The organism is Pseudomonas sp. MF08817, assembly GCF_059862705.1.
Genome location: NZ_JCBCUY010000022.1, coordinates 56314 through 104651, shown reverse-complemented (window position 1 = coordinate 104651; position 48338 = coordinate 56314). Strand labels below are relative to the sequence as shown.

At 63.4% G+C, this 48338-nt stretch carries 42 protein-coding genes (1 of these 42 running past the window's edge); 22 read left to right on the top strand and 20 right to left on the bottom strand.

What is annotated here, in order from left to right; genetic code table 11:
- Positions 1-409 precede the first annotated feature (409 nt).
- The 7 genes from AC19YR_RS15330 to AC19YR_RS15300 all read right to left on the bottom strand — a co-directional run bounded on the left by AC19YR_RS15330 (position 410) and on the right by AC19YR_RS15300 (position 11563).
- Positions 410-1939, bottom strand: coding sequence for a DHA2 family efflux MFS transporter permease subunit (locus tag AC19YR_RS15330; RefSeq protein ID WP_500599099.1), 1530 nt, complete (start codon positions 1937-1939; stop codon positions 410-412).
- Positions 1940-1995: 56 nt separating this feature from the next.
- Positions 1996-3192 carry an HlyD family secretion protein gene (locus tag AC19YR_RS15325; protein ID WP_095109984.1) on the bottom strand — a complete coding sequence of 399 codons (1197 nt, stop codon included), beginning with the start codon at positions 3190-3192 and terminating at the stop codon, positions 1996-1998.
- A 23-nt stretch (positions 3193-3215) separates the two neighbouring features.
- Positions 3216-4676 (bottom strand): efflux transporter outer membrane subunit, encoded by a 1461-nt coding sequence (locus AC19YR_RS15320; protein WP_500599098.1) that lies wholly within the window; start codon positions 4674-4676, stop codon positions 3216-3218.
- A complete protein-coding gene (locus AC19YR_RS15315; protein WP_095109986.1) occupies positions 4677-5147 on the bottom strand; it encodes a MarR family winged helix-turn-helix transcriptional regulator in 471 nt (156 codons plus the stop codon).
- Positions 5148-5447: 300 nt separating this feature from the next.
- On the bottom strand, positions 5448-9122 hold the full coding sequence (locus AC19YR_RS15310) for a translocation/assembly module TamB domain-containing protein (RefSeq protein WP_500599097.1): 3675 nt from the start codon (positions 9120-9122) through the stop codon (positions 5448-5450).
- Positions 9119-10846, bottom strand: coding sequence for an autotransporter assembly complex protein TamA (locus tag AC19YR_RS15305; protein WP_500599096.1), 1728 nt, complete (start codon positions 10844-10846; stop codon positions 9119-9121). Before AC19YR_RS15305 ends, AC19YR_RS15310 begins: the two co-directional genes overlap by 4 nt.
- Positions 10847-10912: 66 nt before the next feature.
- Complete coding sequence (locus AC19YR_RS15300; RefSeq protein ID WP_095109989.1) at positions 10913-11563, bottom strand: GNAT family N-acetyltransferase; 651 nt, start codon at positions 11561-11563, stop codon at positions 10913-10915.
- 261 nt (positions 11564-11824) lie between these two features.
- Between AC19YR_RS15300 and xthA the strand changes: the two genes are divergently transcribed.
- Complete coding sequence (gene xthA, locus AC19YR_RS15295) at positions 11825-12637, top strand: exodeoxyribonuclease III (protein ID WP_500599094.1); 813 nt, start codon at positions 11825-11827, stop codon at positions 12635-12637.
- Positions 12638-12716: 79 nt separating this feature from the next.
- Complete coding sequence (locus AC19YR_RS15290) at positions 12717-14054, top strand: substrate-binding domain-containing protein (protein WP_500599093.1); 1338 nt, start codon at positions 12717-12719, stop codon at positions 14052-14054.
- 256 nt (positions 14055-14310) lie between these two features.
- Here the strand turns inward: AC19YR_RS15290 and AC19YR_RS15285 are convergent, their stop codons facing one another.
- Positions 14311-15540, bottom strand: a complete 1230-nt coding sequence (locus AC19YR_RS15285) for an acyl-CoA dehydrogenase (RefSeq protein ID WP_095109992.1) — start codon at positions 15538-15540, stop codon at positions 14311-14313.
- A 151-nt stretch (positions 15541-15691) separates the two neighbouring features.
- Between AC19YR_RS15285 and AC19YR_RS15280 the strand changes: the two genes are divergently transcribed.
- The 3 genes from AC19YR_RS15280 to AC19YR_RS15270 all read left to right on the top strand — a co-directional run bounded on the left by AC19YR_RS15280 (position 15692) and on the right by AC19YR_RS15270 (position 18004).
- On the top strand, positions 15692-16621 hold the full coding sequence (locus AC19YR_RS15280; RefSeq protein WP_095109993.1) for a LysR family transcriptional regulator: 930 nt from the start codon (positions 15692-15694) through the stop codon (positions 16619-16621).
- An 82-nt stretch (positions 16622-16703) separates the two neighbouring features.
- Complete coding sequence (locus tag AC19YR_RS15275; protein ID WP_095109994.1) at positions 16704-17108, top strand: MerR family transcriptional regulator; 405 nt, start codon at positions 16704-16706, stop codon at positions 17106-17108.
- On the top strand, positions 17105-18004 hold the full coding sequence (locus AC19YR_RS15270) for a hydroxymethylglutaryl-CoA lyase (protein WP_095109995.1): 900 nt from the start codon (positions 17105-17107) through the stop codon (positions 18002-18004). Before AC19YR_RS15275 ends, AC19YR_RS15270 begins: the two co-directional genes overlap by 4 nt.
- Positions 18005-18704: 700 nt before the next feature.
- Here the strand turns inward: AC19YR_RS15270 and AC19YR_RS15265 are convergent.
- The 4 genes from AC19YR_RS15265 to AC19YR_RS15250 form a co-directional block, all read right to left on the bottom strand.
- On the bottom strand, positions 18705-20405 hold the full coding sequence (locus AC19YR_RS15265; RefSeq protein WP_500599089.1) for an AMP-binding protein: 1701 nt from the start codon (positions 20403-20405) through the stop codon (positions 18705-18707).
- Positions 20406-20592: 187 nt separating this feature from the next.
- A complete protein-coding gene (locus tag AC19YR_RS15260; RefSeq protein ID WP_500599088.1) occupies positions 20593-23004 on the bottom strand; it encodes a TonB-dependent siderophore receptor in 2412 nt (803 codons plus the stop codon).
- Between the two features lie 77 nt (positions 23005-23081).
- The gene (locus AC19YR_RS15255) at positions 23082-24071 is read right to left on the bottom strand and encodes a FecR family protein (RefSeq protein WP_500599087.1); all 990 of its coding nucleotides are present in this window, start codon (positions 24069-24071) and stop codon (positions 23082-23084) included.
- A gap of 7 nt (positions 24072-24078) precedes the next feature.
- Entirely contained in the window at positions 24079-24597 is a 519-nt protein-coding gene (locus tag AC19YR_RS15250) for a sigma-70 family RNA polymerase sigma factor (RefSeq protein ID WP_095109999.1), read from the bottom strand.
- 199 nt (positions 24598-24796) lie between these two features.
- Between AC19YR_RS15250 and AC19YR_RS15245 the strand changes: the two genes are divergently transcribed.
- The 4 genes from AC19YR_RS15245 to AC19YR_RS15230 all read left to right on the top strand — a co-directional run bounded on the left by AC19YR_RS15245 (position 24797) and on the right by AC19YR_RS15230 (position 30478).
- The gene (locus AC19YR_RS15245) at positions 24797-25960 is read left to right on the top strand and encodes an isovaleryl-CoA dehydrogenase (RefSeq protein ID WP_500599086.1); all 1164 of its coding nucleotides are present in this window, start codon (positions 24797-24799) and stop codon (positions 25958-25960) included.
- Positions 25961-26061: 101 nt separating this feature from the next.
- A complete protein-coding gene (locus AC19YR_RS15240; RefSeq protein ID WP_500599085.1) occupies positions 26062-27666 on the top strand; it encodes a carboxyl transferase domain-containing protein in 1605 nt (534 codons plus the stop codon).
- A gap of 56 nt (positions 27667-27722) precedes the next feature.
- A complete protein-coding gene (locus AC19YR_RS15235) occupies positions 27723-28538 on the top strand; it encodes a gamma-carboxygeranoyl-CoA hydratase (protein WP_500599084.1) in 816 nt (271 codons plus the stop codon).
- Entirely contained in the window at positions 28538-30478 is a 1941-nt protein-coding gene (locus AC19YR_RS15230; protein WP_500599082.1) for an acetyl/propionyl/methylcrotonyl-CoA carboxylase subunit alpha, read from the top strand. The genes AC19YR_RS15235 and AC19YR_RS15230 overlap by 1 nt, the downstream gene beginning before the upstream one ends.
- A gap of 45 nt (positions 30479-30523) precedes the next feature.
- On the opposite strand, the gene AC19YR_RS15225 is transcribed toward AC19YR_RS15230, so the two are convergent.
- On the bottom strand, positions 30524-31192 hold the full coding sequence (locus AC19YR_RS15225) for a LexA family protein (RefSeq protein WP_095110004.1): 669 nt from the start codon (positions 31190-31192) through the stop codon (positions 30524-30526).
- 129 nt (positions 31193-31321) lie between these two features.
- On the opposite strand from AC19YR_RS15225, the gene AC19YR_RS15220 reads away from it, so the two are divergent.
- Positions 31322-31678 carry a DUF6124 family protein gene (locus AC19YR_RS15220; RefSeq protein WP_095110005.1) on the top strand — a complete coding sequence of 119 codons (357 nt, stop codon included), beginning with the start codon at positions 31322-31324 and terminating at the stop codon, positions 31676-31678.
- 510 nt (positions 31679-32188) lie between these two features.
- Positions 32189-33340 (top strand): M14 family metallopeptidase, encoded by a 1152-nt coding sequence (locus AC19YR_RS15215; protein ID WP_500599081.1) that lies wholly within the window; start codon positions 32189-32191, stop codon positions 33338-33340.
- Between the two features lie 6 nt (positions 33341-33346).
- Here AC19YR_RS15215 and AC19YR_RS15210 read toward each other — a convergent pair whose 3' ends face one another.
- Complete coding sequence (locus tag AC19YR_RS15210; protein WP_500599079.1) at positions 33347-34780, bottom strand: FAD/NAD(P)-binding protein; 1434 nt, start codon at positions 34778-34780, stop codon at positions 33347-33349.
- Positions 34781-35155: 375 nt separating this feature from the next.
- On the opposite strand from AC19YR_RS15210, the gene AC19YR_RS15205 reads away from it, so the two are divergent.
- Positions 35156-35590, top strand: a complete 435-nt coding sequence (locus AC19YR_RS15205) for a hypothetical protein (protein ID WP_095110008.1) — start codon at positions 35156-35158, stop codon at positions 35588-35590.
- Positions 35591-35748: 158 nt separating this feature from the next.
- Here AC19YR_RS15205 and AC19YR_RS15200 read toward each other — a convergent pair whose 3' ends face one another.
- Complete coding sequence (locus AC19YR_RS15200; protein WP_095110009.1) at positions 35749-36312, bottom strand: helix-turn-helix domain-containing protein; 564 nt, start codon at positions 36310-36312, stop codon at positions 35749-35751.
- Between the two features lie 15 nt (positions 36313-36327).
- On the opposite strand from AC19YR_RS15200, the gene AC19YR_RS15195 reads away from it, so the two are divergent.
- The 7 genes from AC19YR_RS15195 to AC19YR_RS15165 all read left to right on the top strand — a co-directional run bounded on the left by AC19YR_RS15195 (position 36328) and on the right by AC19YR_RS15165 (position 43651).
- Positions 36328-37341 carry a DMT family transporter gene (locus tag AC19YR_RS15195; RefSeq protein ID WP_176465139.1) on the top strand — a complete coding sequence of 338 codons (1014 nt, stop codon included), beginning with the start codon at positions 36328-36330 and terminating at the stop codon, positions 37339-37341.
- 240 nt (positions 37342-37581) lie between these two features.
- Positions 37582-40500: a monovalent cation/H+ antiporter subunit A gene (locus tag AC19YR_RS15190; protein ID WP_095110011.1), complete on the top strand. Its 2919-nt coding sequence runs from the start codon at positions 37582-37584 to the stop codon at positions 40498-40500.
- On the top strand, positions 40500-40844 hold the full coding sequence (locus AC19YR_RS15185; RefSeq protein ID WP_005789164.1) for a Na+/H+ antiporter subunit C: 345 nt from the start codon (positions 40500-40502) through the stop codon (positions 40842-40844). Before AC19YR_RS15190 ends, AC19YR_RS15185 begins: the two co-directional genes overlap by 1 nt.
- On the top strand, positions 40841-42526 hold the full coding sequence (locus tag AC19YR_RS15180; protein WP_095110012.1) for a monovalent cation/H+ antiporter subunit D: 1686 nt from the start codon (positions 40841-40843) through the stop codon (positions 42524-42526). Before AC19YR_RS15185 ends, AC19YR_RS15180 begins: the two co-directional genes overlap by 4 nt.
- Positions 42523-43011 carry a Na+/H+ antiporter subunit E gene (locus AC19YR_RS15175; RefSeq protein ID WP_095110013.1) on the top strand — a complete coding sequence of 163 codons (489 nt, stop codon included), beginning with the start codon at positions 42523-42525 and terminating at the stop codon, positions 43009-43011. The genes AC19YR_RS15180 and AC19YR_RS15175 overlap by 4 nt, the downstream gene beginning before the upstream one ends.
- The gene (locus AC19YR_RS15170; RefSeq protein ID WP_095110015.1) at positions 43008-43286 is read left to right on the top strand and encodes a K+/H+ antiporter subunit F; all 279 of its coding nucleotides are present in this window, start codon (positions 43008-43010) and stop codon (positions 43284-43286) included. Before AC19YR_RS15175 ends, AC19YR_RS15170 begins: the two co-directional genes overlap by 4 nt.
- Entirely contained in the window at positions 43283-43651 is a 369-nt protein-coding gene (locus AC19YR_RS15165; RefSeq protein WP_500599074.1) for a Na+/H+ antiporter subunit G, read from the top strand. The genes AC19YR_RS15170 and AC19YR_RS15165 overlap by 4 nt, the downstream gene beginning before the upstream one ends.
- Here the strand turns inward: AC19YR_RS15165 and AC19YR_RS15160 are convergent.
- The 3 genes from AC19YR_RS15160 to AC19YR_RS15150 form a co-directional block, all read right to left on the bottom strand.
- The gene (locus AC19YR_RS15160) at positions 43648-44082 is read right to left on the bottom strand and encodes a DUF3995 domain-containing protein (RefSeq protein WP_095110017.1); all 435 of its coding nucleotides are present in this window, start codon (positions 44080-44082) and stop codon (positions 43648-43650) included. The two genes, AC19YR_RS15165 and AC19YR_RS15160, sit on opposite strands and share 4 nt — an antisense overlap.
- A 64-nt stretch (positions 44083-44146) precedes the next feature.
- Complete coding sequence (locus AC19YR_RS15155) at positions 44147-44353, bottom strand: hypothetical protein (RefSeq protein ID WP_500599072.1); 207 nt, start codon at positions 44351-44353, stop codon at positions 44147-44149.
- Complete coding sequence (locus AC19YR_RS15150; protein WP_095110019.1) at positions 44350-44817, bottom strand: hypothetical protein; 468 nt, start codon at positions 44815-44817, stop codon at positions 44350-44352. Before AC19YR_RS15150 ends, AC19YR_RS15155 begins: the two co-directional genes overlap by 4 nt.
- Positions 44818-45209: 392 nt before the next feature.
- On the opposite strand from AC19YR_RS15150, the gene AC19YR_RS15145 reads away from it, so the two are divergent.
- The 3 genes from AC19YR_RS15145 (at position 45210) to AC19YR_RS15135 (ending at position 46297) form a co-directional block, all read left to right on the top strand.
- The gene (locus tag AC19YR_RS15145; protein ID WP_095110020.1) at positions 45210-45458 is read left to right on the top strand and encodes a S1 domain-containing protein; all 249 of its coding nucleotides are present in this window, start codon (positions 45210-45212) and stop codon (positions 45456-45458) included.
- A 153-nt stretch (positions 45459-45611) separates the two neighbouring features.
- On the top strand, positions 45612-45842 hold the full coding sequence (locus AC19YR_RS15140) for a hypothetical protein (protein WP_095110022.1): 231 nt from the start codon (positions 45612-45614) through the stop codon (positions 45840-45842).
- Between the two features lie 167 nt (positions 45843-46009).
- On the top strand, positions 46010-46297 hold the full coding sequence (locus AC19YR_RS15135; protein ID WP_500599070.1) for a hypothetical protein: 288 nt from the start codon (positions 46010-46012) through the stop codon (positions 46295-46297).
- 4 nt (positions 46298-46301) lie between these two features.
- Here AC19YR_RS15135 and AC19YR_RS15130 read toward each other — a convergent pair whose 3' ends face one another.
- Both AC19YR_RS15130 and AC19YR_RS15125 read right to left on the bottom strand, forming a co-directional pair.
- Positions 46302-47897: a methyl-accepting chemotaxis protein gene (locus tag AC19YR_RS15130; RefSeq protein ID WP_500599068.1), complete on the bottom strand. Its 1596-nt coding sequence runs from the start codon at positions 47895-47897 to the stop codon at positions 46302-46304.
- 160 nt (positions 47898-48057) lie between these two features.
- Positions 48058-48338: the 3' portion of a TraR/DksA family transcriptional regulator gene (locus tag AC19YR_RS15125; RefSeq protein WP_500599066.1), read on the bottom strand. The gene runs 124 nt beyond the window's last position; 281 of the gene's 405 nt are visible here — the last part of the coding sequence; its start codon lies beyond the right edge, outside the window — the gene reads right to left on this strand; the stop codon is at positions 48058-48060.

The following is a 48338-nucleotide window of genomic DNA, read 5'->3' as shown; positions in this document are numbered from 1 at the left end:
GTAAGCGTTTCGACTTCAAATGTCCTATCGAGGTCATAGGCGAGGTGATGCAAGCAGCCATGGCTATGCGGCATGATGCTCCGGCTTCAATTCAATAACCGTGTTGCACTCAGCTCCTGCAACCGCCAAGGATAATTCCTCGAAACACAACTCCATAAGAACACCTACTTGTGGGAAAGGTGAACTTACTCATCCAAAGGCACAGATAAGGATTTAACGGCGTGCACACCGATGGGTGCAGCAGTTCGGGATGCGGACGCGGGTGAACAAAATCACTGGTCCGCTAGGAAGGGCGTATTAATCAAATACAAAATAAACCGGCCGGACGGCAGAATTGCAGAACGCTATGATCGCCAGCCCTTGGCTAGTGACATAACTCCGCCCTCCTGTAAGAGCAGGAATCGCAGCCTCAATGGCCGGAAGCTGCCGGCCCCGCTTTGGCCGTAAAGGGCGGCTTGGCCAGCCATACCAGCAGCATCAGCCCCATGAACATCCACCCCAGCAACGTGAAGTAATCCACGGTAGACATCATGTAGGCCTGGCTGGTGAGAATCTGGTCCAGTTGCGCGTAAGCCTTGTGCCCTGCTCCACCGAGCGCCTGCAAGGCGTCTCGCGTGGCCGGGTCGTAGGTGGTCAGGTTTTCGCTCATGTAGGCATGGTGCTGGTCGGCCCGGCGAATCCAGATCCAGGTGGTCAGCGACGCCGCGAAGCTGCCGCCCAGGGTGCGTAGGAAGGTGGCCAGCCCCGCGCCGTCGGCGATCTGGTGCGGCGACAGGTCTGACATCAGGATGCTCAAGGTCGGCATGAAGAACAGCGCCACGCCAATGCCCATGAACAACTGCACCAGGGCGATGTGCTGGAAATCCACCTCGTGGGTGAACCCGGCGCGCATAAAGCAACTCAGGCCAATGGCCAGGAACGCCAGGCCCGCCAGCAGGCGCAGGTCGAATTTGTGGGCGTACTTTCCCACGAATGGCGACATCAGCACCGGTAGGATGCCGATTGGCGCCACCGCTAGCCCGGCCCAAGTCGCGGTGTAGCCCATTTGCGTCTGCAACCACTGCGGCAGAATCAGGTTGATGCCAAAGAACCCGGCGTAACCGAGTACTAACACGAGGGTGCCGATGCGGAAGTTACGGTGGGCGAACAGACGCAGATTGACCACCGGATGCTTGTCGGTCATTTCCCAGATGACAAACACCGCCAGCGCCACCACCGAAACCAACGCGCCGACAATGATGAAGTTGGACTCGAACCAATCCAGGTCATTGCCCTTGTCGAGAATGATCTGCAACGCACCGACGCCCACGATCAGGCTGAGCAAACCGACGTAGTCCATGGGCTGGTGGCGGGTGACCACCGGACGCGCCTTGAGCTGCTGGCGCACCACCATCACCGCAAAAATGCCGATGGGCACGTTGATGAAGAAAATCCACGGCCAACTGTAGCTGTCGGTGATCCAGCCGCCGAGGATCGGCCCGGCGATGGGCGCCACCACCGTGACCATCGCCAGCAGCGCCAGGGCCATGCCTCGCCTGGCCGGCGGGTAGACGGCAATCAGCAGGGTCTGGGTCATCGGGTACAACGGCCCGGCCACCAGGCCTTGCAGCACGCGAAAGCCGATCAGCTCGGGCATCGAGGTGGAGATGCCGCACAAAAAAGAGGCCAGTACGAACAGCACCGTGGCCCACAAAAACAGTTTCACCTCGCCAAAGCGCCGGCTCAGCCAACCCGTCAGCGGCAGGGCGATAGCGTTGCTCACTGCGAACGAAGTGATGACCCAGGTGCCCTGCTCCGAACTCACCCCCAGGTTGCCCGAGATAGTCGGCAACGCGACGTTGGCAATGGTGGTGTCGAGCACCTGCATAAAAGTCGCCAGGGACAGGCCGATAGTGGCCATCAGCAAACTGGGCGGCGTGAAAGACGCGTTGTGGTTCATCGCACATCCTGGGAATCAAGGCAGGCGCCGCGCCCGCCAGGGGCGCGGCGTGAAGGTCAGCGCCGGGCGGTCTTGCCGAGCAAGGCACTGTTGTCGTGGATCAGCCGCACGATCATGGCATCGGCCTCCCCCAGTTGCCGGGCGTACACCGCCGTGCTGAACGAAGCCTTTTGCGGCGGTTGTTGTGCCAGCACCGGGCCACTCTGGTCATGCAGGTTGACCTTGACCTGGGTCGAGAGGCCCACCCGCAGCGGGTGCTCAGCCAGTTGCTGGGCATTGATATGGATGCGCACCGGCACACGCTGGACGATCTTGATCCAGTTGCCCGTGGCGTTCTGCGCCGGCAACAGGGCGAACGCGCTACCGGTGCCGGCGCCGAGGCTGTCCAGGGTGCCGCTGTACTTCACGTCGCTGCCGTAGATATCGGTTTCGATGTCCACCGGTTGGCCGATGCGCATGTCCCGCAGTTGGGTTTCCTTGAAGTTGGCGTCGATCCACAGTTGGTCCAATGGGATCACCGCCATCAGCGCCGTGCCCGGTTGCACGCGTTGGCCCAGTTGCACGGTGCGCTTGGCCACGTAACCGGTGACCGGCGCGATCAAGGTGCTGCGGGCATTGGTCAGGTAGGCCTGGCGCAGTTGCGCGGCGGCGGCTTGCACGTCCGGGTGGGACGACACCTGCGTGTCATCCACCAGGGCGCTGCTGGTGTTGAGTTGCTGCTGGGCGTTGGCCAGGGCGTTTTGCGCCGAAGTCAGGTCATCGCGGGCATGGGACAGCTCTTCCTGGGAAATCGCCCCGCCCGCCGCCAGGTTCTTGCGCCGGTTGAAGTTGTCCTGGGCCTTCTGCACGTCGGCTTTGTGCGCGTTGACCTGGGCTTTCATCCCATCAACGTTGCTGTACAAGCCGCGCACCTGGCGCACGGTGCGGGCCAGGTTGGCCTGGGCGCTTTGCAGGCCGACCTGGGCGTCGTTGGGGTCGAAGTTAATCAGCACCTGGCCTTCGTGCACCAGGTCGCCATCATCGGCGCCGATGCTGACCACCGTGCCGGTGACCAGCGGGGTGATCTCCACCACGTTGCCGTTCACGTAGGCGTCGTCGGTGCTTTCATTCCAGCGCCCGTAGAGCTCATGCCAGCCCCACACCCCGGCACCGCCGAGGAGCACGAGGGCGGCCAGGGCCAATAGCATGAATTTGCGTTTTGCGGGGTTGGCGCCGTCCTGGGAGGGATCGGTGCCAGCGTGTTCGTTGGCCATGATGTTTACCTTGAATAAGTGACTCAGCGCGGCTGGGACAGGCTGGCGGCGCTCGGGCCGCTGCCGTCGAACCCACCGCCCAGCGCTTGCATCAGTTGAATCGAGAGGTCGATCTGCTCGCCATTGAGGTTGGCCAACTGGCGTTGGGCCAGCAGCAATTGCTGCTCGATGCTGAGCACGTCCAGGTAATTACCGATGCCCGAGCCAAAGCGCTGGACGACGGTGTCGTAGGAATCCTGGGCGATGTCGGTGGCGTGTTGCTGGGCCTTGATCTGCCGGCCGATGTCCCCCAACTGGGCGAGGCTGTCGCTGACGTCCCCCAGGGCCTGGACCAAGCGTTTGTTGTACTGCGCCACCGCGAGGTCGTAGTCGGCGTCGCGGGCATCAAGGTCGGCGCGCAAGCGGCCACCGTCGAAGATCGGCAGGGAAACGGCCGGCGCGACGTTGAAAAAGCGGCTGGCCGAACCGAACATCGCGTCCCCCAGCAACGACTGCACGCCGGCGGCAGCGCTGAGGTTGAGGTTGGGGTAAAAGTTGGTTTTGCCGGCGACGATGTTCTTGCTCGCCGCTTCCACCCGCCAGCGCGCGGCGACCAGATCGGGGCGCCGGCCCAGCAGTTCGGCCGGCAGCACCGAGGGCAAGGCCACGGCGCTAGCCTGCAAGACCTGGGGCCGGGGGATTTCGTTGCCACGATCCGGGCCTTTGCCCAGCAGCACCGCCAGGGCGATGCGCGCGCTTTGCAGCCGTTTCTGGGCGTCGATCAGGCTGGCTTCGGAGCTGGCGGCCAGGCTTTCGGTTTGTTGGTACTGGTACTGGCTGTCGATGCCCGAACGCAGGCGCCGCTCGCTCAGGTCGAGCATCTGCCGCGTGCGCTTGAGGTCATCGCTGGCCAAGTCGTGAACGATATGGGCCTGCCCCAGGTGGCTGTAGGCCCGGGCCACATCGGCGGCCAGGGTCAGTTGCGCGGCCTGGCGGTCGACCTCGGCGGCGCGGGCCTGGCCCAGGGCCGCTTCCCAGGTGGCACGCTGGCCGCCCCAGAGGTCGAAGCGGTAATTGAAGCCCAAATCCAGGCTGCGCAGGGTGCTGTAGTTGCCGCCCTGACCCGTCGGGTCTTGGTCGCGGGCCAGGCGCGAGCGGCTGACACTGCCATTGGCGTCCAGGGTGGGCATACGTGCGGCGTTGGCGGCATAGGCAGCGGCGCTGGCCTGGTGGGCGCGGGCGCTGGCGATCTGCATGTCGGGGCTGTCACGCAGCGCTTCGCGGATCAGACCATCGAGTTGCGGGTCGCCCAGGCTGGTCCACCAATCGCTTTTCGGCCAGGCCGCAGGGCTCAGGGTTACGCCGCTCAGCGACTGCCCGGCCTTGAGGTTCTGCGCCTCAAGTGCCGCGCCTTCGGGGTGCAGGCCGCTGTAGCTGGCGCAACCGGCCAGGCTCAGGGCCAGCAGCACCAGGCTCAAGGAAGCACGCAAGGTGTGCTTGTTCATTTATTTACCTACTCGCTGCAAGGTAATGGGGTCACCGGCCGCCACCAGGATTTTCTTCAGGATCGCCTCCAGGCTGCGCAACTCTTCGCTGCTCAAGGCCCCCGCCAACTCGTTCATCGCCTCGGCGCCGATCTGCGGCAAGCGGTCGGCCAGCGCCTGGCCCTGTGCAGTCAGCACCAACTGCACCTGGCGCCGGTCAGCCTCGCAGCGTTTGCGGGCGAGGAAGTCTTTTTGCTCCAGGCGATCGAGCATGCGGGTCATGGAACCGCTGTCCAGGGACAGGTGGCGGCACAGCTCGGCCGGGGTATCGACACCGAACTGGGCCATGATGATGAGCACCTTGAACTGCGCGGCGGTGATGCCGTGGGGCTCCATGTGGGTGTCAAGGAGGCGGTCCTTGAGCAACGCGGCGCGCCCGAGCAGCAGGCCCAGGTGGCAATTTTGAAAGTTGTCCGGGGTGAAATGCTTCATCTGACGACCCTTTGGCTGCTGTGGCAGGGTAATTATGTCGAGATGTTACTGCCTAGGCAGCGAATGACCAAGCATTAATTAGCTTGCTTGGTATTTACCTGATGAAGGGTGTGGAGGGGAGCGCTCAGCCCCGTGGGAGCGGGCTTGCCCGCGATGGCGGCATTCCAGCCACCAGAAATGCTGTGGCCATTTAGGCCTCGTCGCGGGCAGAGCCCGCTCCCACAGGGGTTTGCCCCGGGAGGGCCATCACAGCCAACACACGGGCACGCCCACCCCTATAGAACTGCAGCCAGCCTGCCGTCAGAAGTCGCGTTTGTAGAAGATATCCAGGGAGCTGGCGACGCCGCTGGCTACTTCCACATAGACCTTTTTGCTCAACAGGTAACGCAAGGCAATGGTGTTGGCCGGCTCGAACACGCCCACGCCGTAGCGCAGGCTGAGTTTCTCGGAGATCTTGCCGCTGGCCACCACCGCCGTGTCGTTACCGCTGCCCTGGGTGTCCAGCTCGAAGTCCTGGATGCCCAGGCTCTTGGCAATATCCGAGGTCACCCCGGCGCTGCCCATCAAGCCCAGGCCCAGGGCCGCTTGGGCGAGCATGTTGTTGTCTTCGCCGGTGGTACTCAGGGGCCGCCCGAGCACTAGGTAGGACAGCGCCTGCTCCTGGCTCATGGCCGGTTCCGAGAAGATCTGCGTGTTCGGTTGCTCGGCGCTGCCACTGAGGCGGATGCCGGCGACCACGTCATCGGTCCGGCGGATCGCTTCAATGTCCAGGTACGGCTGGTCCAGCGGCCCGGCAAATAGCAACCGCGCACGGCGCACCGTCAGGCGCTGGCCGTAGGCGCGGTAGCGGCCGTCGTTGAGCCACAGTTCGCCACGGGTGTCCAGGTTGTCGCCGATATGCACCTGGCCTTGTAGGTTGGCGGTCAGGCCGAACCCGGCGAAGCTGAGTTTCTCCTTGCCCACTTCCACGTCGATGTCCATCGCCATGGCCAACGGTGCCTTACCCTCCTCGGTCTGGTGGCCGACGATCACGGTGTCCTCGGAGACCTTGACGGTGGACGGCGGCAGCTCGCGCACGGTGATCTCGCCCTTGGGGATCTGCACCTTGCCGACAATGGCCAGTTTGTCGTTGACCAGGGTGATCTTCAGGTCCGGCGCCACTTCCAGGGCCGCGTAGGGCTCCACGGTGACCGGCAGTTGGCTGCCTTGCAGGTTGATGTCCACCGCCAGGGCCTGGCCCCAGTCAACCTGGCCACGCACGGTGCCCTGCCCGGCCTTGCCACTGCGCCAGGCACCGTTGAGGCGCACGCTTTCCCCGGCGATCAGCGCCTGGATGTTCAGGCCCTCGAAACTGGCCGGCAGTTGCGGGCCGGAAATTTCCCCGCCGATCAGGTTGACGCTGCCATTGACCTGCGGCGCCAGCAGGCTGCCGCTGACCCGGCCGTTGCCGTTGAGCTTGCCGCTGAGTTTTTCCACCATCGGCACGAAGGGGCGTGCTACCGCCAGGTCCAGGCCAGTGAGGGTGAAGCTGCCGGTCAGCGGTTTGCTTTTGGGCAACGGGTTGATCTGCGCCTGCACCTGCAACTGGCCGAGCTGGCCACCGCGAAAGTCCAACTGGGTGTCGATCCGCTTGGGGTTGAGGGTGGTTTGCAGCTTGAGCGTGTCGTAGGGGAAGTCCAGCCACTGGTCGTGGTCCTTGACGCGCAACGTGCCGCCGCTGGCATCGAGCAGGATCTGGCCCTTGGGCCCGCTAGCCGGCAGGTCCAGTTGCACATCGGCGTTGAGCGTGCCCTGCCAGGCGAAATCCTGGGGCAGCCATTGGGCCAGGCTGTCGATGGGGAACTGCTTGAGGTGATAGCGCAACTTGGGCTCGGGCATCAGCCGCTGGTCTTCGCCACACAGGCTCGCCGCCCCGGAAGTCCAGCAATGGGCGGCGAAGGTCAGCTTGCCGTCGGCCAGGCGTTGGATCTTCGCCGGGGCTTGCAGTGTCCAGTCCTGGCCGCCGACCTGGATATCGCCCGTGGCCAGGCGCCCGCGCCAGTTGCCCTGGTCCAGGTTGCCGTCCAGGCCCAGGGCCAGCTTGAGCTGGGGCCCGGACAGGTCGAGCGCCAGTTGCTGCTGCTTGAGGGTGCCCTGGCCGCTGACGGTCAGCGTGCCCAGCGCGGTGTCGCCGGCCTGGATGCCGCTGCCCTTGAGGTCGATCACCGCCCGTTGGGCGCCGTCCAGGCGCGCGTCGAGGTTGAGGCGTTGCAGGCGATTGTCGGCCAGCCCCAGTTGGCTGCCTTGCAGGTTCAACTGGCCCTGGGGGGCCTTGAGGCTGCCGGCCAGGTCGACGCGGCCGCTGAGTTGGCCGCGCAGCTGCGGCCAGAGTTGGGCCAGACGCGGGGCCTTGATGTCCAGTTGCCCGGCGAGTTTTTCCCGCAGGCTGGCGTTGCCGCTGATGCGGTTGTCTCCCAGGCGAATCTCCAGGGCCGCGAGGCTCCATTGCTCGCCGGCACCCTGGGCCTTGGCCTGGAACAGCGCAGGCTGGCCGCGCAGTTTGCCCTTGAGGTCCAACTCGGCGTTGAGTTGTAGCTGCTGGTTTTTTATCTGGCCTTGGCTGCGCAATGGCCCGGCGAGGGTGCCGGGCAGTTCCGCAAGCCAGTACGCCGGGTTGAGGGCCGCCAGTTCCAGGGCGGTGTCCCAGGCGATGCCGTCGGCGAATTGCAGGTTCAGGTGGCCCTGGGCCTTGCCCTGGCCGGCGAGCAATTTCAGTTCGGGCAGCGCCACCTGACCGAGGTCGCCGGTAAAAGGGCTGGCCAGGTTGAATGCACCGGCCGGGCCATCGAGGGCAGCGTCGAACTGGCCCTGGTACTTACCGTCGCGGTAAGTGGCGTTGGCCTTGAAGGTGCGCAGGGCCACAGCGGGCTCGTCGATCACCGGGTAGAGGCGATGCCAGGGGAAATTCAGCCAATCGAGGGTGCTGTCGGCGCTAAAGCCCTCGCGCCAATCCAGGTTGGCGCGCAGGTTCAGGCGTTGCTCGGGGCCGGCGTCCAAGTTGAGGGCGGCGATTTGCGCGCCGTCGGCGTCCACCTTGCCATTGAGCGCCAGCGCCACCGGGCCTTGCTCGGCAGGCAGCGTGGCCTTGCCTTGCAGTTGATAGCCGTTTTTCAGGTCACCGTTGGCGGTGAGGTCCAGTTGATTGAGTTGCAAGGTGTCCGGCAGCTCGGCGGCAGGCTTGAAGCCATCGGCGGTGAGGCGCAAACGCGCCGGCAGGTTGTCTGCCAAGGGCTGCAACTCGCCGCTTAAGTGGCCCGGCAGGTAGCCACTACTGGTGGCGTCGAGGTTGAGGGTCTTGAGCAAGTCGCCGTCGATCTTCAGCGCCACCGCCCAAGGTGCGCCGCCGGGGGCATACGGCAGGTCGAGATTGCCTTGGGCTGTCAGCGGCCACTGGCCCTTGGGTTGCAATTGGCCGGACAGGCTCAGTTGCAAACCGTCGCGTTGCAGTTGCAAGGCGTCGATCTGCAAGCCTTCGCCTCGCCAGTGCGCGGCCAGTTGCAGGCCCTTGAGCTGTTCGCTGCCATCGAGCAGCAAACTGCCGAGGCGCACATCGCCCAGTTCGATGGCCAGGGGCAGGTCCAGGTCTGGCAGGCTGAGGGGGCCAGCGCTGCTTTCGGTGCTGGGTGCCAGTTGCAGGCTGATCTGTTCGGCGAGCAATTGTTCGATACACAAGGTACGGCGCGCCAGGCACGACGGCGCCCAGGCGAACAGCACCTGGCGCAGCTCCACCCGAGTATCGCCCTGCTGCCACACCACAGAGTCGGCGCGCCATTGGCCGCCCAGGCGCCCTTGGAAATTCTCCAGGGTCAGCCCAGGAACGCGGTTCAACGCCCAACGGCTGCCCGTGGAGGTGCCCAGCACCAATGACAGGGCCAGCACGACGGCCATCATCAGGGCCAAGGTCGTCAGCCCGGCTACTTTCACACCACGTTTCACAGCTCAGGCCCCATGGAAAAGTGCAAGCGAATGCCGCCGTCGTCGTCCATCGCGTGGGCGAGGTCGAGGCGGATCGGCCCCACCGGCGAAACCCAACGCACACCGACGCCGACGCCGGTCTTGAGGTTGGGCAATTCGAGCTTATTGAAGGAGTTGCCTTGGTCGATAAAGGTCGCTACCCGCCACTTTTCGGCCACGGCGTATTGGTATTCGGCACTCGCCGCCACCATGTAGCGCCCGCCGATGCGGTCGCCGTCGGAGTTTTTCGGCGACAGGCTCTGGTAGTCGTAGCCGCGCACGCTCTGGTCGCCACCGGCAAAAAAGCGCAGCGACGGCGGGATCGACTTATAGCCATTGGTGGCGCTGCCGCCGAACTGCACGCGGCCCAGGAAGCGGTGGTTGTCCCACACCGTGGTCAGGCCTTTGAGCAACGCCGTGCCATAGAGCAAGTTGTTGTCCGAGCCCAGCCCTTCCTTGGCCACTTTGGTATCGAACTGCAGCCGGTAGCCGTTGTGCGGGTCGATGCGGTTATCGCTGCGCAGGTAGGCATAGCTCAGGCCCGGCATCAGTAGGTTGCTCAGCCCGGAGTCATCGCCCAAACGGTATTCCTCGCGCTGCCATTTGAGTGACACCACCCGCTGCCAACCGCTGGGCAGCTTGCTGTGCCATTCCGGGCCCAAGGTCAACAGTTTGCTCAGGCTATCGGTGCCGGCCATTTCTTCATATTGATAGCCACCGGCAAAACGCAGCTTGTCGGTCAGCGGCGGATCCAACGGCACGTCGTACCACAGGCCGACGTTCTGCCGCGGCTGGGAGACCTCCGCCTCCCAGCCATAGCTGTGGCCCTGGGGGTTGACCCAGTGACGCGTCCAGTTGGCCTTGGCCCGCGGCCCGACGTCTGTCGAAAAACCCAGGCCCAGGCCCATGGTGCGCGGCTTGCGGGTCTGCAGCTTGACGGCCACCGGGATCACCTTGGCGGTGGCGGCCGCGGGCGCGGCGTCTACCCGCACGCCTTCAAAATAGCCACTGGCTTGCAGCGCCTGGTTGAGTTCGGCGATCAGTTCCGAGTCGTAGGGCGTGCCGGCCTTGAATGGCACCATGCGGTGCAGCAGTTCTTCATCGAACGGCGTGTCACCGGCAAAACTGACAGCCCCCAAGGCATAGCGTGGGCCGCTGTCGTAGACCAGTTCGATATCCGCCACCCCGGCCTGGGGGTCCACGGACAACACCTGGCGGGTGAAGCGGCCACTGAAAAAACCGTAGCGCGAGGCCTGGTTCTGGATCAGGCGCTTGGCGTCTTCGTAATGGCCGTGGTTGAGCACCGCGCCGGGCTTGAGCTGGTCGCTCCTGGGTACGCGAAAGGCCTTGAGGGCAGCCGCCGGGCCGTCGATGCGCACGGTGACGTTGCGCAGGTGCACCGGCTCACCGGGGTCGATGCGCAGCACCAGCCGTGGAGACTTGCCGGGCTTGACCTCGCTTTCGATCTGCGGCTGGTAGAAACCCAGGGCCTGGGCGGCTTTGCGCGCCTGTTCCTCGGCACCGCGGCTAAAGCGCAGCAACGCCTCTTCGTCACGCTCGCCAAGGCCGCCGATATAGCCTTCAACGTTGGCCTTGAGTTCGTCGTTGGACGGCTTGATACGCACGTCCAGTTCGCTTTGGGCCAGCACCGATGCACTGGCGATCAGCAGGAGCAAACCGCTGGTGATTCGTTGGGAAAACTTCATAGGCGCGGATGCTATCACGTGCTCGGGAGCGTGATAGAGCCTGGGTTGGCGCAAAAAGTTCGGCCCTCAAGCCGTTGCTGTTTGTAACGCCTGGGGGTTGGCATGGAAAAACACATGCTCGCGCACCGGCCCCACCGCCACTTCGCCGATCTCCTCGTAACCCTGGCGCTGATAAAACGCCAGGTAGCGCGGGTTGCCGGTATCGAGCACCACGCCTTGGGAGTTGGGGTCCACCGCGCACCAGTTGTGCACCGCTTCAAGCAGTTGTTCGCCAAAGTGATTGCCCTGGAACTGCGGGTGGATGCCCAGCAGCGGCAGCATGTGCACCGCATCGGTGGGCACACAGGCCAAGACCGCCGCGTGGTAATCCAGGTAACGCCGGGTGCAGCGAAAACCGGTGCTGAGCACCATGCGCAGGCGCCACGCCCAGCTCTCGGTGATCCCCAGGCGCCGTTGCGGCGGCGCGATCAGGGCGATGCCCACCAGACGATCATTGACCAGCAGGCCAATGGCCGGCAGGTCCTGGAGAAAATGCTGTTTGACCAACTCGCGCACCGTGGCCCGCACCCGTTGTTCATAGCCGGGGCGCTCAGCCTCGAACAGAAAGGCGAAGGTCGGTTCGTGACGGTAGGCGTGGTACAGCAGCGAGCGGGCTTCGCGCGAATAGCCGCTGTCGAGCATGTGGATCTGGGCGATGGCGGTTGAAGTGTCTGGCATGACGGTGGAACTCCCCTGGGCCGGCTCGAAGGGGCCGGCTTCTTATTGGTACGAACCTGCGCGCGGGTCACTCGTTCCCTTGCTTGTGTGTAGAAAGCGGGCTTGCCCGCGCTCGGCTGCGTAGCGGTCGTAATGACGGTGTTAGGCGCACCACCGTTGCAGCGGCACAGAGGAACCCTAGCAGCCGTTCCCTGATGGCGCCACGCTGGCCCCTATGGCGCTTGTCGGCTAGCATCGCTGTTTTTTCCAGGACTGCCGCCCATGAAGATTGTCTCGTTCAACATCAACGGCCTGCGCGCCCGGCCCCATCAGTTGGCGGCGCTGATCGAGAAACACCAACCGGACGTCATCGGCCTGCAGGAAACCAAAGTCCACGACGACCAGTTCCCCCTGGCCGAGGTGCAGGCCCTGGGTTACCACGTCTACTACCACGGGCAAAAAGGCCATTACGGCGTCGCCCTGCTCTCGCGCCAAGAACCCCTGGCGCTGCACAAGGGCTTCGACACGGATGACGAAGACGCCCAGCGCCGCTTCATTTGGGGCACCTTCGCCGACGAACACGGCCAACCGGTAACCATCATGAACGGCTATTTCCCCCAGGGCGAAAGCCGCGACCACCCCACCAAGTTTCCCGCCAAGCAGCGTTTCTACAGCGACTTGCAGCACCTGCTGGAAAGCCGCTTCAGAAACGACCAGGCCTTGGTGGTGATGGGCGACGTGAACATCTCGCCCCAGGACTGCGACATCGGCATCGGCCCGGACAACATGAAGCGCTGGCTGAAAACCGGCAAATGCAGCTTCCTGCCCGAAGAACGCGAGTGGATGGAACGCCTCAAGAACTGGGGCTTGGTGGACAGCTTCCGCCACCTCAACCCCGACGTAGCCGACCGCTTCAGTTGGTTCGACTACCGCAGCCGCGGCTTTGAGGATGAACCCAAGCGCGGCCTGCGCATCGACCTGATCCTCACCTCCCAGGCCCTGCTGCCGCGGATCAAGGACGCCGGTGTGGACTACGACCTGCGGGCCATGGAGAAACCTTCCGACCACGCGCCGATCTGGCTGGAACTGAGCTGAGGCCCGCACGCCGTCATATTTATGCAACCTGGCTGACTTAATCTCCCGGCACTTCCTTTGGTCTTAGAAGGTGCCGGCCATGCTGCGCGCTCTGTTCCCGCTATGGTTGTGCGCGCTGTTGGCCGCACCGGCCAGTGCCACCCCGCTACCCCTCCCCGCCCACGGCCCGGCTTTGCGCATCCAGGGCTCCAACACCATCGGCGCCACGCTCGGCCCGGCGCTGGTGCAGGGGCTGCTGCAAGAGCAGGGTGTGCTCAATATCCGCCGCGAAGTCACCGGTATCAGCAACGAACAACGCCTGATCGGCCAGACCGCCCAGGGCCAACAGGTGATCGTGGACGTCGCCGCCCACGGTTCGAGCACTGGGTTCACCGCCCTGAAGAACGCCAGCGCCGACCTGGCCGCCGCATCGCGCCCGATCAAGGACAGCGAACGCCAGGCGCTGCAACCTCTGGGCGACCTGAAGAGCCCGGGCGCCGAGCAGGTGATCGCCATCGATGGCCTGGCGATCATCCTGCACCCGCAAAACCCGGTCAGCCAACTGACCACCGAGCAACTGGCCCAGGTGTTCAACGGCGAAATCACCTCCTGGGAAGCCCTGGGTGGCGTCGGCGGGCCCATCACCCTGTACGCCCGGGATGACCAGTCCGGCACCTACGACACCTTTAAAGAGCTGGTGCTGAGCCGCCGCGCCAAGCCCTTGCTGGCCTCGGCCAAGCGCTTTGAATCCAGTGAACAATTGTCCGATGCGGTCAGCCTCGACCCTCGGGCCATTGGCTTTATCGGCCTGCCCTACATCCGCCAGGCCAAGCCCCTGGCGATTGCCGACGGCGCCTCGCAGCCCATGCTGCCCGGCAACAGCCTGATCGCCACCGAAGACTATCCGCTGTCGCGGCGGCTGTTTTTTTACCTGCCGCCGAACGCTCCATCGCCCTGGGCCCGGGCCCTGGTGAAGTTTGCGCAAAGTGCCAAGGGCCAGGCCATCGTCGCCGCCAACGGCTTTATCGCGCAGACCGTGCAAGCCATCCGCGTTGCCCCGAGTGCGCAAATGCCCGCGGACTATCAACGCCTGAGCCGTCAGGGCAAACGCCTGACGGTGAATTTTCGCTTCGAAGAAGGCAGCGCCAGCCTGGACAACAAGGCGCGCCAAGACCTGGGCCGGGTGCTCGACTACCTCAAGGCCCACGACCTGCTGGACCGGCGCGTGACATTGGTGGGGTTTGGCGACGCCAAGGACGACCCCCAGCGAGCCGCCCTGTTGTCGAAACTGCGGGCCATGGCGGTGCGCCGGGAGCTGGTGAAAAACGCCGTGGTACTGCGCGACGTGCGCGGCATGGGCGCACAAATGCCGGTGGCGGCCAATGACGTGGATGAGGGGCGGATCAAGAATCGGCGAGTGGAGGTGTGGGTTGACTGAAGGGCTGATTGTGTAGTGCCTGGGTAGGCGCTATCGCGAGCAGGCTCGCTCCCACAAGGGTTCAACCCCTGTGAAACAGGCCCTGCCCGCGATGAGGCCAGTACAGCCGGCACATTTACCAGCAGTCATGCCGCCATCGCAGGCGAGCGGCGCACCGCCCGGCCCGCTCCCACAGTAGAACGGTGGCGTGGAGGGGATTTTCATTTTTCCCCTGTGGGAGCGAGCCTGCTCGCGATGGCGGCGGGCCTGCCCAGGTTTACTGCCCGCTACGCAGCATATCCCGCGGCACATACTTGCCGATCTCGAACTTGCCGATGGCGGCGCGGTGCACTTCGTCCGGGCCGTCGGCCAGGCGCAGGGTGCGTTGCATGGCGTACATGTAGGCCAGCGGGAAGTCATTGGACACCCCGGCGCCACCGTGAATCTGGATGGCGCGGTCGATCACTTTCAGGGCCACGTTGGGCGCCACGACTTTGATTTGGGCGATTTCGCTTTTCGCCACTTTGTTGCCCACGGTGTCCATCATGTACGCCGCCTTGAGGGTCAAGAGGCGGGCCATGTCGATCTCCATCCGCGAGTCGGCGATCTTGTCGATATTGCCGCCCAGGCGGGCCAACGGCTTGCCGAACGCGGTGCGGCTAACCGCACGCTTGCACATCAATTCCAGAGCCCGTTCGGCCATGCCGATGGAGCGCATGCAGTGGTGGATACGGCCCGGGCCCAGGCGCCCCTGGGCAATTTCAAAGCCCCGGCCCTCGCCCAGCAGCACGTTCTCGTAAGGCACCCGCACGTTGTCGAACAGCACCTCGGCGTGGCCGTGGGGCGCGTCGTCGTAGCCGAACACCGGCAGCGGGCGGACAATTTTCACCCCGGGGGCGTCCACCGGCACGAGGATCATCGAGTGCTGCTGGTGGCGCGGCGCGTCCGGGTTACTCAGGCCCATGAAAATCATGATCTTGCAGCGCGGGTCGCACGCGCCCGAGGTCCACCATTTTTTGCCGTTGATGACCCACTCGTCGCCATCGCGCACGGCGCGGGCGGCCATGTTGGTGGCATCCGAAGACGCCACGTCCGGTTCGGTCATGGCGAAGGCCGAGCGGATTTCACCGCGCAGCAAAGGTTCGAGCCAGCGCTGCTTCTGTTCTTCATTGGCGTAGCGCACCAACACTTCCATGTTGCCGGTGTCCGGCGCCGAGCAGTTGAACGGCTCCGGGCCCAGCAGGGAGCGGCCCATGATTTCCGCCAGCGGCGCGTACTCAAGGTTGGTCAGGCCAGCGCCCCGGTCCGACTCGGGCAAGAACAGGTTCCACAGGCCTTCGGCCTTGGCCTTGAGCTTGAGTTCTTCCATGATTGCCGTCGGCTGCCAGCGGTCGCCTTCGGCCACCTGGCGCTCAAACACCGCCTCGGCGGGGTAAACATAGGCGTCCATGAACGCGGTAACGCGCTCACGCAGTTCCTGAACCTTGGGGGAGTAAGAAAAATCCATGGGCGGCTACCTTTTCAAGGGTGGTGTTGAGGTCATGAAATCGATGCTAGGGCAGCTACGAAAATTTACCTAACCTATTCTCGGCGTGTATTAACATTCATCACCGATATATAGTCGGTTGATTGAATCCTAAAAATAAGAGTGCAGCGCAATGAATCTGAGCAAGGTCGACCTCAACCTTTTCATCGTCTTCGACGCGATCTACACCGAAGCCAACCTCACCCGCGCCGGGCAGATCGTTGGCATCACCCAGCCTGCGGTGTCCAACGCCCTGGCGCGTTTGCGCGAAACCTTCAATGACCCGTTGTTCGTGCGTACCGCCCAAGGCATGGTGCCCACACCCATGGCGCAAAACATCATCGGCCCGGTGCGCAACGCACTGTCGCTGCTGCGGGTGTCAGTGCAAGAGAGCCGCATCTTCAACCCCTTGCAGGCCGCCAAGACCTACCGCATCAGCATGACCGACCTCACCGAGGCGGTGATCCTGCCGCCGCTGTTCCAACGTTTGCGGCGCCTGGCGCCGACCGTCATCATCGAGAGTTTTTTGTCCAAGCGCCGCGAAACCACCAAGGAACTGGCTGCCGGGCGCCTGGATTTCGCCGTGGATGCGCCGCTCAACACCGACCCCCAGGTGCGCCACGTCAAGCTGATGGAAGACCGCTACGTGTGCGCCATGCGCAAGGGCCATGCACTGGCGACCAAGGAAAAGTTCACCCTCGATGACTACCTGTCCCTGACCCACGTACACATCTCCAGCCGCCGCAACGGCTTGGGCCATGTTGACCTGGCGCTGGGCAAAATGGGCATCCAGCGCAAGATCGCCCTGCGCTCCCAGCATTACCTGATGGCCTCCCAGGTGCTGCACCAGACCGACATGGTCATGACCGTGCCCGAGCGCTTCGCCCGCCGCCACGACCTGCATTCGTTTAGCCTGCCGATCAATGACGTGCCAGCGGTGGAAACCCACCTCTACTGGCACGAAAGCACCGACCAGGACCCGGCCAACCGCTGGATGCGCGAACAGATGATCGAGTTGTGCCAGCAAGTCACCGCCCATGAGAAGAAACTCGATAAAGCTTGAGCCTGTAGCTGTTGCAGGCAGGCTTGACGTATACGTCAACCGCGAATTAGCTTAGCCGCAGGTTTTTTCCCAGAGCGTGCCCATGAGCAGCCAGACGTACAGCATCTCCGACCTCGCCCGCGAGCTCGACATCACCACCCGCGCCATCCGCTTCTATGAAGAACAAGGCCTACTCGCCCCCGAGCGCCGTGGCCAGGAGCGCATTTACTCGCCCCGCGACAAAGTCAGCCTCAAGCTGATTTTGCGGGGCAAGCGCATCGGCTTTTCCCTGGCCGAGTGCCGCGAGCTGATCGAGCTCTACGACCCCAGCGGCGGTAACACCAAGCAGCTGCACAGCATGCTGGCCAAGATCACCGAACGCCGCGAGCAACTGGAGCAACAGATGCTCGACATCGAACAGATGAAATTGGAACTGGACACCGCCGAAGAGCGCTGTACCCAGGCCCTGGAACAAACCCTCAAGAACCAGCAAGAGGTGCAGCCATGACCTTGCCCCAACAGGTGCGCCTGGTCGAAGTCGGCCCGCGCGACGGTTTGCAGAACGAAGCCCAGCCCATCAGCGTCGCCGACAAGGTGCGCCTGGTGGACGCCCTGAGTGACGCCGGGCTTGGCTATATAGAAGTGGGCAGTTTCGTCTCGCCCAAGTGGGTGCCGCAAATGGCCGGCTCGGCCGAGGTGTTTGCACAGATCCGCCGCCAACCGGGCGTTACCTATGCCGCCCTGGCGCCGAACCTGCGCGGCTTTGAAGATGCGGTGGCGGCCGGGGTCAAGGAAGTGGCGGTGTTCGCCGCGGCCTCCGAGTCGTTCTCCCAGCGCAATATCAACTGCTCCATCAGCGACAGCCTGGCACGCTTCGCGCCCATCATGGACGCCGCCAAGCGCCAGGGCATCCGCGTGCGCGGCTATGTGTCCTGCGTGCTGGGCTGCCCTTACGAGGGCGACGTCGCCCCCGAGCAAGTGGCGCTGGTGGCCCGCGAGTTGTACGCCATGGGCTGCTATGAAGTGTCCCTGGGCGACACCATCGGCACCGGCACCGCAGGGGCCACACGACGGATGTTCGACGTGGTCGGCGCCCAGGTCCCGCGCGACAAGTTGGCCGGGCACTTCCACGACACCTACGGCCAGGCCATGGCCAACCTCTACGCCAGCCTGCTCGAAGGCATCGCGGTGTTCGACAGCTCCATCGCCGGCCTTGGCGGCTGCCCGTACGCCAAGGGCGCCAGCGGCAACGTGGCCACGGAAGACGTGCTGTACCTGCTCAATGGCTTGGGGATCGAAACGGGCGTGGACTTGGAGCGTTTGCTGGTGGCCGGCCAGCAGATTTGCACAGTACTGGGGCGCCCCACCGGTTCGCGGGTGGCCAAGGCCCGTAGCGCGGTGTAGGCCCGCACACCCCGCCCAACCCATGTCCAAGTGTTACCGCCCCCGCTTGCGCGGGGCGCAAGCGAGTAACACGGAAACACCACCCTCAAAAAAAGCTGAACGTTTTTTCCGACAAAAAACTCAAGCCATTGATTTAAAAGGCTTTTAAAAAGTTGGCACGGGTTCTGCTATCTCTATCGCACAACAAAAATAAAAAAAGCGGCAAACCTAATAAAAATAAGACGTAACGACTCTGACATAACAAAAACAACACGGCAGAGACGCAGCTAACAGATTTTTTTGGAGAAGGTGTGCTTTCAGGGGGCTGCTCGCAGCGACCCGCAACCGGGCAGAGAACAATAAAACTACCCTCAGGTAGCTCCCGAACTGGTTGGTTCGTTCAACGAAAAAGCAGATCAGCGCTCAAAAAAATACGTTTGCTCTTGACCCCGGATGGGGGTCGCCCAAAACAGCAACAAGGGCAACGGTTGCCAATAACAACAACAGACCGCCCCTCAATAATAAAAAAGAGCACGTCACGACAAATTAAAGGGGAGCCTCGGCTCCCCTTTGTGCTGTCTGGGGTTCTTGGAATGCAGCGGATCTTGAGCGCGAGCGCGCCTGCTCGCGATGGGGCCAGTAAAGCCCAGGCATCCTTACCTGCTGGCCTGGCGCAATCGCGAGCAGGCGCGCTCCCACCGTTGCCACCCACTACTTGCGTCTACTCGGGCTTACTCCCCTTCAATTCCTCGATGCTGATTTCGCGCATACGAAATTTCTGGATCTTGCCGGTGACGGTCATGGGGAATTCATCCACGAACTTGAAGTGGCGCGGCATCTTGAAGTGGGCAATGTGGCGCTTGCACCAGGTTTGCAGTTCCAGTTCGTTGGCGCAGTGGCCGGGGTGGAATTTGATCCAGGCGACGATTTCCTCGCCGTACTTGCTGTCGGGGATACCGACGATCTGCACATCCGCCACCGCCGGGTGGGTAAAGAAAAACTCCTCCAGCTCACGGGGGTAAATGTTCTCGCCGCCGCGAATAATCATGTCTTTGTTGCGCCCGGCGATGCACACGTAGCCCTGCTCGTTCATGGTCGCCAGATCGCCGGTGTGCATCCAGCCTGCCGGGTCGATGGCCTCGCTGGTGGCCTGGGGGTCGTTCCAGTAGCCGAGCATCACGCTGTAACCGCGGGTGCAGAGTTCGCCGATCTGGCCGCGGGCCAGGGTGTTGCCAGTAGCGTCGATGATCTTGCTTTCCAATTGCGCCTGGGTGCGGCCCACGGTGGTCACCCGCAGCTCCAAGTCATCATCGGGGCCGGTCTGCAACGACACCGGGCTGGTTTCGGTCATGCCGTAGGCGATCTGCACTTGATTCATGTGCATCTCGCTGATAACCCGGCGCATCACTTCGATGGGGCACGTGGCCCCGGCCATGATCCCGGTGCGCAGGCTCGACAGGTCGAACGCCTGGCGCCGGGGTTCGTCGAGCATGGCGATAAACATGGTCGGCACGCCGTACAGGGCCGTGGCCCGCTCCTCGGCCACGGTGGCCAGGGTCAGCAACGGGTCGAAGGCGTCGTTGGGGTAAATCATCGTGGTGCCGTGGGTGATGCAGCCCAGGTTGCCCATGACCATGCCAAAGCAGTGGTACAGCGGCACCGGGATCACCAGGCGATCGGCGGCGCTCAGGCCCAGGCTTTCGCCCACCATGTAGCCGTTATTGAGGATGTTGTAGTGGCTCAGGGTCGCGCCCTTGGGGAACCCCGTAGTGCCGGAGGTGTACTGGATATTCACGGCCTGGTCGAAATGCAGGCTGTGTTGGCGTTCGTGCAGTTGCGCCGCAGTCACCGCCTCGCCCAGCGCCGCCAGTTGCGACCAAGGCAGGAACCCCGACGGCGGCTGCGCCTGCAGGCTGATGACCCCTTGCAAGTGCGGCAAGCGCTCGCTTTGCAGCAGGCCGATGGATTGCTCGGCCAACTCCGGCACCAGCGCTTGCAGCATGGCGTGGTAATCGCTGCTCTTGAACGCCCCGGCGCACACCAGCCATTGGCAGGCGGACTGCTTCAACACGTATTCCAATTCGCTGCTGCGGTAGGCCGGGTTGATATTGACCAGAATCACGCCGATCTTGGCGCTGGCGAACTGGCTGATGCACCACTGCGCGCAGTTGGGCGCCCAGATGCCGAGGCGGTCGCCCGGGCGCATGCCCAGGGCCATCAACGCCCGCGCATGCAGATCGACCGCGTGCGCCAACTGCGCCCAGGTGTAACGCAACTGCTGGTGGCGCACCACCAGGGCCTCCCCCTCGGGGTAACGGGCAACCGTGTTGTCGAAGGCCTGACCGATGGTCTGGGCGAGCAAGGCTTTTTCCTGGGAGCCGCGGCTGTAGCTCTGGCTTGGGTGCACACCTAGTTGATCCATGACGACCCCTATTGTCTTTTTTTGGCGGGATGGACGGGGAGCGCTGAGCTCCACACAAAGCGCCCTTACTCTCGCGCAAGTTGACGTTAACGTAAAGGTCGGGACGGAAAATTCTCCAGCAGTGCGTTGTAAAGCGACCGACGGCAAGGGGACTCAGGCGTTGCCGGCTGACGACATTGACGCCGGCCTAGAAATCCCAGCGCGTAGTGAGCATCACGTTGCGCGGGTCGCCGTAGTACGACGCGTTGAAAAAGCCAATGTTGGTCATGTACTTCTTGTCGAACGCGTTGTTGACGTTGAGGGTGGCCGAGAGGTTTTCGCTGACCTGGTAGCGGGCCATCAGGTCCACCAGCCAGTACGCTTCCTGGCTGTACTTCTCCTGCGTGCCCTTGCCGTAGTTGCTCAGGATGCGCCAACCCTGCGCCTGCCAGCGCGCGCCGCCGCCCAAGGTCAGTTGGTCGAGGGCGCCGTGGAGTTTGTAGCGGGTGTACACATTCAACTGGTCCTCGGGTTCGAAGGTGGCCACTTTGGCACCGCTTTCGTCGCGGCTGATCTTGTGGGTGTAGCCGCCCTGCAATTGCCAGCCCGGCGCCAGTTCCCCCGAGATTTCCGCCTCGAACCCCTTGGTCTTGGACTTGATGCCCATCACCGCATAATCGATCACGTCGTAGTTGGGATTGGCGTTGTATTCGGTGTCTTCTTCGGCGCGGTTTTCTTCGTGCACCTCGAAGTACGCCAGGCTGGAATTGAGCCGCCCGTCAAAGAATTCACCCTTGATACCGACCTCGTAGTTCTTGCCTTCGTTAGGGTCCAGCGGCTTGTTGTTACGGTCGCGGTTGTCCCGTTGGGGCAGGAAGATCTCGGTGTAGCTGGTGTACAGCGAGAAGTTGTCGTTGAGGTCATAGACCAGCCCGGCATAGGGCACGACCTTGCCGCTTTTCTGGACGTCGGAGGTGCCGGTCACCTGGAAGTTGGCCACCCGCGCGCCCAGCAGCAGCGACAAGTCATCGGCCAGGCTGAAGCGCCCGGTGAGGTAGCCGGCGCTCTGGCGTGTGGTTTCGTCGTTGTAGCGCGACACTTTGCTCCAGTCCGGCTCGCGGCCGTCGCCGTCCCAGTTGAAATAGTCGTAGGCGTTGCCGACCTGGATGGCATCGGTGAAGTTCTTGCCGGTCCAGTGGGAGGTGGACAGCGAGGTGCCCACCACCAATTGGTGTTCACGCCCCAACAGGTCGAACGGCCCGGAAACGTACAGGTCGCCGCTGTTGCTGACGGTTTCGCCGGTGTACTTGCGCGACAGCAGCGAGGCGATGCCGGTGTCGGCGTTGGGCGGCATCAGCGCGCCCAGCGGTGCGTTGTAGCCGTTGATCTGGTGGTTGTACTGGCCCTTGGCGACCCAACCGTTGGCAAAGCTGTGCTCCAGGGTGGCAAATGCGGTACGCGTGTACTGCGACCAGTTGCTGAAGTTGGCGCCGTTGTTGTAGGACCGCGGCGTGCTGATGCGGTTGCCCTTGGAGTCGTACAGCGCGGCGCTGCCGGACCAGCTCGAACCCTGCGGGTCGGTGTCCTGGTAATCGCCGCCCAGGGTCAGCAGGGTGTCGGGGCTCAGGTCCACTTCGAGAATGCCGTAGAACACGCTGGTCTGGCGCTGGTAGTGGTCCATAAACGAATGCTTGTCCGAATAGGCCGCCACGGCGCGGCCACGCACATTGCCGGTTTCGCTCAGCGGGCCGCTGACATCCAGTTGCGAACGGTAGTTGTCCCAGGAGCCGGCGCCCAGTTCCACGCTGGCCTTGAACGTGTGGGTCGGTTTTTTGCGCACCAGGTTGATAACCCCGCCTGGGCCGCCCGCCCCGGCGAGCAGGCCCGGGGCGCCCTTGAGCACTTCCACGCGGTCATAGATGGCCATGTCGCTTTGGGTCTGGCCGGCGGAGTACTGCGGGTCCTGCAGGGTGGGGATGCCGTCGTACTGGAAGTTCTGGATGGCGAAACCGCGGGAGTAATAGCTGGTGCGGTCGCTGTCGTAGGCGGTCACGGTGATGCCTGGCGTGTGGCGCATCACGTCATCGATGGAGGTCAGGCCGAAGTCGTCCATGGCCTGGCGGGTCACCACCGAGATCGACTGCGGGGTTTCCCGCGGCGTAAGCACCAGGCGCGTGGCGGTGGCGATACTGCCGGTGGTGTACGAGCCCGAGCCTTCGGTGATGGTGCCCAACTGGTTGGCGCTGACCTGGGTGGCGCCCAGTTCCAGGGCCGTGCCGGAGGTGGGTGCCGCTTGCAGCAAATAGCCATTGGCGCCCTGCACCACCTCGTAGCCGCTGCCCTGCAACAAGGCTGCGAAGCCCTCCTCCACCGGGTAACGGCCGTGCAGGCCCTGGCTGCTCAAGCCACCAAGGTTGTGGGACTGGAACAGGATCGCCACGCCCGCTTGCTGGGCGAAGCGGTTCAGCGTATTGCTCAGCGGCCCCGCCGGGATGTCGAATGGTTGAGCAACCGCTTGGCTGGCCTGGGCCCAATTGACACTTAGGGCGCCCGCCGCCGTGGCGGCAACCAGGTGGATGGCTAGCGCCAGCGGACGCAGGTTCGAGGAAGGGGTCGGCATGGTGAAGGCAGTCCTTTATTCGGTTATGTACCTCCCTTGACGGGCAACCCGAAAAAAAGCGGAAGCAATGCGAATAATTATTTTTCAGCACCTGGCGACGGCTTCACCCACGACAGCCAGGGCGTGAATTGGCGCACCTGCACCGGCAAGCTCTCGGCGATCAGTTGCAACGCCCGGTCGGTGTCGTCCAGGGGCAGCACGGCCGACACCCGCAGGTGCGCCAGGGCGGCGCGGTCGAACTGCACCCGGCCGTGGCGGTGGCGGGCCAATTCATCCAGCACCTCGGGCAGCGGGCGGTCGTCCACCACCAGTTGATGGCGGCGCCAGGCTTCGTCGATGCTGCGCGGATCGATCGCACCCAGGCGTTGCACGCCATCGGCGCGGATCAACGCCTGCCCTCCCGCTGCCACTTCCAGGGTTTGCCGCGCGTCCAGGCTCTGCGCGGCCACGCGCGAGTGAAGCATGGTCAACACGGTGGTGTCCTGGTCGCGGCGCACCACAAAACGGGTGCCCAGGGCGCGCATCGTGCCTTGGGCGGTCTGCACGATAAACGGCCGCGCAGCGTCAGGGGCCACCTCCACCAGCACCTCGCCCTGGAGCAATTCGATGCGCCGCTGCTGGCCGTCGAAGTGTAGGTTCACCGCGCTGGCGCCATTGAGCACCAGGGTGGACTGATCCTCCAGGCGAACGGTTTTCCAGTCGGTGGGGCCGCTGCTCAAGTCCGCCGTCCAACGGCCAGGGTAGGAACTGTTGAGTAGCAGCATCGCCGGCACCACCAGGCACGCGGCCAACGCGCAGTGGCGCATGGCACGCTGACGCACCGCCCGCTTGCCGCTGCCGGCGAACGCCGCGCTGAGCCCGGCCTTGGCCGCCGCCGGGCGGCCGCGCAAGGCTTGCATGCGCCCCACCACTTCCTGCATCCGCGCCGCCGCCGCCGCGTGTTGCGGGCCTTGCTGTTGCCAGCACTCGAACGCCGCCCGCTGTGCTTCGCTCAGCGGCCCTTCATGCAGGCGCAGCATCCATTCGGCAGCCTGCTCGTCGATCTGTTGGCGCGAAGACATGGGCATAGCGCGCTCAAACATCCAGGCTGTGGCTGCAATGCAGCAGTGCTTGAATCAGGTACTTGCGCACCGTGCGTTCGGACAGCCGCAACTGGCTGGCAATCTGCCGTTGGGTCAGGTCGTCCAGGTAATACAGCACAAACGCCTGGCGGGGTTTTTCCGCCAGGCCTTCGAGCAGGAAGGCGATCTGCTCCAGGGCTTGCAGGGTGGCATGGAGCTGTTCCGGCGACTGGAAGCCTTGCAGGGTATCGACGGTCAGCATCAATTCCTGCAGGTAAGCACTCTCGATCTGCCTGCGCCGCGCCTGGTCGATCATCAGCCGCCGCGCAGTGGTGCTCAGGTAAGCCCGGGGCTCGCGAATGGCCCCCACCGACTCGCGGGTAGCGAGAATCCGCGCAAAGGTGTCCTGTGCCACGTCGGCGGCATTGTGGGCACAACCCAACTTGCGCCGCAGCCAGCCCAGCAGCCAACCGTGGTGCTCGCTGTAGAGGTCGTGAATCACGCGCTGATACGGCGGCTCGACGAGGGGCATAGGAATTGGCTCAAAAGTTATTAAGAATCATTGCTAATGGTAAGGAGAAGTGTCCGCACAAAGCAAGGCACAACACTGGCAGGTTGCCTTCATGGGCCAGCCGTCGATTGACAGCCTGCGGACGCAGGTTTACGTTAACGTAAAGGTGAGAGCGAGTCCCGCGCCCTTCCCGCCCGACAAAAACATCAAAAGGTGACCCATGAGCTACCCCTCCCTGAATTTCGCCCTGGGCGAAACCCTCGACATGCTGCGCGATCAGGTCCAGTCCTTCGTTGCCAAAGAAATCGCCCCGCGTGCGGCGCAGATCGACATCGACAACCTGTTCCCCGCCGACCTGTGGCGCAAGTTCGGGGACATGGGCCTGCTGGGCATCACCGTGCCTGAGGAATACGGCGGCGCGGGCCTGGGCTACCTGGCCCACGTGGTGGCCATGGAAGAAATCAGCCGCGGTTCGGCCTCGGTCGCGCTGTCCTACGGCGCCCACTCCAACCTGTGCGTAAACCAGATCAACCGCAACGGCACCCACGAACAGAAAGCCAAGTACCTGCCCAAGCTCATCAGCGGCGAGCACGTCGGCGCCCTGGCCATGAGCGAGCCCAACGCCGGCTCCGACGTGGTGTCGATGAAGCTGCGCGCCGACAAACGCGGCGACCACTACGTGCTCAACGGCAGCAAGACCTGGATCACCAATGGCCCCGACGCCAACACCTACGTGATCTACGCCAAGACCGACCTGGACAAGGGCGCCCACGGCATCACCGCGTTCATCGTCGAGCGCGACTGGAAGGGCTTTAGCCGCAGCAACAAGTTCGACAAGCTCGGCATGCGCGGTTCCAACACCTGCGAGCTGTTCTTCGATGACGTGCCCGTGCCCGAGGAAAACATCCTCGGCGTGCTCAATGGCGGCGTGAAAGTGCTGATGAGCGGCCTGGACTACGAGCGCGTGGTGCTCTCCGGCGGCCCCACCGGCATCATGCAGGCCTGCATGGACCTGATCGTTCCCTACATCCACGACCGCAAGCAGTTCGGCCAGAGCATCGGCGAATTCCAGCTGATCCAAGGCAAAGTCGCCGACATGTACACCCAGCTCAACGCCAGCCGCGCCTACCTGTACGCAGTGGCCCAGGCCTGCGAGCGCGGCGAGACCACGCGCAAGGACGCCGCCGGGGTGATCCTCTACAGCGCCGAGCGCGCCACCCAAATGGCCCTGGACGCCATCCAGATCCTGGGCGGCAACGGCTACATCAACGAATTCCCCGCCGGGCGCCTGCTGCGCGACGCCAAGCTCTACGAAATCGGCGCCGGCACCAGCGAAATCCGCCGCATGCTCATCGGGCGCGAACTCTTCAACGAAACGAAATAAGGGCAGCGGCAAGGGGTGAGCGACAAGCTGCAAGCCACCCGCAGCAGCCCTACGCTCTTGCCGCCTAAAGCTTGCCGCTTGCCGCTACGACGGAGTCATCCATGCATTTGCATTCCCAGCTCAATCCCCGTTCGGCGGATTTCGCCGCCAACAGCGCGGCCATGCTTGAACAGGTCGCAGCCCTGCGCACACTGCTTGAGTCGATCCGCCAAGGCGGCGGCGCCAAGGCCCAGGAGCGCCACACCTCGCGGGGCAAACTGTTGCCCCGCGAACGCATCAATCGCCTGCTCGACCCCGGTTCGCCCTTCTTGGAGCTGAGCCAACTGGCGGCCCATGAGGTGTACGGCGAAGACGTGCCAGCAGCGGGCGTGATCGCCGGCATCGGCCGTGTCGAAGGCGTCGAGTGCATGATCGTGGCCAACGACGCCACGGTGAAGGGCGGGTCCTACTACCCGCTGACAGTGAAAAAACACCTGCGCGCCCAGACCATCGCCCAGCAGAATCGCCTGCCGTGCATTTACCTGGTGGACTCCGGCGGCGCCAACCTGCCGCGCCAGGACGAAGTCTTTCCCGACCGCGAACACTTCGGGCGGATCTTCTTCAACCAAGCCAACATGAGCGCCCAGGGCATCCCGCAGATCGCCGTGGTCATGGGCTCCTGCACCGCGGGCGGCGCCTATGTGCCGGCCATGGCCGACGAAGCCATCATGGTGCGCGAGCAGGCGACGATCTTTCTCGCCGGCCCGCCGCTGGTCAAAGCCGCCACCGGCGAGGTGGTGAGCGCCGAGGATTTGGGCGGTGCCGACGTGCATTGCCGCATTTCCGGGGTGGCCGACCACTACGCGCAAAACGACGAACATGCCCTGGCCCTGGCCCGGCGCAGCGTCGCCAACCTTAACTGGCGCAAATTGGGCCAGGTGCAGCAACGCACGCCCATCGCGCCGCTGTACGCCAGCGATGAGTTGTACGGCGTGGTGCCGGCGGACGCCAAGCAGCCTTTCGACGTGCGCGAAGTGATCGCACGCCTGGTGGACGGCTCGGTGTTCGATGAATTCAAGGCCTTGTTCGGCACCACCCTGGTGTGCGGCTTCGCCCACCTGCACGGTTACCCCATCGCGATCCTGGGCAACAACGGCATCCTCTTCGCCGAGGCCGCGCAAAAAGGCGCGCACTTCATCGAACTGGCCTGCCAGCGCGGCATCCCGTTGCTGTTTTTGCAGAACATCACCGGCTTCATGGTTGGCCAGAAGTACGAGGCCGGCGGCATCGCCAAGCACGGCGCCAAACTGGTGACAGCCGTGGCCTGCGCCCAGGTGCCCAAGTTCACCGTCATCATCGGCGGCAGTTTTGGCGCCGGGAACTACGGGATGTGCGGGCGCGCCTACGACCCGCGCTTTTTGTGGATGTGGCCCAACGCGCGCATCGGCGTGATGGGCGCCGAACAAGCCGCCGGCGTGCTGGTGCAGGTCAAGCGCGAACAGGCCGAGCGTAGCGGCCAGGCGTTCAGCGCCGCCCAGGAACACGAGATCAAACAACCGATCCTCGACCAGTACGAACACCAGGGGCACCCGTACTACTCCAGCGCCCGCCTGTGGGACGACGGCGTCATCGACCCCGCGCAAACCCGCGACGTGCTGGGCCTGGCCCTATCCGCCGCGCTGAACGCGCCTATCGAACCGAGCCGCTTTGGCGTGTTCCGGATGTGATCGCTCCCGTGGCAGGCGCCAGCGCGCGGCCACCAGCACCGTGGAGACAGACAACGATGAACAGCTTCAACACCCTGCAACTGAGCCGCGACCCGCGCGGCTTTGCCACCCTGTGGCTGAACCGCGAGCAGAAAAACAACGCCTTCAACGCCGAAATGATCCGCGAACTGATCCTGGCCCTAGACCAGGTGCAAACCGACCCCAGCCTGCGCTTTTTGCTGCTGCGCGGGCGCGGCAAGCACTTCAGCGCCGGCGCCGACCTGGCCTGGATGCAGCAATCGGCCGAACTGGACTACAACACCAACCTGGACGACGCCCGGGAACTGGCGGAGCTGATGTACAACCTGGCCAAGCTGAAAATCCCCACCCTGGCGGTGGTTCAGGGCGCGGCGTTCGGCGGCGCGCTGGGCCTTATCAGTTGCTGCGACATGGCCATCGGTGCCGACGACGCGCAGTTCTGTCTTTCCGAAGTACGCATCGGCCTGGCCCCGGCGGTCATCAGCCCCTTCGTGGTGCAGGCCATCGGCGAACGTGCGGCGCGGCGCTATGCCCTCACCGCCGAGCGCTTCGACGGCCAGCGTGCGCGGGAAATCGGCCTGCTGTCCGACAGCTACCCGGCCACGGAGCTGGAGCAACGGGTCGAGCAATGGGTCGCCAACCTGCTGCTCAACAGCCCCGCCGCCATGCGGGCGAGCAAAGACCTGCTGCGTGAAGTGGGCAGCGGCGCCTCCACACCGGCCCTGCGCCGCTACTGCGAAAACGCCATCGCCCGTATCCGCGTCAGCCCCGAGGGCCAGGAAGGCCTGCGCGCCTTCCTGCAAAAACGCACGCCCAGCTGGCAAACCGACACCACCGCCCAGGAGCCCCGTTGATGAGCGCCCCCCGTATCACCACCGTGCTGGTGGCCAACCGCGGCGAAATCGCCTGCCGGGTCATGCGTACCGCCAAGGCCATGGGCCTGACCACCGTGGCCGTGCACAGCGCCACCGACCGCCAGGCGCGACACAGCCGCGAAGCGGACATTTGCGTCGACCTGGGCGGCAGCAAGGCCGCCGACAGCTACCTGCAAATCGACAAACTGATCGCCGCCGCACAGGCCAGCGGCGCCCAGGCGATTCACCCCGGCTACGGCTTTCTCTCGGAAAACGCCGGGTTCGCCCGCGCCATCGAGGCCGCCGGGTTGATCTTCCTCGGCCCGCCCGCCTGCGCCATCGACGCCATGGGCAGCAAGTCCGCGGCCAAGGCCCTGATGGAAACCGCGGGCGTGCCCCTGGTGCCCGGCTACCACGGCGCCGAGCAAGACCTGGAAACCTTCCGCCTCGCCTGCGAGCGCATCGGCTACCCGGTGCTGCTCAAGGCCACGGCGGGCGGCGGCGGCAAAGGCATGAAAGTGGTCGAGCACGCCGGCGAACTGGCCCAAGCCCTGGCCTCGGCGCAGCGCGAAGCACTGTCGTCGTTCGGCGACTCGCGCATGCTGGTGGAAAAGTACCTGCTCAAACCGCGCCACGTGGAAATCCAGGTGTTCGCCGACCAGCACGGCCACTGCCTGTACCTCAACGAGCGCGACTGCTCGATCCAGCGTCGCCACCAGAAAGTCGTCGAGGAAGCCCCGGCCCCCGGCCTGAGCCCAGCCCAGCGCCAGGCCATGGGCGAATCCGCCGTGCGCGCCGCACAAGCCATCGGCTACGTGGGCGCGGGCACCGTGGAATTTTTGCTCGATGCCCGCGGCGAATTCTTCTTTATGGAGATGAACACTCGCTTGCAGGTCGAACACCCGGTCACCGAAGCCATCACCGGCCTGGACCTGGTAGCGTGGCAGATCCGCGTCGCCCAGGGCGAGGCGCTGCCCATGACCCAGGCCCAAGTGCCCCTGCACGGCCATGCCATCGAAGTGCGGCTGTACGCCGAAGACCCCGGCCACGACTTTCTTCCGGCCGCCGGGCGCCTGGCGCTGTACCGCGAATCCGCGCCGGGCCCGGGGCGGCGCGTGGACAGCGGCGTGGCACAGGGCGATGTGATTTCACCGTTCTACGACCCCATGCTGGGCAAGCTCATCGCCTGGGGCGAAAACCGCGAACAGGCGCGCCTGCGCTTGCTGGCCATGCTCGATGAGTTCGCCATCGGCGGGCTGAAAACCAATATCGGCTTTTTGCGGCGCATCATCGCCCACCCGGCCTTCGCCGAGGCGCAGCTGGACACCGGGTTCATCCCGCGCCACCAGGCGCAACTGCTGCCAGCACCAGGCGAACTCAGCGACGAGTTCTGGGAAGCCGCCGCCCAGGCATTTATCCAGAGCCAACCGGCCCTTCAGCGTGACGATGAGCGCGATTCGCCCTGGGCGGCCACCACCGGCCTGCGCTTGGGCCTGGCGGCCCAAACCAGCCTGCACCTGAGCTGCGAGGAACAGGACCGCGCCGTCAACCTCGCGCCGCACGGCGCCGAACTGCACGGCGAATACCTGCACCGCACCCAGCAGGGCGTGCGCCGCCAGCACCGGGCCATCCGCCAGGGCGACAGCCTGTACCTGCACTGGGGCGGCGAACTCCACTGCATCAAAGCCTACGACCCCATTGCTGCCGCCGACGCCAGCCACAGCCAACAGGGCGGGCTGACGGCCCCAATGAACGGCAGCATCGTGCGGGTGCTGGTGGAAGTCGGCCAACAGGTAGAAGCCGGGGCGCAACTGGTGGTGCTCGAAGCGATGAAAATGGAACACAGCATCCGCGCGCCCGAGGCCGGTGTGGTCAAGGCGTTGTTCTGTGCTGAAGGGGAAATGGTCAGCGAAGGCAGTGCGCTGGTGGAGCTGGAGTGACCGCGAAAAACCACGGCCCGGTGTCAGGCACCGGGCCGTGGGCTGTCAGAATTTGGCAGTGGCCTGCATGACGACGCCGATGATCCGGCATTCTTCGCTGTACAGCGCCTTGGGGTACGTCGGGTTGAGCGGCACCAGGTAACGCTGGCCGCCCTCCTCGATCAACTTGCGGAAGGTCGCCTCAGCGCTGCCCGGCCAACGGGCGATCACCAGTTTGCCCGGCACCGCCTCCACCGCCGGGTCCACCAGAATCAACATGCCCTCGGCAACGCTCAAACCGCTGGGGGCGGTCATGGCATCGCCAATGACCCGTAGCCAGAACGCCGCGCCCTGGGCGTGGTAATCGGTCAATTCATAACGATTGGGGTTGTACGCCCCGGGTGGGGATTCGCGCGTCTGGCAAGGGTCTTTCCAGTCGCTCACCGGGTAGCGGAAGTACGGGTTGTACTTTTCTGCCAGGGTCAAACCGTAGGCCTCGTCTTCGCCATCCAGCGTCTGTTGTGTGGCTGGCTCGCGGATCACCAGCGCCACTTCGAGAAACCCCAGGCCCAGTTCCTCAAGCACGCGGTTCATGTCGGTGATTTTCGGCTCGCGACGTTTGTTGAGCCAATGGCCCACGCCGCCTTGGGACATGCCCAGGCGTTCTGCGAGTTTCTCTTGAGTGATTTTAAGCTCACTCATTTTGGCCTTGACCAATTCGATCCATTTATCCATGGCCGGAACAATACTTTGTGTACTCGGGCCCTCAATACACATATTGTAGTATTTAATTTTTCGGAACAAATACGTGATGTACTAACTTTACCGGTGACTCATTTCAATACGTACCGGAGTACCCGCCCCATGACAATACCCAACGACGACCCACTGGACATGGACCTACGCCCCGTCGCCGCGTCCTATAAAGACTGCACCGCCGCCCAGCGCGCCCTGGATTATTACTTGAAACCAACTGTTTCAGTGGGTAGCGCCGACGCGCCGGCCCTCGAGGATTCGCTGTTCGAGGTCAAGGCTGGCATCAGCGGCGAAGAAGCGATGATCCACGCCTCGGACCTGCTGCGCTGTGCCGCGGCCGCAGCCTACGAATCGGCAGGCAGCCTCAACGGCACGCCCAGGGACCTGGCGTTCTCGGTGGTCTACATGATTGATCTGGCCAAGGCCATGGTCGACAGGTCCCTGAACGGGAACCGGACCGCATGAACAGCACGCGCAATCAGCGTGAGGTCCCAAGTGTGCGGGGGTAGCGAGAAGGCGCCAGAAAATAATTTCGGCAAAGCACAGAAAGTCATTTGACTTTCAAATGATAATGATTATTATTGCAGCAACTGATCGCGAGATCAGTGATAGACCAAGTGACCTTAGGTCGGTCGCCTGGGCTATCTCCTCATCAGGCTAATCACGGTTTTTGACCCGGCTCTTTGGCCGGGTCTTTTTTTTGCCAGTTTTCTGGCTTGCGCTTCAGGCTAATGAAGACGGTGGGCAGTGGTCACTGCCTCTGAATGGCCGCGATGATAGCAAAAGAATATCGCGTTGCAAGGCTGCGGCGGCATGTATCCCTATTTAGCACTTGAGAATCAATCGCATAAACCCTAAGCTTGCCCAGCGTCAAGGATGACGCCCCCTTCCCCATTTCCCTGATCTACCCCCCTGTTTTTCCCGGCCCCGGGTGTAAAGTAGCCGCCACAACAATCATATTCAGGGACCCAGACTATGACCGTGGCGCACCGCAGTTTTCAGATCACCGACGCTTTCGACAGCGGCAATATCAAGGTGCTGGACACCAGCAACCCACTCCAAGTACTGCTGGAGATCAAGCCCGACACCCACAGCCCGCACTTTCAATGGTTCCACTTCAAGGTCAGCGGCCTGCATGTGGGCCAGGAGCATTGGTTTCGTCTGGGCAACGCCAGCAAGTCCTTCTTCAACAAGGCGTGGGACGGCTATCAGGCAGTGGCGTCCTACGATCACGTCAACTGGTTCCGCGTACCCACCATCTTCGAAGGCGACACCCTGCGCTTCAGCCTCGAGGCCGAGCACACCCACGCCTGGTTCGCCTACTTCGAGCCCTACAGCCGTGCCCGCCACGACTGGTTGATCGACCACGCCCTGACCAAAGCCGGCACCGAACTGCTGGCCACCGGCAAAAGCGTCGAGGGCCGCGACATCCCGTTGCTACGTAAGGGCAGCGGCGCCGAAGGCCGGCGCAAGGTCTGGATCATTGCCCAACAACACCCCGGCGAGCACATGGCCGAATGGTTCATGGAAGGCGTGATCGAGCGCCTGTGCCGTCACGACGACACCATCCTGGAAAAACTCCTGGCCGGCGCCGACCTGTACCTGGTGCCGAACATGAACCCTGACGGCGCCTTCCACGGCCATTTGCGCACCAACGCCAAGGGCCAGGACCTCAATCGGGCGTGGCAGAACGCCAGCGAAGAACTGAGCCCGGAAGTGTTCTTCGTCCAGCAGCAAATGAAGCTGCATGGTGTTGACCTGTTCCTCGACATCCACGGCGACGAGGAAATCCCCTACGTGTTCACCGCCGGTTGCGAAGGCAACCCCGGCTACACACCACGCATCGAAGCCCTGGAAAAGCATTTTCGCGAGCACCTCAAAGGCCTCACCAAAGACTTCCAGAGCAAACACGGCTACACCCGCGACCTGCCCGGCCAGGCCAACATGACCCTGGCGTGCAACAGCGTTGGCCAGGCCTATGACTGCCTGTCCCTGACCCTGGAAATGCCGTTCAAGGACAACAACGATGCGCCGAACCCAATCACCGGTTGGTCAGGCAAGCGTTCGATGCAACTGGGCAAAGACGTGTTGAGCACCGTGGCCGCGCTGGTGGGCACCCTGCGCTAAGGCGCATCAACGGCGATGGGCCAAGCGTTCTGCCAGGGCCTTGGCCTGAATCGCCACATCCGTCACCGCCGTGCTTTCCCACCACATACCTCGCAGAGGCGGGCCCAGGGCGAACAAGCACCGGGCCACCTGGCCCTGGGCGTCGATCAGCGCACCGCCCGGGTCGGCAGCGATCCCCAGCGCCAGAGGGCCAGGCTGGATCAGGCCGCTGGCCAGCAATTGCTGGGGCAGCGGCTTGGCCACCCGGCGCCAGTCGTATTCAATGCCGCTGGAGTTAATCAGCGCTGCCCCGCACACCACTTCGCTCTGGGCCTGGCCGCGGCGGCGCAGGCGGATGCACACCTGGCCCGATGGCGCGGGCTCCAGGCCCTGGAAGGACGCGGCGTGGATGCGCAGTCGCCCTTGCTGATGCAAGCGTGCCACCAGGGCCGCACTCAGCGGTGGCGAACGGTGGTGATGGCTTTCCCACCAGGGCCGCACATGGCGCACGAATTGGCGGCGCTGGGCATCACTGGCCTGGCTCCACAGGCGCGGGATATGGCTGCGCACCGTGTCCAACGGCGCTTGCCAGTCCACCCCCTGCTGTTGGGCCGCGCGGCATTGGCGACGCAGTTCGCGCAGCAGTTGACGGGGGCTGCGCAGGCTTAGGTCCTGGGCGAGGAAGTCCACCCAGGCCGGGGGCTGACGGCGCACATGGGGCAACAGGCCATGACGGGAAAACACCTCGATGGGCCCGCGGTGCCCGGCTTGCTCCAGCGACACCAGCGCATCGACCATGGTCAACCCGGAGCCGATTATCAGCACCGGCGCCTGGGGGGCCAGGCGCGCCATGGCGGCCACGTCCCATGGGTCGAGGGCCGTCGCGTTGACACCAGTGGCGTGAATTTGGGGCGTGTGGGCCGCGGCAAACATGCCGGTGGCCAACACCGCCACATTCCCCTGTAAGCACTGGCCATCTGCCAGTTGCACCTGCACACCTGGGCCATCGGGGCTTACCCGCACCGCTTCGCCACGGATGTGCTCGACGCTGGAGCCCTGAGGCTCGCCCACAGCTTGCGCCTCGGCCAAACGCTGCTGCACGTACAAACCGAAAAGGCCCCGGGGCGGGAACAACTCGCTGACCGACACCCGTTGCTCATGGGCCTCGGGCCAGCCGCCGACGTCGATGAACTCGCTCAGCCATTGGCTCAGGTCATCGGCGTTGTCCGGGTCAACGCTCATGCGCGCCGCGTTGCCGTTAAGGGTGTGGCCCAACTCCACCGCGCTATAGGCCTCGCCCCGCTCTAGTTCGGCGCGGGGTTCGATAACCCGCACCCGCCGGCGCCCCGGCAGGCGCATCAACTGCGCCGCCAGCAGGGTACCGCTCAGGCCGCCGCCGACAATCAGGATATCTGTGTGCCCTGCCCGATCGCTCATGCCGTTCTCTCTGTGGTTATCCATTGCGCCCACCCTCTTGGCGTGAATCATAAACCGGGGCGCGCATCTTAATTTCACAAGCAGTACTAAAGGCCAGTATTGCACCGCCACCTGCGTCTATAAAAAACAAGGGCGGGGTTGTTATTCGCCCTGAACTAAACAGGCCATGGGCCCCGTTTTAATGGGGTTATACGGGTAACAGGCTTGTATTGATTCGGACGAATAGAGGCACAAATCCTCCAGTCTTCCGACGAAAAAACCTACTATCATCATCATTTCCTACACAAAAAACACGACAACCTTACAAGTCATGAAAATGTTGCCGACATTAATTTATTTTTCGCCTGAGTACAGTTCCGCCGCTGCAAATACGGAACACAACAACTCTGGAGCTTTACAATGAAAAAACTGTGGATGCCCGCACTGGTTGTCGCTGCACTTATCACCACCAGTGGTTGCACAAGTCATAACATCAATCAACCAACGGCTCCCCTAGTTGGCCAAGTAGATGCCAAGTTGAAGGCCGATGTTAAAGTCGGCGAAAAAATCACTGGCCAGTCCTCCACCAACATCCTGTTCGGATGGCTGCAAGTGGGCGGCGACAGCCAGTTCGCCGATGGCGTTGGCTACGGTGGCAGCAGCGGCTCGGGTTTCAGCCTGCTGGACCCAGTGGCGTCGGCCAAAGCCGCAGCGGCTTACAAGGCTGTAAAAAGCTCCGGTTCGGACCTGATTGTTGCACCGCGTTATGAAGTCAATGTCGCCGACTACTTCATCTTCAAGAAAGTGGACGTGACCGTTACCGGCAACAAAGGCACCATCAATAACATTCGCTGAAACGCGTAATGCTTTGGTTCTCCAGAAATAACACCCGGTGTTTCCCCAGGCATCGGCAGCTCCTTCAAGTAGCGCTCACTCCCACTCTTGATAAGGGGCTGCTTTAGGTGTTGTTTCTGGACTTCCACACTAGCGAGGCCTGGCCTCGCTAGTGCTTTTTAGATCACCACATTTCGCACAAACCGCACCGGCCCAGGCCCGTCATTGCGATAAGCATGGGGTTGATGGCTGGCAAACATATAGAACTCTCCCGTACCAATCCGCTGGTCGCCCCCGGTCAACTCCAGGGTCAGGCACCCCTCAAACACATAGAACTGCTCGCTCCAGCCAACGGCATCCGGTTGCGAGGGATAGCGCTCGCCCGCCTCCAGGCGCCATTCCCACAGTTCCACTTCCCGCGTGGCGCTGGCCTTGGACAGCAGTACCGCTTTACTACCGGCAATTTCGCCGACCCAGGCCAACTCATCGATGCGGCTCGGGTCGCGGGCATCAGGGGCTTGGATCAGGTCGCTGAACACCACGTCCAACGCCTCGGCGACCCGGTCCAGGGTGGTCAGGCTGACATTCTTTTCGCCGGCCTCAATGGCCACCAGCATGCGCCGGCTCACCCCGGACTTTTCCGACAGCGCACTCTGGCTGAGCCGGGCGGCATGGCGCAGGCGCCGTACGTTCTGGCTGACATGTTGTAGGACCGAAGTACGGGGGGCGGTTTCTTTGTGCACTATATTGCTCACCAAATGGCGTTGGGCAGTATACTGCCCAACATTTCGCGCATTGTGCGTCTCACTCCAGGTGTGTGCAAGGTCATGACATCAGCGAAACCCTCGTCTTCCTCTCCTCTGTTCTCGCGGTTCAGCAAAGCCGAGTGCGTACTGGTGTTTATCACCATGATTTGGGGCGGCACCTTTTTACTGGTGCAACATGCGATGACGGTCAGCGGCCCGATGTTTTTTGTCGGCCTACGCTTTGCCGCCGCCGCTGTCATCGTCGCGCTGTTCTCGGCCCGCAGCCTGCGCGGGCTGACGTTTTTTGAGTTGCGCGCCGGAGCCTTTATCGGCGTGTCGATCATGCTCGGCTACGGCTTGCAAACCGTGGGCCTGCAAACCATCCCCAGCAGCCAATCGGCGTTCATCACGGCGCTCTATGTGCCTTTTGTGCCGCTGCTGCAATGGTTGGTGCTGGGGCGCCGCCCTGGGTTGATGCCGAGCATTGGCATCATGCTGGCCTTTACCGGGTTGATGCTGTTATCGGGGCCAGCAGGCGCTTCGTTGAATTTCAGCAGCGGCGAAATTGTCACCCTTATCAGCGCCGTGGCGATTGCTGCGGAAATCATCCTCATCAGCACCTATGCCGGGCAAGTGGATGTGCGCCGGGTCACCTTGGTGCAACTGGCCACTGCCTCGGTGCTGGCCTTTGTGATGATTGTGCCCACCGGCGAGGCGATTCCGTCGTTTTCCTGGCTGCTCCTGGCCAGCGCCGTGGGCCTGGGCGCGGCGAGTGCGGCGATCCAGGTGGCAATGAACTGGGCGCAGAAGAGCGTTTCACCCACTCGGGCCACCCTGATTTACGCCGGTGAACCGGTGTGGGCCGGCATCGCCGGGCGCCTGGCGGGGGAGCGCTTGCCTGCCATCGCCCTGTTCGGCGCGGCACTGATCGTGGTCGCGGTGATCGTCAGCGAACTCAAAACCAAGGGCCAACGCAACACCCCGCCCGGACCGCAAGAAACCCTGGAAAACGAATTGCAGCCCTGACTCCTGTAGCAAGCGGGGCTCGCCCGCGCTCAGGCGCGTAGCGACCGTAAATAGGCCACGCGGCCACTCTATTAGGGCTGCTGCGCAACCCAGCGCGGGCAAGCCCCCTTGCTACTGGGTTGGAGCAACATGGAATCGGTTTTTTCCATACACTCTGTAGGATTCTGCCACAGCTTGGCGGTTGGTGATCTGGGGCACGGCACGTATGATCCTTCGCAAACTTCCGCAGATTAGAAGCCTATGTCCCTGATAGTTCTACTGCTTCTGCCCTTTATAGGCAGCTGTCTAGCGGCCCTGCTGCCGCACAACGCACGCAACACCGAATCCCTGTTGGCCGGCCTCGTTGCCCTGGCCGGCACTATTCAAGTCGCCCTGCTCTACCCGCAAATCGCCGATGGCGGCGTGATCCGTGAGGAATTTTTCTGGTTGCCCAGCCTGGGGCTGAATTTTGTCCTGCGCATGGACGGTTTCGCCTGGCTGTTTTCCTTGCTGGTGTTGGGCATCGGCACCTTGGTGTCGTTGTATGCGCGCTACTACATGTCACCGGACGACCCGGTGCCGCGTTTCTTCGCGTTTTTTCTGGCGTTCATGGGCGCCATGTTGGGCCTGGTGATTTCCGGCAACCTAATCCAGATCGTATTTTTCTGGGAACTGACCAGCCTGTTTTCGTTCCTGTTAATCGGCTATTGGCACCACCGTTCCGACGCCCGCCGCGGTGCCTATATGGCGCTGATGGTGACGGGCGCGGGCGGTTTATGCCTGTTGGCGGGGGTAATGCTGCTCGGCCATGTCGTAGGCAGCTATGACCTGGACAAGGTCTTGGCGGCCGGTGATCTGATCCGCGCCCATGCCCTCTACCCCGTTTTACTGCCCCTGATCCTGATCGGTGCGCTGAGCAAGAGCGCGCAGTTTCCCTTCCATTTCTGGCTGCCCCACGCCATGGCCGCGCCGACGCCGGTGTCGGCTTACTTGCATTCGGCAACCATGGTCAAGGCCGGTGTGTTCCTGCTGGCGCGGCTGTGGCCCGCGCTGTCGGGCAGTGAGCAATGGTTCTACATCGTCAGCGGCGCCGGCGCCTGCACCCTGTTGCTGGGTGCCTACTGCGCGATGTTCCAGAACGACCTCAAGGGCCTGCTGGCCTATTCCACCATCAGCCACCTGGGGCTGATTACCCTGCTGCTAGGCCTCAACAGCCCGCTGGCGGCGGTGGCGGCGGTGTTCCACATTCTCAACCACGCCACGTTCAAGGCCTCGCTGTTCATGGCCGCCGGGATCATCGACCACGAAAGCGGCACCCGGGACATCCGCAAGCTCAGCGGCCTGATAAAACTGATTCCATTCACCGCCACCCTGGCCATGGTGGCCAGTGCCTCGATGGCTGGCGTGCCGCTGCTCAACGGTTTCCTGTCTAAGGAGATGTTCTTCGCCGAGACGGTGTTCATCTCCGCCACCGCGTGGGTGGAAACCGCGCTGCCGGTGATCGCGACCATTGCCGGTACGTTCAGCGTCGCCTATTCCCTGCGCTTCACCGTGGACGTGTTCTTCGGCCCGCCTGCCACCGACCTGCCCCATACACCCCACGAACCGCCGCGTTGGATGCGTGCGCCGGTGGAGTTGCTGGTGTTTACCTGCCTGTTGGTGGGGATTTTTCCGGCACAAATGGTCGGTTCGCTGCTGGCCGCTGCGGCACTGCCGGTGGTGGGCGGCACCTTGCCCCAGTACAGCCTGGCCATCTGGCACGGCTGGAACGCGCCGATGATTATGAGCCTGATCGCCATGACCGGCGGCATCGTGCTGTACCTGGTGCTGCGCAATCAGTTGCGCCACGGCCGCTTCGCCCATGCGCCGCTTATCAACCGTTTTAACGGCAAGCGCCTGTTCGAGCGTGGCCTGGTCATCATGATGCGTTGGGCCCGGCGCCTGGAGCGCTTCATCAGCACCCGGCGCTTGCAGACCCAGTTGTTTTGGCTGGTGCTGGCGGCGGTGCTGGCCGGCCTGATCCCCATGCTCCACAGTTCCCTGAGCTGGGGCGACCGGCCGAAGATCCCCGGTTCCATCGTGTTCGTCACCCTCTGGCTGCTGGCTATCGCCTGCGCCCTCGGCGCCGCGTGGCAGGCCAAGTACCACCGGCTCGCGGCCCTGACCATGGTCAGCGTCTGCGGCCTGATGACCTGCGTGACCTTCGTCTGGTTCTCCGCGCCAGACCTGGCCCTGACCCAGTTGGTGGTTGAGGTGGTGACCACGGTGCTGATCCTGCTGGGCCTGCGCTGGTTGCCACGGCGCATCGAAGAGGTCTCGCCATTGCCCAGCAGCCTGCGCAAGGCACGGATGCGGCGCCTGCGCGATTTGCTGCTGTCCACAGTGGTCGGCGGCGGCATGGCGTTGTTGTCCTACGCGATGCTGACGCGCCAGACCCCCAACGACATTTCCTCTTTCTACCTCAGCCGCGCCCTGCCTGAAGGCGGCGGCAGCAATGTGGTGAATGTGATGCTGGTGGATTTCCGGGGTTTCGACACTCTGGGCGAAATCACCGTGCTGGCCGCCGTGGCGCTTACCGTCTACGCCCTGCTGCGCCGCTTCCGCCCACCCAAGGAGAGCATGCAGCTCCCCGCCCAGCAGCGCCTACTGGCGCCGGACGTGGTCACCGACCTGGTCAACCCACGCCAGGCCAGCGACACCGCGCTGGGCTTCATGATGGTGCCGGCGGTGCTGGTACGCCTGCTGCTGCCGATTGCCCTGGTGGTGTCGTTCTACCTGTTCATGCGCGGGCACAACCAACCTGGCGGTGGTTTTGTCGCCGGGCTGGTGATGTCGGTGGCGTTCATCCTGCAGTACATGGTCGCCGGCACGCAGTGGGTCGAGGCGCAGATGAGCCTGCGCCCCATGCGCTGGATGGGCACCGGGCTGCTGTTCGCCAGCGTCACGGGGTTGGGCGCCATGGCGGCGGGCTATCCGTTCCTGACCACCCACACCTGGCACTTTGCACTGCCGCTTTTGGGGGATATCCATATCGCCAGCGCGCTGTTCTTCGATGTGGGCGTGTACGCGGTGGTGGTCGGCTCCACCCTGTTGATTCTCACTGCCCTGGCGCACCAATCGGTGCGTGGCCACAAGCCTGGCACCCCATCCAAACCCGTCCTCGCGCCTGGAGCCGCCTAATGGAAGAAGTCATTGCAATTGCCATTGGGGTGCTCGCCGCGTCCGGCGTCTGGCTGGTGCTACGGCCACGGACGTTCCAAGTGGTGATGGGCCTGTGCCTGCTGTCTTATGGGGTCAACCTGTTCATTTTCAGCATGGGCAGCCTGTTTATCGGCAAGGAGCCGATCATCAAGGACGGCGTGCCGCAGGATTTGCTCAACTACACCGACCCGTTGCCCCAGGCCCTGGTGCTTACGGCCATCGTCATCAGTTTCGCCATGACCGCCCTGTTCCTGGTGGTCTTGCTGGCCTCCCGGGGCTTGACCGGCACCGACCATGTCGATGGCCGGGAGCCTAAAGAATGAACGGGATGACCCACCTGATCGCTGCGCCCATCCTGTTGCCGCTGCTCACCGCCGCGTTGATGCTGATGCTGGGCGAGAAGCGGCGCCCGCTCAAGGCGCGCCTGAACCTGTTCTCCAGCATTCTGGGGCTGGGTATCTCCATCGCCCTGCTGCAATGGACGATGCGCACCGAGGTGCCCGGCGCCATCGGCGTCTACCTGCCGGGCAACTGGCAAGTGCCCTTCGGCATCGTGCTGGTGGTCGATCGTCTGTCGGCACTGATGCTGGTGCTGACCGGGATCATCGGCGTGTGCGCCCTGCTGTTTGCGATGGCGCGCTGGGACCGTGCCGGTTCGAGCTTCCACGCCTTGTTCCAGATCCAGTTGATGGGTCTGTATGGCGCGTTCCTCACGGCGGATCTGTTCAACCTGTTCGTGTTCTTCGAGGTACTGTTGGCCGCCTCCTACGGCTTGATGCTCCACGGCTCTGGGCGCCCGCGGGTGTCGGCGGGCCTGCACTACATCTCGATCAACCTGCTGGCCTCTTCGCTGTTTCTGATTGGCGCGGCGCTGATTTATGGGGTGACCGGCACCCTGAACATGGCCGACCTGGCGCTGAAGATTCCCCTGGTGCCCGAGGCCGATCGCGGCCTGCTGCACGCCGGTGCGGGAATCCTGGCCGTGGCGTTTCTGGCCAAGGCCGGGATGTGGCCGCTGAATTTCTGGCTGGTGCCGGCCTACTCCGCCGCCAGCGCACCGGTGGCGGCAATGTTCGCGATCATGACCAAGGTTGGCGTGTACACCTTGCTGCGCCTGTGGACCTTGCTGTTTTCCGGGCAGGCCGGCGCCTCGGCGTACTTTGGCGGCGATTGGCTGATCTACGGGGGTATGGCCACCATTGTCTGCGCCGCCCTGGCGATTCTCGCCGCCCAGCGCCTGGAGCGCATGGCCAGCCTGAGCATCCTCGTCTCCGCCGGGATCCTGCTGTGCGCCGTCGGTTTCGCCCAGCCCAGCCTGGTTGCAGCGGCGCTGTTCTACCTGGTCAGCTCGACCCTGGCCTTGAGCGCACTGTTCTTGCTGGCCGAGTTGATCGAGCGCTGCCGTTCGGTCCATGAATCGGCATTGGAAGACGAGGCCGAAGCCCTGCCGCGCATCCCGGCATCGGCGCAACCGATCAAGGGCACCAACCTCGATGACGATCAAAAAGCCGTAGTCGGCCAGGTAATCCCCTGGACCATGGCGTTCCTGGGCCTGAGCTTCATCGCCTGCGCGCTGCTGATTATCGGCATGCCGCCACTGTCGGGGTTTATCGGCAAGCTGAGCCTGATGAGCGCCCTGCTCAACCCCATGGGCCTGGGCGCCGACAGCGACGCGCCGATCCCGGGCGCGGCCTGGGGCCTGCTGGCGCTGCTGATTCTCTCGGGGTTGGCGTCGTTGATCGCCTTCTCGCGCCTGGGCATCCAGCGCTTCTGGACCCCCGAAGAACGCCCCTCGCCGTTGCTGCATCGCCTGGAGTGCGTGCCCATCATCTTGCTGGTGGGCCTGAGCATCGGTATGACCTTCAAGGCCGAGCCGCTGCTGCGCTACACCCAGGCCGCCGCGCAGAGCCTGAATAACCCCGAGCAATACGTGATGGCCGTGCTCGGCACCCGGGCAGTTCCCAGCCCCGAAGCCCGTGCCGCAGGCGCGCAGGTGCAACCATGAAACGTCTGTTCCCGGCTCCCTGGCTGTCCCTGGCGCTCTGGCTGTTGTGGCTGGTGCTGAACCTGTCCTTGAGCGCTGGCAATCTGCTGCTCGGCGCGCTCCTGGGGCTTGTCGCGCCCTTGATGATGCGGCCGTTGCGGCCGCTGCCAATCCGCATCCGCCGCCCCGGTGTGATCCTGCGCCTGGTCCTGCGGGTGGGCCAGGATGTGCTGGTGTCCAACTTGTTGGTGGCGTGGGGCGTGCTCAGGGCCGGGCGCTGCCCGCCGCGCTCGCGCTTTGTCAAAGTGCCGCTGCAACTGCGCGACGCCAATGGCTTGGCCGCGCTGTCGATGATTACCACGGTAGTGCCCGGCACGGTGTGGTCGGAACTGGCCCTGGACCGCAGCGTATTGCTGCTGCACGTGTTCGACCTGGATGACGAAGCGCGGTTTATCCAGCATTTCAAGGCGGCCTATGAGCGGCCATTGATGGAGATCTTTGAATGAGCCCCCTGCTCGCCAACGCGATACTCGTGAGCCTGTTCATTTTTTCCCTGGCCATGGTCCTGACCCTGGTGCGCCTGTTCCAGGGCCCCTCGGCCCAGGACCGGGTTCTGGCGCTGGACTACCTGTACATCATCGCCATGCTGATGATGCTGGTGCTGGGCATCCGCTACGCCAGTGACACCTACTTCGAGGCCGCGCTGCTGATCGCCCTGCTGGGTTTTGTCGGCTCGTTTGCCTTGGCCAAGTTCCTGCTGCGCGGCGAGGTGATCGAATGAGCAGCGTCAGCCAATTGTCGATCTGGATCGAACTACCGGTGGGCATCCTCTTGGTGCTCAGCAGCCTGTTCACCCTGGCAGGCGCCTGGGGCATGGTGCGCATGAAGGACTTCTTCCAGCGCATGCACCCGCCGGCCCTGGCCTCCACACTCGGGGCGTGGACCGTGGCGCTGGCCTCGATCCTCTACTTTTCGGCGCTCAAGGAGGGCCCCGTGCTGCATGCCTGGCTGATCCCGATCCTGCTGTCGATCACCATGCCGGTGACCACCCTGCTGCTGGCCCGGGCGGGTCTGTTCCGCAAGCGCATGGCCGGCGACGATGTGCCGGCGGAAATCAGCAGCCGCCGCACCGATGGCGGCAATTAACCCCAGGCCACTGCCAACAAGCCCAGGCCCAGCAACACGCACAGCGGCGAGTAGGCCCAGGTATCGCGGCGGGCAAAGGTGGAACCGCGGATACGCTTGAAAAAACCCACGGCCTTGAAATCGCCAATGGCCCGCAGGAACATCCCCAGGGCCACCGCACTGAGAAACCACTGCAAGGCCCCATGGGTGATGGCCGGCAAGCCCAGGCCGGCGCGCAGGCACACCAGGGTGGCAATCACCCACAGCACCACCGCCACCTTGAACGTGCCCGCAGGCGTGGGCACGAATGCCGGGCGCATTTCCCCGGTTTTGCCCGGCACCTTGGGCACCGCCGCATCACACCCCGCCTTGCCGCCCAGCGACCAATAGACGTGAACCAGGCTGAGCACGGCGAACACCGCCGCCAACGTGTAGGCAATCAAAAGCGTCATGAACCGTCTTCCTTGCGATCAAGAGGAAGCAAAGCATGCCTGCGCGCGGGGGATTTTGTAAGGCTCAGTTGCCGGCGCTGGCCTGCAATTGCGCCAGTTCCCGGCGCACCATGTTCGCGTAGGCCGGCGGGCGCAGGCTGTAGAGCTGGGCGGCGACCCAGTTCAGCCATGCAGCCTGCAGGGTGGCCTTTTGCGCGAAGAGTTGCTGCGCCTGGGCCTTGGCGCTGGCCTCATGCTCACGGTGAAAGTCGGCACGCCCAGGGAGTGTCACTCGCTGGCCTTGAAGGTCAGTTCGCCCTTGCGCCATTTGGCGGCTTTGGCCGTGGCGGCCTTGAGGGACTTGGTAAGGCCTTCGCTCAGTTGTTGGTGGGCGGCGAACACCGTCACCACGCTCTGCCCTTCCTTGAACACGATGCCGTGACCGTCGGCGGTGGTAACAAAGGCGTAGTCACCCAGGCCATAAACCGTGAGCTTGATTTCGCGGAACTTGATTTCCAGCTTGCCGCCTTCACGGCTGGGCAACACCGCGGCGCGAAAATGATCGCCGACCTTGAGTTCCAGCCCAGGCTTGTCATCGACTACCAGCGCGGTTTCGGTGTCGAGTTCGGCAATGTAAATGCCTTCGGCGGTTTGTTCGGTGATGTAAACAAAACGTGATTGAAACTGTTTGACCAGTTTTGCGCGTAAATCGCCGAGCACGAACAACGCGTGCATATCCAGATTACTTACTGCCAAGGAGACGTCCCCGAATATAAAAATGACTCCGCCTGCGCGAACGGCAGACAGCACAAAAAAACGACCAGGTCGACAGTGTCACCCTATGGGCTAAGGCTCATCCCCCTGAGAACCGGCCCAGGAAGCCTAACGGAGCGAGGTCGATACTGCGCGCTTAAGCAGTCATCAGGCCTTGTAGGAATTCACCCCTATAGCGTCCAGAAAAAAATGGACTATCGATCCTGGGGAAAAACCGCGACAAAAAAAGCACTTTTCCGGCAGAAGGCATGCAAAAAAATGCCTTAGATAAAAGGCAGCCGCTGCGCAAAGAACGCAATTCTAGAGCAGCGACGCTGACCGAAACCAGCTATTCAACGAATTTACGCCGGTACGAACCGAGAAAAGGACTTCCCATGCACACTTTCCAACCTTGCGCGCAACACCCCCTCACCCGCATCGGCAATCAGGTGCCCAGCGCCAGTACCACAGACTTTTCTGCCCAGCCGGAGCGCGAATATATACCTTTGCTGCGTTATCAAGTGATACCTGCAGGTAAGAATTTTTTCCATATCCAGGAGATATCCACGGGTCGGATACGAGGATTCCGACGTCTTCATCGTGAGGCTTGTGCTCTGGCCCGGCATTTGGAAGAACTTATCTGACGTCTACACAGCCCCGACAGCCCTGTTGTTTTGTCGTCCCCCTGACTTAACTCAGCTACCGCCGGGCAACAACTGCCATACTGCCCCGATTCTTGAGGGGGGCCTGCCAGCCACCCCTCAAAACCCACAATAATTTCCAGGGGAACGCGCTACGTGACGGAATTTGATATCGGTGAGTTTTTCATCCATGGCGAGGCCAGGGAAGTGGAAGGCGAATTCCAGGCAGTGATCGTGATGCGCGCCAAGCCGCCGCTGAAAACCGTGACTTGCCATCAGGTCGAGAAAGATCGCTGGTTCAAGACCGCCGAAGTCGCCGCCGTGGCCGCGCGGGAAGCGGCGCTGTCACTCAAGGCCGCCGTTGACCAGGGTGCGTTGAACGCCTGATACCGAGCGCCGGGCCTTCAGAATGCGCCCGGCAGACCGATACAGCAGGCGAGCCCCCGTTTAAGAGCATCATGATGATTAACTTGAATCCGCCCGCTCGCCTGCCCGAGACCCTCGCCCCTACGGCGCCCGTCTTCCAGGAAGCCGCTGTGCCTCTGAACGCCAGAATGCCCAGCACCTCAGCCCCCAGCTCGGGCAGCACCCTGGAAGCGAAGAAAGAGCGGGTCAAGCAGCTGAAAAAACAGATCGAGCAACTGCAACAGAAGTTGCGCCGCGCCACTGCCCGCGCGGCGGCGGTGAAAAGTGCCCGCTACACCTCGCAAACCGCTCGGATGCAGGCCGTGTCCGCAGGCCAGGCCAAGGTGCTGGCCTTGAGCAGCGCAATCACCCTGGCCACCACGGCCCTGCTCCAGGCTGAAATCAGCCTGATCGGCACCGTAGACACCTCGGCCTGAAGCCTCAGCGCGGCGCCTCGGGTTTGTAGCCCAGGCGCAAGCCGCCCCAATGCCGGCCCTTGAGCATGATCGGCACTGACAGGTCGTGCATCAGTTCGCCAGTATCGCGGGTGTAGGTCTGCAACAGCACAGCCTGCTCATGGCTACCGCAACGGATGCCGGTGCGGTCGGCGAATTTGCGCTTGGTGCGGTTGCCCACCGCGTCCACCTGCTGGTCGCCCGTCAGCGGTTGGCTGAACACCTTGTTGTGGGTCGGCACATAGCCCTGTTGAGTGCAGGCGATGGCAAACACCAGGCCATCGTGGCGCGGCAGCAGCGACTCCTGGATCGGCGGCAGGACCTGATCGGTGTAGCGGTCGAAGCGGGTCTGGTATTTGGTGGGCGACGTGTTGGGAATGGCCTGGTAATGGCGGTCGAACAAATCGTCGAGGCTGATGCGGCCCTGGTCGATGTCCGCCTCGAACTGCTCGGCAATCCGGCTCGCGCCTTCGCGGGCCAGGTCGTAGACACGCTGGTGGTAGTCATCCAAGCCCACTTCCGCCAGGCGTTCGCTGATGGTTTCGGCCTGGCCTTCCATCTGCACCGCCGCCACGGCCAGGTTTTGCGTTTGCTGGTCGCTGATGGCCAGGTCGCTGCGCATCTGCTCCACGGCGTGGAACAGGCTGTCGAGTTGCTCGCGGTTGGTTTGCGCGCCCTTGGCGATGTCGCTGACCTGATCCTCCACCCCCGCCGCAAGGCGCGCGATGTGGTCCAGGGACTGGCCGGTGAGCTCCACCTGCTCCACGCCGGTGTTGAGGTCGGTGGACAACTGGCGGATCTGCTCCACCACTTGGGCCGTGCGCTGCTGGATATCGGCCACCATCACCCCGACCTCATCGGTGGCCGTGGCAGTACGCCCGGCCAAACCGCGCACCTCGTCCGCTACCACGGCAAAGCCGCGCCCGTGTTCGCCGGCCCGTGCCGCCTCGATAGCCGCGTTGAGGGCCAGCAGGTTGGTCTGGTTGGCGATGGACTGGATCACCAGGGTCACCCGCTGGATTTCCTCGCTGCGCACGCTCAGGGCCTCGATCAACTGGCGGCTGTCGCTGGCGCGCTGGCTGAGCAGGTGCATGCGGCTGATGGACTCGGCCAGCACCGCCCGCCCCTGGGCGCTGCTCTGGTGCGCCTCGCTGGCCGCGCTCAGGGCCTGGAGGCTGAGTTGGGAGGTGGTTTTCTCGGTGTCGATCATCACCTCGGCGCTGCCGACGATGCGGTCGGCGGCATCCAGTTGCGACTGCAACTTGCCCGCCAGTTGCTTGACCGCATAGGCCACGCCAGCGGCAGACAGTGCGTTATGGCTGGTGGTGTAAGACAGGTCTCGCGTCAGTGCGGCCATGTTTGTGTCCGCTTGTGGCTCGACGTCCTCGGTGGCCTTGCGCAAGCGCAGGCGCGGCAGCCAGACGATCACTATGGCCAGCGGCAGGCACAGGTAGGCAGGCCAGCCACCCAGGGCCATGGCGGCGAACAACGCAGTGAGGCCCAGGCTTTGCAGGGTCGGCGCCCACCAGCGCGCCGGGGAGCGGGCCTTGGAAGGCTGGACCAGGGATCCATCTCTTGTCATGTCTATTATCCCGCTGCTTTTTATTGTGTCCGGATTAAACGCCACTATCAGGCCATTATCCATGGTCCCTTAGTCGTGGGTTTGCAGCAGATCAATACAAGTGCGTGGCGCGGGATGCAACCGTCGCCCGCGCGGCGGGCAAAGGCTGGCAGAACGGGGATCAGGCTTGACGCTGGTGCTTGTCGATTTGCTCGTGGCGCTCTTGCGCTTCGATGCAGTACTTGGTGGTCGGGCTAATCAGCAGGCGCTTGAGGCCGATCGGCTCGCCGCTGTCGTCGCACCAGCCAAAGGTATCGTCGGCGATCCGGCCCAGGGCCATTTCCAACTGCGGCAGCATGCGCTGGTCGCGGTCGATGACGTTCACCAGCCAGTGACGTTCTTCCTCGACCGACGCCGCGTCAGCCGGGTCGGCCGGGGTGTCCAGGCTTTCAATGGCAATGC

Bases quoted from the DNA above. Each gene is read 5' to 3' on its own strand.
- AC19YR_RS15255 (WP_500599087.1), bottom strand. From the start codon at position 24,071: ATGCCCATGTCTTCGCGCCAACAGATCGACGAGCAGGCTGCCGAATGG.
- AC19YR_RS15160 (WP_095110017.1), bottom strand. From the start codon at position 44,082: ATGACGCTTTTGATTGCCTACACGTTGGCGGCGGTGTTCGCCGTGCTC.
- AC19YR_RS15325 (WP_095109984.1), bottom strand. From the start codon at position 3,192: ATGGCCAACGAACACGCTGGCACCGATCCCTCCCAGGACGGCGCCAAC.
- AC19YR_RS15175 (WP_095110013.1), top strand. From the start codon at position 42,523: ATGAAACGTCTGTTCCCGGCTCCCTGGCTGTCCCTGGCGCTCTGGCTG.
- AC19YR_RS15315 (WP_095109986.1), bottom strand. From the start codon at position 5,147: ATGAAGCATTTCACCCCGGACAACTTTCAAAATTGCCACCTGGGCCTG.
- AC19YR_RS15205 (WP_095110008.1), top strand. From the start codon at position 35,156: ATGAAAAAACTGTGGATGCCCGCACTGGTTGTCGCTGCACTTATCACC.
- AC19YR_RS15280 (WP_095109993.1), top strand. From the start codon at position 15,692: ATGAATCTGAGCAAGGTCGACCTCAACCTTTTCATCGTCTTCGACGCG.
- AC19YR_RS15270 (WP_095109995.1), top strand. From the start codon at position 17,105: ATGACCTTGCCCCAACAGGTGCGCCTGGTCGAAGTCGGCCCGCGCGAC.
- AC19YR_RS15195 (WP_176465139.1), top strand. From the start codon at position 36,328: ATGGCGTTGGGCAGTATACTGCCCAACATTTCGCGCATTGTGCGTCTC.
- AC19YR_RS15290 (WP_500599093.1), top strand. From the start codon at position 12,717: ATGCTGCGCGCTCTGTTCCCGCTATGGTTGTGCGCGCTGTTGGCCGCA.
- AC19YR_RS15285 (WP_095109992.1), bottom strand. From the start codon at position 15,540: ATGGATTTTTCTTACTCCCCCAAGGTTCAGGAACTGCGTGAGCGCGTT.
- AC19YR_RS15145 (WP_095110020.1), top strand. From the start codon at position 45,210: ATGCACACTTTCCAACCTTGCGCGCAACACCCCCTCACCCGCATCGGC.
- AC19YR_RS15220 (WP_095110005.1), top strand. From the start codon at position 31,322: ATGACAATACCCAACGACGACCCACTGGACATGGACCTACGCCCCGTC.
- xthA (WP_500599094.1), top strand. From the start codon at position 11,825: ATGAAGATTGTCTCGTTCAACATCAACGGCCTGCGCGCCCGGCCCCAT.
- AC19YR_RS15185 (WP_005789164.1), top strand. From the start codon at position 40,500: ATGGAAGAAGTCATTGCAATTGCCATTGGGGTGCTCGCCGCGTCCGGC.
- AC19YR_RS15300 (WP_095109989.1), bottom strand. From the start codon at position 11,563: ATGCCAGACACTTCAACCGCCATCGCCCAGATCCACATGCTCGACAGC.
- AC19YR_RS15275 (WP_095109994.1), top strand. From the start codon at position 16,704: ATGAGCAGCCAGACGTACAGCATCTCCGACCTCGCCCGCGAGCTCGAC.
- AC19YR_RS15170 (WP_095110015.1), top strand. From the start codon at position 43,008: ATGAGCCCCCTGCTCGCCAACGCGATACTCGTGAGCCTGTTCATTTTT.
- AC19YR_RS15225 (WP_095110004.1), bottom strand. From the start codon at position 31,192: ATGGATAAATGGATCGAATTGGTCAAGGCCAAAATGAGTGAGCTTAAA.
- AC19YR_RS15245 (WP_500599086.1), top strand. From the start codon at position 24,797: ATGAGCTACCCCTCCCTGAATTTCGCCCTGGGCGAAACCCTCGACATG.
- AC19YR_RS15260 (WP_500599088.1), bottom strand. From the start codon at position 23,004: ATGCCGACCCCTTCCTCGAACCTGCGTCCGCTGGCGCTAGCCATCCAC.
- AC19YR_RS15265 (WP_500599089.1), bottom strand. From the start codon at position 20,405: ATGGATCAACTAGGTGTGCACCCAAGCCAGAGCTACAGCCGCGGCTCC.
- AC19YR_RS15240 (WP_500599085.1), top strand. From the start codon at position 26,062: ATGCATTTGCATTCCCAGCTCAATCCCCGTTCGGCGGATTTCGCCGCC.
- AC19YR_RS15190 (WP_095110011.1), top strand. From the start codon at position 37,582: ATGTCCCTGATAGTTCTACTGCTTCTGCCCTTTATAGGCAGCTGTCTA.
- AC19YR_RS15180 (WP_095110012.1), top strand. From the start codon at position 40,841: ATGAACGGGATGACCCACCTGATCGCTGCGCCCATCCTGTTGCCGCTG.
- AC19YR_RS15210 (WP_500599079.1), bottom strand. From the start codon at position 34,780: ATGGATAACCACAGAGAGAACGGCATGAGCGATCGGGCAGGGCACACA.
- AC19YR_RS15305 (WP_500599096.1), bottom strand. From the start codon at position 10,846: ATGAAGTTTTCCCAACGAATCACCAGCGGTTTGCTCCTGCTGATCGCC.
- AC19YR_RS15165 (WP_500599074.1), top strand. From the start codon at position 43,283: ATGAGCAGCGTCAGCCAATTGTCGATCTGGATCGAACTACCGGTGGGC.
- AC19YR_RS15230 (WP_500599082.1), top strand. From the start codon at position 28,538: ATGAGCGCCCCCCGTATCACCACCGTGCTGGTGGCCAACCGCGGCGAA.
- AC19YR_RS15320 (WP_500599098.1), bottom strand. From the start codon at position 4,676: ATGAACAAGCACACCTTGCGTGCTTCCTTGAGCCTGGTGCTGCTGGCC.
- AC19YR_RS15215 (WP_500599081.1), top strand. From the start codon at position 32,189: ATGACCGTGGCGCACCGCAGTTTTCAGATCACCGACGCTTTCGACAGC.
- AC19YR_RS15135 (WP_500599070.1), top strand. From the start codon at position 46,010: ATGCCCAGCACCTCAGCCCCCAGCTCGGGCAGCACCCTGGAAGCGAAG.
- AC19YR_RS15235 (WP_500599084.1), top strand. From the start codon at position 27,723: ATGAACAGCTTCAACACCCTGCAACTGAGCCGCGACCCGCGCGGCTTT.
- AC19YR_RS15250 (WP_095109999.1), bottom strand. From the start codon at position 24,597: ATGCCCCTCGTCGAGCCGCCGTATCAGCGCGTGATTCACGACCTCTAC.
- AC19YR_RS15330 (WP_500599099.1), bottom strand. From the start codon at position 1,939: ATGAACCACAACGCGTCTTTCACGCCGCCCAGTTTGCTGATGGCCACT.
- AC19YR_RS15130 (WP_500599068.1), bottom strand. From the start codon at position 47,897: ATGACAAGAGATGGATCCCTGGTCCAGCCTTCCAAGGCCCGCTCCCCG.